This window comes from Coleofasciculus sp. G3-WIS-01 (assembly GCF_040223135.1).
GTDB lineage: Bacteria > Cyanobacteriota > Cyanobacteriia > Cyanobacteriales > Coleofasciculaceae > Coleofasciculus.
The window spans coordinates 1-57671 of the sequence record NZ_JAVJZI010000124.1; the positions used below are offsets into that span (position 1 = coordinate 1).

At 45.1% G+C, this 57671-nt stretch carries 50 protein-coding genes and 5 pseudogenes (1 of these 55 running past the window's edge); 34 read left to right on the forward strand and 21 right to left on the reverse strand.

Going from position 1 to position 57671, the window contains the following annotated elements:
• Window positions 1-273 (forward strand): annotated as a pseudogene (locus RIM23_RS12270) (hypothetical protein); the annotation flags it as partial.
• Between the two features lie 158 nt (window positions 274-431).
• Here RIM23_RS12270 and RIM23_RS12275 read toward each other — a convergent pair.
• Window positions 432-614 carry a hypothetical protein gene (locus RIM23_RS12275; RefSeq protein WP_446367438.1) on the reverse strand — a complete coding sequence of 61 codons (183 nt, stop codon included), beginning with the start codon at window positions 612-614 and terminating at the stop codon, window positions 432-434.
• A 402-nt stretch (window positions 615-1016) separates the two neighbouring features.
• A complete protein-coding gene (locus RIM23_RS12280) occupies window positions 1017-1814 on the reverse strand; it encodes a pantothenate kinase (protein ID WP_446367440.1) in 798 nt (265 codons plus the stop codon).
• 358 nt (window positions 1815-2172) lie between these two features.
• Between RIM23_RS12280 and glgX the strand changes: the two genes are divergently transcribed.
• A complete protein-coding gene (glgX, locus tag RIM23_RS12285; RefSeq protein ID WP_446367442.1) occupies window positions 2173-4296 on the forward strand; it encodes a glycogen debranching protein GlgX in 2124 nt (707 codons plus the stop codon).
• A 70-nt stretch (window positions 4297-4366) separates the two neighbouring features.
• On the opposite strand, the gene RIM23_RS12290 is transcribed toward glgX, so the two are convergent.
• The 4 genes and pseudogenes from RIM23_RS12290 to RIM23_RS12305 form a co-directional block, all read right to left on the reverse strand.
• A complete protein-coding gene (locus tag RIM23_RS12290; RefSeq protein ID WP_446367444.1) occupies window positions 4367-4852 on the reverse strand; it encodes a sterol desaturase family protein in 486 nt (161 codons plus the stop codon).
• Window positions 4853-4991: 139 nt separating this feature from the next.
• Window positions 4992-5333, reverse strand: coding sequence for a hypothetical protein (locus tag RIM23_RS12295; RefSeq protein ID WP_446367446.1), 342 nt, complete (start codon window positions 5331-5333; stop codon window positions 4992-4994).
• Between the two features lie 64 nt (window positions 5334-5397).
• Window positions 5398-6619, reverse strand: a pseudogene (locus RIM23_RS12300) (RNA-guided endonuclease InsQ/TnpB family protein).
• Window positions 6606-7189: pseudogene (locus RIM23_RS12305) on the reverse strand (IS607 family transposase). The pseudogenes RIM23_RS12300 and RIM23_RS12305 overlap by 14 nt, the downstream one beginning before the upstream one ends.
• A 501-nt stretch (window positions 7190-7690) precedes the next feature.
• On the opposite strand from RIM23_RS12305, the gene RIM23_RS12310 reads away from it, so the two are divergent.
• From RIM23_RS12310 to RIM23_RS12325, 4 genes are all read left to right on the forward strand, one after another.
• Window positions 7691-9370: an alpha-glucosidase family protein gene (locus RIM23_RS12310; RefSeq protein ID WP_446367448.1), complete on the forward strand. Its 1680-nt coding sequence runs from the start codon at window positions 7691-7693 to the stop codon at window positions 9368-9370.
• Window positions 9371-9372: 2 nt separating this feature from the next.
• Entirely contained in the window at window positions 9373-9576 is a 204-nt protein-coding gene (locus tag RIM23_RS12315; protein ID WP_446367450.1) for an alpha-amylase family glycosyl hydrolase, read from the forward strand.
• 26 nt (window positions 9577-9602) lie between these two features.
• Window positions 9603-11321, forward strand: a complete 1719-nt coding sequence (locus RIM23_RS12320) for an alpha-glucosidase family protein (protein ID WP_446367452.1) — start codon at window positions 9603-9605, stop codon at window positions 11319-11321.
• A 219-nt stretch (window positions 11322-11540) separates the two neighbouring features.
• The gene (locus RIM23_RS12325) at window positions 11541-12722 is read left to right on the forward strand and encodes an aldo/keto reductase (protein ID WP_446367539.1); all 1182 of its coding nucleotides are present in this window, start codon (window positions 11541-11543) and stop codon (window positions 12720-12722) included.
• Window positions 12723-12959: 237 nt separating this feature from the next.
• On the opposite strand, the pseudogene RIM23_RS12330 reads toward RIM23_RS12325, so the two are convergent.
• Window positions 12960-13046 (reverse strand): annotated as a pseudogene (locus tag RIM23_RS12330) (transposase); the annotation flags it as partial.
• Between the two features lie 105 nt (window positions 13047-13151).
• Here RIM23_RS12330 and RIM23_RS12335 point away from each other — a divergent pair.
• Window positions 13152-14492 (forward strand): RNA-guided endonuclease InsQ/TnpB family protein, encoded by a 1341-nt coding sequence (locus RIM23_RS12335; RefSeq protein WP_446367453.1) that lies wholly within the window; start codon window positions 13152-13154, stop codon window positions 14490-14492.
• A gap of 222 nt (window positions 14493-14714) precedes the next feature.
• Window positions 14715-15521 carry an EAL domain-containing protein gene (locus tag RIM23_RS12340; protein ID WP_446367455.1) on the forward strand — a complete coding sequence of 269 codons (807 nt, stop codon included), beginning with the start codon at window positions 14715-14717 and terminating at the stop codon, window positions 15519-15521.
• A 24-nt stretch (window positions 15522-15545) separates the two neighbouring features.
• Here RIM23_RS12340 and RIM23_RS12345 read toward each other — a convergent pair whose 3' ends face one another.
• From RIM23_RS12345 to RIM23_RS12360, 4 genes are all read right to left on the reverse strand, one after another.
• Entirely contained in the window at window positions 15546-17831 is a 2286-nt protein-coding gene (locus tag RIM23_RS12345; RefSeq protein ID WP_446367457.1) for a CHASE2 domain-containing protein, read from the reverse strand.
• A gap of 76 nt (window positions 17832-17907) precedes the next feature.
• Window positions 17908-19245, reverse strand: a complete 1338-nt coding sequence (locus RIM23_RS12350) for an RNA-guided endonuclease InsQ/TnpB family protein (protein WP_446367459.1) — start codon at window positions 19243-19245, stop codon at window positions 17908-17910.
• A gap of 145 nt (window positions 19246-19390) precedes the next feature.
• The gene (locus RIM23_RS12355) at window positions 19391-20263 is read right to left on the reverse strand and encodes a DUF928 domain-containing protein (RefSeq protein WP_446367461.1); all 873 of its coding nucleotides are present in this window, start codon (window positions 20261-20263) and stop codon (window positions 19391-19393) included.
• 87 nt (window positions 20264-20350) lie between these two features.
• On the reverse strand, window positions 20351-21511 hold the full coding sequence (locus RIM23_RS12360) for an RRXRR domain-containing protein (RefSeq protein ID WP_446367463.1): 1161 nt from the start codon (window positions 21509-21511) through the stop codon (window positions 20351-20353).
• A 337-nt stretch (window positions 21512-21848) separates the two neighbouring features.
• Between RIM23_RS12360 and RIM23_RS12365 the strand changes: the two genes are divergently transcribed.
• Window positions 21849-23597 (forward strand): NAD+ synthase, encoded by a 1749-nt coding sequence (locus RIM23_RS12365; protein ID WP_446367465.1) that lies wholly within the window; start codon window positions 21849-21851, stop codon window positions 23595-23597.
• 141 nt (window positions 23598-23738) lie between these two features.
• Window positions 23739-25601, forward strand: a complete 1863-nt coding sequence (locus RIM23_RS12370) for a response regulator (protein ID WP_446367467.1) — start codon at window positions 23739-23741, stop codon at window positions 25599-25601.
• Here the strand turns inward: RIM23_RS12370 and RIM23_RS12375 are convergent.
• Window positions 25598-26332 (reverse strand): WecB/TagA/CpsF family glycosyltransferase, encoded by a 735-nt coding sequence (locus tag RIM23_RS12375; protein WP_446367469.1) that lies wholly within the window; start codon window positions 26330-26332, stop codon window positions 25598-25600. The two genes, RIM23_RS12370 and RIM23_RS12375, sit on opposite strands and share 4 nt — an antisense overlap.
• A gap of 454 nt (window positions 26333-26786) precedes the next feature.
• Here RIM23_RS12375 and RIM23_RS12380 point away from each other — a divergent pair, with 454 nt between their 5' ends.
• The 6 genes from RIM23_RS12380 to cmoB all read left to right on the forward strand — a co-directional run bounded on the left by RIM23_RS12380 (window position 26787) and on the right by cmoB (window position 33056).
• Window positions 26787-28034: a U32 family peptidase gene (locus tag RIM23_RS12380; protein ID WP_446367471.1), complete on the forward strand. Its 1248-nt coding sequence runs from the start codon at window positions 26787-26789 to the stop codon at window positions 28032-28034.
• 52 nt (window positions 28035-28086) lie between these two features.
• Entirely contained in the window at window positions 28087-29295 is a 1209-nt protein-coding gene (locus RIM23_RS12385; RefSeq protein ID WP_446367473.1) for a U32 family peptidase, read from the forward strand.
• A gap of 117 nt (window positions 29296-29412) precedes the next feature.
• Entirely contained in the window at window positions 29413-30123 is a 711-nt protein-coding gene (locus RIM23_RS12390) for a tRNA1(Val) (adenine(37)-N6)-methyltransferase (protein WP_446367541.1), read from the forward strand.
• Window positions 30124-30400: 277 nt separating this feature from the next.
• Entirely contained in the window at window positions 30401-30691 is a 291-nt protein-coding gene (locus RIM23_RS12395; RefSeq protein WP_446367475.1) for a hypothetical protein, read from the forward strand.
• Window positions 30692-31216: 525 nt separating this feature from the next.
• Window positions 31217-31990, forward strand: coding sequence for a carboxy-S-adenosyl-L-methionine synthase CmoA (cmoA, locus tag RIM23_RS12400; RefSeq protein ID WP_446367476.1), 774 nt, complete (start codon window positions 31217-31219; stop codon window positions 31988-31990).
• Window positions 31991-32072: 82 nt separating this feature from the next.
• Window positions 32073-33056 (forward strand): tRNA 5-methoxyuridine(34)/uridine 5-oxyacetic acid(34) synthase CmoB, encoded by a 984-nt coding sequence (cmoB, locus tag RIM23_RS12405; protein WP_446367478.1) that lies wholly within the window; start codon window positions 32073-32075, stop codon window positions 33054-33056.
• 467 nt (window positions 33057-33523) lie between these two features.
• Here the strand turns inward: cmoB and RIM23_RS12410 are convergent, their stop codons facing one another.
• The 3 genes from RIM23_RS12410 to glnA all read right to left on the reverse strand — a co-directional run bounded on the left by RIM23_RS12410 (window position 33524) and on the right by glnA (window position 36902).
• Entirely contained in the window at window positions 33524-34027 is a 504-nt protein-coding gene (locus RIM23_RS12410) for a YbjN domain-containing protein (RefSeq protein ID WP_446367480.1), read from the reverse strand.
• A gap of 217 nt (window positions 34028-34244) precedes the next feature.
• Window positions 34245-35318, reverse strand: a complete 1074-nt coding sequence (locus tag RIM23_RS12415; protein WP_446367482.1) for a class I SAM-dependent methyltransferase — start codon at window positions 35316-35318, stop codon at window positions 34245-34247.
• Window positions 35319-35480: 162 nt separating this feature from the next.
• The gene (gene glnA, locus RIM23_RS12420) at window positions 35481-36902 is read right to left on the reverse strand and encodes a type I glutamate--ammonia ligase (RefSeq protein ID WP_446367484.1); all 1422 of its coding nucleotides are present in this window, start codon (window positions 36900-36902) and stop codon (window positions 35481-35483) included.
• A gap of 765 nt (window positions 36903-37667) precedes the next feature.
• Here glnA and apcB point away from each other — a divergent pair.
• Window positions 37668-38177, forward strand: coding sequence for an allophycocyanin subunit beta (gene apcB / locus RIM23_RS12425; RefSeq protein ID WP_446367486.1), 510 nt, complete (start codon window positions 37668-37670; stop codon window positions 38175-38177).
• Between the two features lie 156 nt (window positions 38178-38333).
• On the opposite strand, the gene RIM23_RS12430 is transcribed toward apcB, so the two are convergent.
• Window positions 38334-38666: an EamA family transporter gene (locus RIM23_RS12430; protein WP_446338867.1), complete on the reverse strand. Its 333-nt coding sequence runs from the start codon at window positions 38664-38666 to the stop codon at window positions 38334-38336.
• Between the two features lie 189 nt (window positions 38667-38855).
• A complete protein-coding gene (locus RIM23_RS12435) occupies window positions 38856-39248 on the reverse strand; it encodes a J domain-containing protein (RefSeq protein ID WP_446367488.1) in 393 nt (130 codons plus the stop codon).
• Between the two features lie 435 nt (window positions 39249-39683).
• On the opposite strand from RIM23_RS12435, the gene RIM23_RS12440 reads away from it, so the two are divergent.
• The 3 genes from RIM23_RS12440 to RIM23_RS12450 all read left to right on the forward strand — a co-directional run bounded on the left by RIM23_RS12440 (window position 39684) and on the right by RIM23_RS12450 (window position 42501).
• Window positions 39684-40850, forward strand: coding sequence for a pyridoxal phosphate-dependent aminotransferase (locus tag RIM23_RS12440; protein WP_446367490.1), 1167 nt, complete (start codon window positions 39684-39686; stop codon window positions 40848-40850).
• A 217-nt stretch (window positions 40851-41067) separates the two neighbouring features.
• Complete coding sequence (locus tag RIM23_RS12445; RefSeq protein ID WP_446367492.1) at window positions 41068-41556, forward strand: universal stress protein; 489 nt, start codon at window positions 41068-41070, stop codon at window positions 41554-41556.
• Between the two features lie 288 nt (window positions 41557-41844).
• On the forward strand, window positions 41845-42501 hold the full coding sequence (locus tag RIM23_RS12450; RefSeq protein ID WP_446367494.1) for an adenylate/guanylate cyclase domain-containing protein: 657 nt from the start codon (window positions 41845-41847) through the stop codon (window positions 42499-42501).
• A gap of 32 nt (window positions 42502-42533) precedes the next feature.
• Here RIM23_RS12450 and RIM23_RS12455 read toward each other — a convergent pair whose 3' ends face one another.
• Window positions 42534-42950: a Fur family transcriptional regulator gene (locus RIM23_RS12455; protein WP_446367543.1), complete on the reverse strand. Its 417-nt coding sequence runs from the start codon at window positions 42948-42950 to the stop codon at window positions 42534-42536.
• Between the two features lie 191 nt (window positions 42951-43141).
• On the opposite strand from RIM23_RS12455, the gene RIM23_RS12460 reads away from it, so the two are divergent.
• Entirely contained in the window at window positions 43142-43714 is a 573-nt protein-coding gene (locus RIM23_RS12460) for a redoxin family protein (RefSeq protein WP_446367496.1), read from the forward strand.
• 97 nt (window positions 43715-43811) lie between these two features.
• On the opposite strand, the gene RIM23_RS12465 is transcribed toward RIM23_RS12460, so the two are convergent.
• Window positions 43812-44228: a hypothetical protein gene (locus tag RIM23_RS12465; protein ID WP_446360186.1), complete on the reverse strand. Its 417-nt coding sequence runs from the start codon at window positions 44226-44228 to the stop codon at window positions 43812-43814.
• A 208-nt stretch (window positions 44229-44436) separates the two neighbouring features.
• Here RIM23_RS12465 and RIM23_RS12470 point away from each other — a divergent pair, with 208 nt between their 5' ends.
• The 10 genes from RIM23_RS12470 (at window position 44437) to RIM23_RS12515 (ending at window position 51838) form a co-directional block, all read left to right on the forward strand.
• Window positions 44437-45285: an alpha/beta fold hydrolase gene (locus RIM23_RS12470; protein WP_446367498.1), complete on the forward strand. Its 849-nt coding sequence runs from the start codon at window positions 44437-44439 to the stop codon at window positions 45283-45285.
• 461 nt (window positions 45286-45746) lie between these two features.
• Window positions 45747-46391 carry a hypothetical protein gene (locus RIM23_RS12475; protein ID WP_446367500.1) on the forward strand — a complete coding sequence of 215 codons (645 nt, stop codon included), beginning with the start codon at window positions 45747-45749 and terminating at the stop codon, window positions 46389-46391.
• 5 nt (window positions 46392-46396) lie between these two features.
• Entirely contained in the window at window positions 46397-47059 is a 663-nt protein-coding gene (locus RIM23_RS12480) for a type IV pilin-like G/H family protein (RefSeq protein WP_446367502.1), read from the forward strand.
• Window positions 47060-47579: 520 nt separating this feature from the next.
• Window positions 47580-47804, forward strand: a complete 225-nt coding sequence (locus RIM23_RS12485) for a hypothetical protein (RefSeq protein ID WP_446367504.1) — start codon at window positions 47580-47582, stop codon at window positions 47802-47804.
• Window positions 47805-48152: 348 nt separating this feature from the next.
• The gene (locus RIM23_RS12490) at window positions 48153-48302 is read left to right on the forward strand and encodes a hypothetical protein (RefSeq protein ID WP_446367506.1); all 150 of its coding nucleotides are present in this window, start codon (window positions 48153-48155) and stop codon (window positions 48300-48302) included.
• 11 nt (window positions 48303-48313) lie between these two features.
• Window positions 48314-48457, forward strand: a complete 144-nt coding sequence (locus RIM23_RS12495) for a hypothetical protein (protein WP_446367508.1) — start codon at window positions 48314-48316, stop codon at window positions 48455-48457.
• Window positions 48458-48518: 61 nt separating this feature from the next.
• Complete coding sequence (locus RIM23_RS12500) at window positions 48519-48962, forward strand: type IV pilin-like G/H family protein (RefSeq protein WP_446367509.1); 444 nt, start codon at window positions 48519-48521, stop codon at window positions 48960-48962.
• A gap of 176 nt (window positions 48963-49138) precedes the next feature.
• Window positions 49139-49639, forward strand: a complete 501-nt coding sequence (locus tag RIM23_RS12505; protein WP_446367511.1) for a type IV pilin-like G/H family protein — start codon at window positions 49139-49141, stop codon at window positions 49637-49639.
• 126 nt (window positions 49640-49765) lie between these two features.
• Complete coding sequence (locus RIM23_RS12510; RefSeq protein WP_446367513.1) at window positions 49766-50266, forward strand: hypothetical protein; 501 nt, start codon at window positions 49766-49768, stop codon at window positions 50264-50266.
• 72 nt (window positions 50267-50338) lie between these two features.
• The gene (locus tag RIM23_RS12515; RefSeq protein ID WP_446367514.1) at window positions 50339-51838 is read left to right on the forward strand and encodes a glycosyl hydrolase family 57; all 1500 of its coding nucleotides are present in this window, start codon (window positions 50339-50341) and stop codon (window positions 51836-51838) included.
• A 219-nt stretch (window positions 51839-52057) separates the two neighbouring features.
• Here RIM23_RS12515 and msrP read toward each other — a convergent pair whose 3' ends face one another.
• Entirely contained in the window at window positions 52058-53041 is a 984-nt protein-coding gene (gene msrP, locus RIM23_RS12520) for a protein-methionine-sulfoxide reductase catalytic subunit MsrP (protein WP_446367516.1), read from the reverse strand.
• 214 nt (window positions 53042-53255) lie between these two features.
• A complete protein-coding gene (locus RIM23_RS12525; RefSeq protein ID WP_446367517.1) occupies window positions 53256-54383 on the reverse strand; it encodes an SdrD B-like domain-containing protein in 1128 nt (375 codons plus the stop codon).
• Window positions 54384-55071: 688 nt separating this feature from the next.
• Here RIM23_RS12525 and RIM23_RS12530 point away from each other — a divergent pair.
• From RIM23_RS12530 to RIM23_RS12540, 3 genes and pseudogenes are all read left to right on the forward strand, one after another.
• The gene (locus RIM23_RS12530; protein WP_446367518.1) at window positions 55072-56829 is read left to right on the forward strand and encodes a peroxidase family protein; all 1758 of its coding nucleotides are present in this window, start codon (window positions 55072-55074) and stop codon (window positions 56827-56829) included.
• Window positions 56830-56936: 107 nt separating this feature from the next.
• Window positions 56937-57329 carry a hypothetical protein gene (locus RIM23_RS12535; protein ID WP_446367520.1) on the forward strand — a complete coding sequence of 131 codons (393 nt, stop codon included), beginning with the start codon at window positions 56937-56939 and terminating at the stop codon, window positions 57327-57329.
• Window positions 57299-57671, forward strand: a pseudogene (locus RIM23_RS12540) (SDR family NAD(P)-dependent oxidoreductase) (its annotated part continues 89 nt past the right edge of the window); the annotation flags it as partial. The gene RIM23_RS12535 and the pseudogene RIM23_RS12540, both read left to right, overlap by 31 nt.

The following is a 57671-nucleotide window of genomic DNA, read 5'->3' on the forward strand; positions in this document are numbered from 1 at the left end:
ATGTATGGACTATCATCTGATGTGGCAGCTGCCCTAGCAATTGCCAGAAGAGGAATGAATTTAAGTGAGAGATTGCCGCGCTCTGTGTCCGCCTATCTCGGAGTGAATCCGAGAAAGCACGTATGGAGCGCTCTATATCAATTTAATAGTTTTATTGGTCGATGCCCTGTAGTCAATCGTAGACACGATTACTACAATGTCTCTAACTGGGAGCCGTTGGTTAAGGCTGATATCGAGCAACAACGCCGGGTATCAGCCAAGCGCAAGCGTTAACGGTCATCGACCAAAAGTTACACCGTGGACTTATACCAAGGCAGAATTACTTATGGGTAGGTTTGTCTAGGTTTTTAGAAGCGGTAAAATGATCAAGTTACTCCTCTATTCCTCAAAGGCTTGCCCATTCATCTAATGCGATCGCGATGGGTGAATGCTCAACTCCAGAATGTATCATCTGATTCCGGCTCTTGGTCAGCAGAAGCCGTGTGATTTTGCACCTCGGTGTCTTGGTCATCGACTGAACTCTTTTGTAATTGACGACATCTAGACAGGAGTTCTGCCAGATTTTCTTCCATATCTTTGAGGTCAAATAGCTGGATTGGGTTGGAAAAGGACATTTAGTTATTCTCTGAATGGTTTACTTTTACCTAGTTATAGTATTCCAAATACAAACCTGAATTCCGTGTATTACTTATAATTTTTTGATGAAGTTGTTGCTAAAAAATGGTAAAGATAATACTCTTCTGATAAAAATTAATCAATAAGTTTTTCACCTGAAAATATGTCAAGGAAAATTAAAGAATAAGTCGTAATTACACTGGGGGCAAGGGCGGGTCGATCTCATCCATTTTTTGCCAGAGAACGAATTAATCTCGCTTTTTTGTTAGCTATTAAACATATATAAAATAGTTTTTTTGTGGATGCAATATTCTCAAGTTGCGCTCTTATACCCACCTCAATGCTTCTTAGTATTAATTTTCCCAAAAATTATATATTTGTGGCTATACATATTGCCTCGTTTAGTCTGCCTTTGAAGCAACAACTTTAATTCCCCAAAAAATTAAGTGATAATCGGCAAAAACATGAGTGGCAATTTGAGGATGCTGAATCTGTAAATAGTTTAGCAATAAGTCAGAGTCTCCGCCAGTTAAGGCAATCGGGCTGTTAGGGAATCGATGCAACCAGTCGGCAATAAACTCTCGAATTCCTGCTAGTAGAGTATAAATAACGCCACTTTCAATAGCAGCAGAGGTGTCCACTGCCCAACGGTTGGGTAATTGGCGCTTAGGTGAGATAGAAGGTAAAGCGGCTGTTTTGTGGGCTAATGATTCTAGTTGTAATTTGAGTCCTGGTAAAATAGCACCACCCACGAGATGGCGATGATCATCGACACCCGTAAAGGTTAGTGCTGTCCCCGCATCAATCACCAGCACCGGATAATCATAGGTTTCCCCCGCCCCTAACACAGCGAGGGCGCGATCAATGCCCAAGGTGGGATAGACGCCTAAAAGCGGTACATCCTCTAGAGTAATGACGTGGGCAGCAGGATAGGTTTGCCACAATGGGGTTTGCTCAGGAATGACTGAAGCGATATAAAGGGGTAGGTATTGATTGGAGGAATACCAGGAAACGAAGGGTTCACCGAAAACGGTGGTAGGTAGAAGACCAGATGTCCAGTGTTGGATGAGCCATTCCACCTCTGCTGCAGGAAAATGCTGGGTATGCCAAGCATCTTGGAGAGTATCTCCCGCAAACCAAGCCCAGTGCAGCCGAGAGTTACCAATCATCAATGCGACATAATGGTCTTGGACATTCATGTTCGGTTAAAATTACTTAAACGTTGGAGATTGGAGATGGGATAGGTTAAATGTATACCATTGGGTGCAATAAAAATTTCAAAATTACCGCTTACCAATTCTGTTGGATGTTTGACTTATCCCAGTTCACTTCTAAAAACAGTAGTTGACCCTGCCAATCCCCCAAACCATTGATTTGCTGATCTACCTATTACCAATCAAGGGCATTCATTGCTGGGGGGAGGGAATAATCTGCTTTCATTGTTGGTTAATCCTGATCAGGTGCAAATGCGATAAGTAATTAGATCCATCTTACGGCTTAGGAGAAAGGTTGCCTTGAGCTTGAGTATTTTATATTGATGGATAAGGAGGTTCATGTATGTACGTACCCGTTTGGCCCGGTAAAAGTTACCCTTTAGGAGCAACCTGGGATGGCAAAGGCACAAACTTTGCTTTGTTCAGTGAGAACGCAGAGGCGGTCGAGCTTTGTTTATTTGATGATGAGAATCAGGAGACACGCTTGGAGTTGACGGAAGTCAGCAACTTCGTCTGGCATGGTTATTTACCGGGGATTGGTCCGGGACAACGGTACGGTTTCCGAGTCCATGGTCCCTATGCACCGGAGGAGGGTCATCGTTTCAATCCGAATAAACTGCTAATTGACCCTTATGCTAAGGCATTGGATGGCGAGATTGGCTATGGTGAGGAAATCTTTGGCTATCCGTGGGATGATCCAGAGAAAGACTTGGCATTGTCTGAAATTGATGATTCTCACCTCATTCCCAAAGCCGTCGTTGTTGATGAGTCTTTTGACTGGGAAGATGACGAATTCCTGCAACGACAGGCTCACGAAACGATTATTTACGAAACCCACGTTAGGGGCTTCACTCAGCTACACCCAGACATCCCTGAACCCTTACGCGGCACCTATGCGGGACTGGCGCATCCTGCCGCGATCGCGTATCTTCAGACTTTGGGGATTACGGCGGTGGAATTGCTCCCCGTACATCACTTCTTGTCCCAACCGGGACATTTAGTGGATAAAGGGTTAAAGAATTACTGGGGTTACGATTCGATTGCCTATATGGCGCCCCATGCCAACTACAGTGCCAGTGGGACTCAAGGGCAACAGGTGAGTGAGTTTAAGGAAATGGTCAAGGCGCTGCATAAAGCGGGCATTGAGGTGATTCTGGATGTCGTTTACAATCATACCGGCGAAGGAAATCATCTCGGTCCTACCCTTTCACTGCGCGGAATTGACAATGTAGCCTACTACCGCCTCATGGAAGATGACCTCCGCTATTACATGGATTTTACCGGGTGTGGTAATTCCCTGAACGTGCGTCATCCCCAAGTCCTGAAGCTAATTATGGATAGCCTGCGGTATTGGGTGCTAGAGATGCATGTGGATGGTTTTCGCTTTGACTTAGCCTCGGCATTAGCACGAGAACTCTATGAGGTGGATAGTCTGGCGGCATTCTTTGATATTATTCACCAAGACCCCGTCCTCTCAAATGTGAAGCTGATTGCTGAACCTTGGGATGTGGGCATGGGAGGCTATCAAGTGGGTAAATTTCCCCTGCTGTGGTCAGAGTGGAATGGGCAATATAGAGATACCGTGCGAGACTTTTGGCGAGGTGAAGATAGCAGTTTAGCTGAATTTGCCTATCGCTTCACCGGCAGTTCTGACTTGTATGAGTCCAACGGACGCCGACCTAGTGCTAGCATTAACTTCATTACCGCCCATGATGGATTTACCCTGAATGACCTCGTAAGCTACAACGAAAAGCATAACGACGCCAATGGGGAAGAAAACCGGGATGGGGAAAGCCATAACCGTTCCTGGAATTGTGGGGCGGAAGGAGAAACTGATGATCCAGAGATTCTGCAGTTGAGGAATAAACAGCGGCGCAACTTTCTGGTAACGCTGATGCTATCCCAAGGCGTTCCCATGCTCTTAGGCGGCGATGAAATTGGGCGAACCCAAGACGGGAATAATAATGCATACTGTCAGGATAGTGAAATCTCCTGGTTTGATTGGGATTTACCGGAGGGAAATGCCTCACTTCTCAACTTTACCCGTCAACTGATTTACTTCCGCCGCCAGCATCCGATTTTCCGGCGACGCAAGTGGTTCCTCGGTCGCGCTATCTACGGTTCTAGCGTTAAGGATATTGCTTGGTTCAACCCCGATGGCGGCGATATGACAGAGGATCAATGGCTGGCAGGATATACCAAAGCGATCGGTATTTTCTTAAACGGTGAAGAAATTGCCGCGCGGGGGGATGAGGGAGAACGAGTCATGGATGATAGTTTCTTCCTCTGCTTCAATGCTCACTATGAGATGATTGAATTTACGCTCCCCCCAGGATTGCAAGACCGGGAATGGCTGGTTGTGATTGACACCGATAAGCCTCGCTTTATCGAGGAGGAGATCAGCTATACCGAGGATAAGCCGATCTCTGTCACCGCGCGATCGGTGATGGTGTTGCGACGACGATAAGGTTAGCTGTAGAGACGTAGCCTGCTACGTCTCTATAATTATGCTCCCCCATCTTCCTCATCTCCCCCATCTACCACCATCGCAATTGTAAATACCCGCGTTCGGGTTGCTTCAATTCCTCATCGGTTAGCCATTCTACAGGCTTATACGTCCCGAAAACCCGATCCCACCAATCTACAGCTAAACCAAAATTGTGATGCCACATTTGATATTTGTGGTGGACATAGTGAACAGGCATTTTCATCCAGAAGCACCGTCTTGGATTGTCGTGCTGTAGCTGATGGGCATAGGCAGAAAAGGCAGCATAAAAAAGTCCACCCAGGAACCAACCGAGTCCAACTTGCCAAGAATAGAAGAATAGGAGACACATGACAATAAAGCTACCCCGCACATAATCCCGGAACTCCCACAGCACCCCCTGTCCTTCATTGCGGCGGTGATGATCACGATGACGTTCACCAATGCGGGCATTAGCGTGCATCAAGCGATGCATCCAGTATTCCACGAAAGAAGCGAGGACAAATGCCAGAACAAAACAGATGATTGGGCTAATCAACTCTTTTCCCTCACACGTTCGACTAACTAATTGAGCGACAATTTGCTTCTCAGTATATTATCGGGGAATTTTTATCTCCCGGCTGCCTAAGAAGGGCGGGGTCAGTGCCAAAAGGTTATTGGTAAAACCCACCCCTACCCTAGGGAAGATTGCGTGGTGGAACCGTTCGCCCTTCATAAAATCGTCGTTCCAACCTACCCAATCCAAACCAGCCGATGCCAGCAATTAACGCAACCCCACTGGAGAAAATGGCTGAGATGGTTGCCGTTTTGTCAAAAAACAGCGCCAGTAACGGGATAATCGCCCAAGCAATTGCCCCCACGACAGCAACACCACGACGAATCTGCCGAATTTTAGCTAAGGCGGTGCTGCAACTTTTACACTTTATCGTATGGGAGTGATAGCGATCCAGTAGCGTCTCCTGTGATAATCGCGGAGGTAAGGGTTGGTCAGGGAATGAATCTGCATTATATTGATTCACCCACGATCTAAATCCTTAAGGTAATGAACGGGATAGTTCCTAATTTCACGGAAAAATACGGAAATTAGTTTGTAAGAGTAATCTTAACTGGGTGAACTACTACACCCTCTATCCCATTGCAGAAAGCATCTGGGACTACGCAAGCGGATAATGTTGTAACTTCCATTTGTGTCGGCGTTAAACTTAACGCCGTTTTTTGATTTGTACAACCCGCGCTTAAGGCGACGACCGCTAAACTTTGCGGTTTTGGCTTCTGCTGTTCCGTAAACAGGAAGAGGATCTCCGTCTAAGAAACTGGCAAGCGAAGTGTAGGATTCTTCGGTGATGACAACCTTAATGCCAACCAACTGAGCCTTGTAAGTCAACATCTCAATGAATCTAGAATGAGGAACGCTGGTGAAGTTTTGATTATTGGCTTTACCAATATTGAGTTCCTGCTTCCAGTTCTCATTTTTTCCGATTACAAGAGTTGAGATATTCTTCTCAACTAATCGATTAATAATGAAACGGCTGGACTTATGGAGATAGTCATCTATCTTGAATCCTCGCTTAGTTGACAAGCGCTGAATCCTGTTAGATGTTTTCCTGTTTCCCTTGAGACGAGACTGAAGCTCAGCTTTCTTTTTGTTATAGAAATTATTAACTGCTTTAACGGGTCTGCCATTAATCAGGAAAGGTTTAAAGCCTTTTTGATTGGAAGTTACAGCCGCTAAGTTGTTAAGACCAATATCTACACCTGCTACGGCTTCACCGTCTACCAGTTGTTCAACGGATTGTTCATAAATTATCTCAACCACGTAGTAGTTAAGACGGGGAATAATTCTCACCTCATTGATATTTTGCTGATTACAAGAAATCATCAGGTCTGTTCCCGATGGTTTCACCCATCCCTTCTTCAGCTCTTTGGAGCTAATAGCCTGGATGGTGTAAACCAAGAGATTGCGCCCCTTCTCCTTGTCTTTATATTTAGGGAGTCTAGGCTTTCCCAGGAACTTGGAAGGGTTTTTCTTGTAAGCTTTATCCGCCTCTTTCCACGCTTTCCAATTTCTATCTAAACAACGAAGAACTTGCTGAGAGACTTTGCGGGGCAATTCGCAATACGATTCTTCTGCTTGCATCCGAGACGCCATTTCGTTGTAAGAGAGAACTTGATTGGTTTCAAAGAAGTGTTGACGAATTTCGTAATTAGCTCGGTTGTAGAGATTTTTAGACTTAAATGCCAAGCTATCAATCTCTTTCCATTCCCGGCAACATTTCCGAATTACATGCTTCTCAACAAGTCTCATTGTCTCCATTTGACTGAAGCTCACTAATGAGTTTTGACCTCTTGCGCTTTGCTCTTCTCATCCCATACAGCCTTGCACAAAATGATGTAATGACACTCGCTCTCATCTGTTATCAAGTCTTCTTTGTCGTCAGGAACACCATTAACGATTTCGAGTCTTCTGTCTGTTTCTGATAGAAGAATTTCGATATATTTAGCACCGAATCTAGTTAAGCGATCTTTGTGTTCTACCACTAAGACGCTGAAACTCCTGTCCAAAAAGAGTTGATTCAGTTTCTTGCGATTGTCATTCAGTCCACTCCCTACTTCTTTCACAACCTTGTTGACGGCATAGCCTGTCTTCTGCTGCGTACTGAGACAGTCTTTCGGCAAGCCTATCTAAGTTGCTTTTATTTTCTGAGCTGGAGACTCTGGCATAAATGCAAGCAACGATAGATGCAAAAAATGCGTCGGTTTCAATCAGTATAGTTCCTGTTGGAAGCTGGCGACCTTTAATGATGCCTTTCTTCCACCAGCTCCACGCCGTCCTATAACTGACGCCTTGAGCTTTTGCGTAATCTGATAATTTCATGGGGTAACCTTATCGACCTATGTGTAGATTACCGCATATTGCCGCTATTTTCCGTATTCTTAATGAATGTAAACAATACCAGGCTTCTGTGCGATCGAAGGAATGGGTCATGGTTTAGGCAACAGGGCATTCTCATAAGGCTCCTATCCAAGTTTATACAGAAAAGGCGGCTGGAAACCCACGACATCAAAGCGTGAGATGAGCTGAATCTGGGAAAAACGTTCATCATTGATTCCTACCTTAGAAGGATGAATCATCAGCTTACCCCCTGTCAGGATATTCCTGTAGACATGGTGGCTACCAGTTAACGAGACAATCCTGATACTATCGCCGCAGGAATGGCACAAGGCTGCTGCTGAAATGTTAGCTGTGTAGATTCAAGAGGCAATCGCCTAGAGAGGCTAAGCGAGAACAACGCCATACCCTTTGGCATTCCACCTGAAATCGGGTTAATTCAACCTGAGATTTATTGTGCTGTTTCTGTGAAAAAAAGGAGGTTTCATGCAAGGCAAGCAATGGTGGAAAAACGCTGTCATTTATCAGATTTCGCCGTGGAGTTTTAAAGACACCATAGAAAATGGCAAAGGAGACTTAGAAGGGATTATTGAGAAACTCGATTATATAGCTGCCCTTGGCGTTGATGCCATTTGGTTAACGCCCATCTTTCAATCCCCGATGAACGATCTAGCCTATGATATTACCGACATGCGTAAGGTTGATCCAATGTTTGGGACGCGGGAAGACTTTGAGCGATTACTGAACCTATCCCATATCCTGGGTCTGAAAGTGATGATTGATCAGGTTTGGAATCACACGTCAGATCAGCATCATTGGTTCCAGGAAAGTAAAAAAAGTCGGGATAATCCCAAAGCCGATTGGTATGTTTGGGCAGACGCCAAAGAAGATGGTTCACCTCCTAATAATTGGCTATCAGCCTTTATGGGTGAAAGTGCTTGGCAATGGTCAGGTGAACGTCAACAATTTTACTTCTATAATTTCCTCCCCAGTCAACCGGATTTGAATTGGCATAATCCGGACGTGGTTGATTCCTTGATGAAACGGGCAAAATTTTGGCTGGATTTAGGTGTGGATGGTTTTCGCATCGATGCGCCTAACTTTTTCTTGCATGATGCCAAATTGCGAGATAATCCGCCTCGCCCCGATGATGCACCCTTACCCGATGGCGTTGCTCCCGATAATCCCATTGTTCGGCAGTTATTTAAATATAATTTCTGCCGTGAAGAAACCTTAGAAGCGCTCAAACCGATTCGGGAACTGGTGGAGCAGTATCCGGGAGTAATTACCTTAGCTGAAGTCACGTTCTGTGAAGATTCAATTGTTCTATCAAGTCAGCATGTGGGACGCGATAAATTACATATGGCGTATAACAGTGCACTGCTAGTTGATGAACCGATTAGCGCTAAATTAATGCGCGATACCCTGAACAAAGTGCAACATTATTTCAGCGAAGGGGGTAATTGCTGGATTGTCGGGAATCATGATTATGGTCGTCTCAAATCCTGTTGGACAGGAAAAGATGCTGAAGGGAATCCCTATCCAGAGGAATTTTATCATGCGATCGCGGCAATGTTACTCTCCCTACCCGGAGCCTTTTGTCTCTATCAAGGAGACGAGTTAGGCTTACCCGAAGCCCGAATTCCAGAGGATATTCCCCCCGAAGAAATTAAAGATCCCTTTGGTAAAGCCCTGTATCCAGAAGTTCCTGGGCGCGATGGTTCCCGCACACCGATGCCTTGGAAATCTTATGCCGCCAATGCCGGATTTACTGTCGCCCAACGCGCCTGGTTACCTGTTTCCGAGTCTCATTTGGGTCTAGCCGTAAATGTCCAAGAACCTGATCCCAACTCCCTATTAAATACCTGGCGGCGTCTGACGCATTGGCGTCAAGATCAACCCGCTTTAATCCAGGGAATGACTAATGCTAAAGTACTGGATACAGACGAACCTCTATTTGCCTTTATTCGGGAATCAGAGGAACAGCGTTTACTATGTATTTTCAATCTCGGTGATACACCAGAACAGTATGATTTGTCAGCTTATCCAGATTGCCAGGAAGTCAAGGGTTCTGGGTTTACCACAGACCGATCCGGCGATCAGCTAAAAATCCCCGCTTATGGCGTCTTTTTTGGGGAATTAAATTTATCTGAAGCTAACGAGTAAACATGAATGCTATCTGGTTCTGCCCGTTATTTGAATCGCCAATGGATGATTTTGGCTATGACGTGACGGATATGTACACCATTGATCCAGATTTGGGAACATTGGAGGATTTTGATCAGCTTTTGGCAGATGCCCATAATTCAGGCTTTACGGCTGATAGGCAGGGCGATACAATAAGTCCGGAAGAACCAGTAAAGCCACAATAGGTAACAACAAATAAATTTAATCGCGTATGATTGAACAATCTACCCTCAATCCTAAATCTACCACCTTAGACAAGGTTAAAAAACCCAACTCAAATCAAAAATCCAATGAGTGGTGGCGTAGTGCTGTTATTTATCAGGTGTATCCCCGCAGCTTTATGGATAGTAATGGGGATGGTATCGGTGATCTGAAGGGGATCATGGAAAAACTGGACTATATCGCCTCCCTGGGCGTTGATGCGGTTTGGGTTTCACCATTTTTCAAGTCCCCGATGAAGGACTTTGGTTATGATATTTCTGACTATTGTGCGATAGAACCCATTTTTGGCACAATGGAAGACTTCAAGTGTCTCCTGAAGAAGGCAGATGAATTGGGCTTAAAGGTACTCATTGATCAGGTATGGAACCACACATCAAACGAACATCCCTGGTTTATCGAGAGTCGCAGTAGTCATGATAATCCCAAAGCTGACTGGTATATTTGGGCGGATGCAAAGCCAGATGGAACCCCGCCAAACAACTGGCTTTCAACCTTTGGTGGGAGTGCTTGGACATGGGACTCTCAACGGGAACAGTATTACCTGCACAATTTCCTAGCCGAACAGCCCGATTTAAACTGGTATAACCCAGAGGTTAGACAAGCCATTCTGGATGTGGCAAAGTTTTGGCTAGATTTGGGTGTCGATGGTTTCCGCCTAGATGTGGTGAATTTCTTTACCCATGATCGCCAACTACGGGATAATCCACCCCGACCCAAAAATATGAAGCGACCGGCTGGAGCAGATCCCTACGATCCATTTTTCTCTCAATTGAATAAATATAACTTTTGCCAACCGGAAACCTTGGAATTTCTTAAACCAATTCGGGAATTGATGGATCAATATCCCGGAACAATGACGTTAGCTGAAATTAGTTCGGCTGAAGATGCGATTGTCACCTCCAGTGAATATGTTAAAGGCGAGAAACGCTTACATACAGCCTATAACTCAGTCTTGATGCATGATGAACCCTTGAGTTATGAGCGAGTGCGCGACATGATCGAGCAGGTAGAAGCTCATTTTCAAGAGGGGGTGATCTGCTGGACAGGGGGTACCCATGATTTTCCCCGACTCAAAAGCCGCTGGCTGAAGTTTCTCATTGATGATAAATTCACTCATGCCATCTTTGACCATCTGTTTATCGCGCTACAGCTTTCGCTACGGGGAAGTTGCTGTATTTATCAAGGGGATGAACTAGGTTTAACCCAAGCCACGATTCCCTTTGAAAAAATGCAAGATCCCTTTGGACTAGCCGGGTATCCATCCATTGTAGGTCGAGATGGCTCACGCACCCCCCTACCCTGGCTCAAAGATGCGCCTAATGCTGGCTTTACCGCAGCAGCAGAACCCTGGCTACCCATTGCAGAGGAACATCGCGATCAGGCGATTGACCAGCAGGATCATGAAGCCATGTCTCTTTTGAATAAATATCGCCGTTTGATTCATTGGCGCAAGCAACAACCGGCTTTACTTAAAGGGGATTTAACGCTGCTGGATACAGATGAACCGCTAGTGGGATTTACCCGCCAATGTGAGGAACAAAACCTCCTTTGTCTGTTTAATTTGAGTCCACTACCTGTTCATTTTGATTTATCGCCCTACCCCAATTGTTTGAGAGCCGATGAGTCTGATTTTACTAACCGACGGTATGATGGCGTTGTAGAAGTTCCCGGTTATGGCGTTTATTTTGGAAATTATTCAACTGAATAACGTTTAATTTTCAAAGCCTAGAGGTTTGGGTATCATTGATTAACAAAGGGGGGATTTGGTAGGATTCTCCCTTTGTCCTAAGCCCCCCTTGAGATCGGGCGATTTTAATCGCGGTTACACAAACCAAGTCCGCCTGCGCGGACTGGATGATAAAGGGGTTAGTCAACCCGGATTTAGTTCACAGACTCTGGACTTCAGCGACTTCTAATCATACTTATGATGCAGTACAGACGATTTGGGCGTACCGAACTACAAATGCCAGTACTCTCCTGCGGCGGAATGCGGTATCAATTTAAATGGAAAGATATGCCCGCCTGGTTAATTCCTCAAGATAATCAACACAACTTAGACACAACAATTCGTCGAGGGATTGAAGTCGGCATTAATCATATTGAGACGGCGCGGGGTTACGGCACGTCAGAAATGCAGTTAGGCAAGATTTTGCCCACATTTGTGCGTGACCAATTAATTGTCCAGACAAAAGTTAGTCCTAAATCAGACCCCAAAGAATTTCGGCGTCAGTTTGAACAATCATTGAAATTCCTGAAACTGGATTATGTTGATTTACTCGGACTTCATGGAATAAACACGCCTCAATTACTCCATGATAGCATTCGTCCTGGGGGCTGTCTGGATGTGGCGCGTCAGTTGCAAGCTCAAGGAAAAGTGCGGTTTATTGGCTTTTCTACCCACGGCGCTACTGATTTAATTATCAAAACTATTGAAACGGATCAATTTGATTATGTAAATCTGCACTGGTACTACATTAATCAGTTTAATTGGTCGGCGATTGAAGCCGCCACCCGTCACGATATGGGCGTTTTTATTATTAGTCCGTCGGATAAAGGAGGAATGCTGTATAAACCGCCGCAACGGTTAGTTGAACTCTGTCAACCGTTGAGTCCAATGGTATTTAATGACTTATTTTGCCTTTCCCATCCCCAGGTACATACCTTAAGTTTAGGTGCATCCCGCCCCAGTGATTTTGATGAACACTTGAAAGCGGTTGAATTATTGGATCAGGTTGATGAAGTATTACCCCCCATTGTCGCACGATTAGAAGAAGCCGCGATCGCACGACTCGGTGAAGACTGGTTCAAAACCTGGCACATCGGTTTACCCAGCCACGAGGACACCCCTGGTGGAGTGAATATCCCGGTAATTTTGTGGCTGAGAAATTTAGCGATCGCCTATGATATGGTTGAATACGCTAAAATGCGTTACAACCTCTTAACCAATGCGGGACACTGGTTTCCGGGTGCTAAAGCCGATAAAATCGCAAAATTCAATCTTCAGGCATGTTTACACCGGAGTCCCCATGCTGATACAATTCCTACTTTACTCGAGGATGCTGATCAGCGCTTAGGAGGTGCAACGGTTAAACGCTTATCCCAACAATAACCTATAGAGATTCGACTTGAGTCGGAAGCATTTCGGTGAGTCAAAGGAACTCTTAACTGGCAACAGAAGATTTCCTAACTCATTTAGGATTGCGACATCAGTTTGTTTCTCCCCTCATTCACGCTTAATTGTTATCCCTATCACAGAGAAAAAGCGGGAGGACGGAAGCCCCGTATTTTTAAATCGGGGATGAAGTCCGACACGGCGAATTCATTCGCCGTCATTTCCTCTGGTTTTCAATATAGCGTCGAACCGTTTCCTTATGTCTCCTACCAGGACTTTTTTCCGTCGTTTGGGCGTCCAGACTAAATGGTAATTTACCATTTAAACCGAGTGATTGCTCTTTCTATATTGTTGCATTGAAGGTTGGTTTTTGTGCTATACTTGTTTTGTTGATGACATAGCATTAACGACAACATCCAGTCAGTCATGATTTTAAGCTACGTCTACAAAATACGTCCATCTGGCAGTCAGTCTGTCAAGATGGAGTCGTGGCTTAATATGCTCAGAAGCCATTACAACTGGTGTCTGGCTGACCGAATTGAAACTTATCGACAGCAGTTCATCCAAGGCGCGTACTGTAACCTAAGAACCCAAGCAGAAGCCTATCCACTGACCTGCTGTATCGTCAAAAATGGAGCAACAGGAAACCCTTGGCAAAATAGCGGCAAAAAACGCAATTCTGGCACAATTCAAGACGCTGGATTGGTAGACCTAAAAGCTGCCCGCCCTTGGTACAAATCAATTGACTCGGACGTATTGCAACGTAACATTGCTCGGTTGAATACTGCCTATAAAAACTTCTTTGATGGACGGGGTTTTCCGGCATTTAAAAACCGCAGTAATTTCCGGTCGTTTGAATACAAACCTGGTCGGGTTAAGTTTAAAGGAAACAAGGTCTATCTGCCTAAAATTGGCTGGATGCGCTTTTTCAATTCCCGTCCTATACCCGATGGATTTGCCATCAGGAGTGTGACAATCCGCCGCCGAACCGATGGATGGTTCATGAGTGTGCGACTAGAGGACAAATCAGTCCCAATGGCTGCACCTCTACCAACATCCGAAGTAAAAACGGCGGTTGGGCTGGACATGGGTTTAACCAAGTTGGTGCATTGTTCTGATGGGAGTGATATTCCCAATCCAAGGTTTGCCACTAACCAGAAGACTAAGCGAATTCTTCGGATTCGTCAGCGCCGCGTCAGCCGGACTAAAAAAGCCTCGGTGAACCGAAAGAAACGGGTCGCTTCAGTTACCAAGCTGCACAGCCAAATAGCTAACCGCAGAAATGCTTACCAATGGCAGGTCGCCAATAAACTGGTCAAAAAAGCCGACGCGATTGTCGTAGAAGATCTCAACATTCAAGGAATGGTGAGGCGGTGCAAACCCAAGCCAGATGAAGGAACTGGACGTTTCCTACCCAATGGTCAATCAGCCAAGCGGGGTTTAAATCGTTCTATTTTGGATGCTTCGTGGGGAGAGCTAATCTCCAAGATTCAGTACGTGGCTGAGAAGTCAGGAAAGGTCTTGCTCAAGGTGAACCCGCGAGATACATCCAGAGAGTGCAGCGTTTGTGGTCATATCGATAAAGCCAACCGGGACAGAGAACGGTTTATTTGTAACAGGTGTGGTCATTTTGACCATGCTGATCAACAAGCTGCACGAAACATCAAGCGTAAAGCCGTTATTGAGTATGGCTTGAAGTTAATTAAGGTACCCACGGACTGTGGGAAACCCAAGCAGCTAACCCTGTTTGAAACGCTAGAGCCATGAATTAACAGTTGCTTTAAGGAGAAAACACGACACCCTTCAGGGTAAACGTCGTGTGCCTGGGAACTTGGGAAGACAATTAGGACTGTTTTCTCAGGATATGTGGAATGTGAGTTCCGCTCCAATCCCCCTTTTTCTAAAAGGGGGAGTGTCAACTGTTCTATAACCACCTTTCTGGTAGCATTGGGGTAAACAGAAGCAGGTGACAAATTGGAGGTGAAAAATGTGCGAGAAAATCTCTGTCAAGAATCAACCAGTAGTCAAGCATTACGAACTGCCCTTATAGAAGATCGTTTTTGCTTATACTTTCAACCGATTTTCCCTCTCCGTCAGGGTGAAAAAGAGGGTCATGTTCACAAGGAAATTTTAATCCGAATGGTGGGACAAGATGGCAGGATCATCCTACCCAACTATTTTCTTCCCTGTGCCGAAAAATCAGGATTAATGCCATCTATTGATCGTTGGGTTCTGGAATCATTTTTCAATGGTATTTACCACCCTAGCAAATGTATGGGCTGTTGGGCAAGGGATTATTATTGTGGGTGTATTATTGCATTTAACCTTTCCGGTTCCAGTGTTAACGATGACAGCTTTCTAAACTTTCTCGAAAATGCCGTCAGCAACCATCCTGTTCCGCCCAGCAGTTTAGTCTTTGAGATTACCGAAACGGTAGCATTAACCAGCTTGGACAAAACTCGGAAATTTATCCAGCGCTTGCAAAACCTAGGTTGTCAGTTTGCCTTGGATGATTTTGGTACAGGTATGTCGAGTTTAGCCTATCTCAAGGAATTACCGTTAGATTTTGTCAAAATCGACGGTATGTTTGTGCGGGATGTAGTGTACAATCCCATCTCTGAAGCCATTGTCTGTGCTATTGTACAAATGGCTAAGGCGAAGCAAATTAAGACCATTGCCGAATACGTCGAAAATGTAGCGATTCTGGAACGATTGCAGGCGTTAGGTGTAGATTATGCCCAAGGGTTTTACTTAGGTAAACCTACCCCTATTCTCAAGAGAACGCCTATTTTTTAGGTAAATCATAAAATAGAGGAACTTCTATTTTATGTTCCCTGTTCCCTGTTCCTGACTTTCGCCCTGAAGTTGACGAAGTAACTTATAATGATTGGATAGCATCGTTTCTACATTCGGCGGTAAAAACGTAAAGTGAATATAAAACGAATTATCATCACTGGGTTTATCTAACACTTTGGCATAGATATCCTCATTCACCGAAATTAACCGATCATCAACAAGTAAATTAATCTTGATATTTGTCAAAGGAGCCATGACTTGTTCTGAGCGAATCTCGCCACCTTTGGCAGAAATTTTTACTAAAGTTCCCCGAAAAAATAGATCACTGACATGCTTGCCATCCAAAAAAGTGTAGTGTAAAGGAATCGGCTCGACCAACGGCATAAATTGTTCTTCAGGTTTAGTTAAAAACAAGGAGTAAGGTTTACCGATTCCCCCCACTTCATAAATCGGAATGGGCTTGGGCAATCCCTTAGGTTGAACCCGCATCTTTCCATCAATTCTTACCCCAAATCCAGCCGCATTTAGAGTAGACTGAGAAATCAGAATTTGACTGTCTGTTGTATAGGATTCGATGCGATAGGCTAAATTAACCTGAGAGCCCACCACTCCATATTTCGTCCGTTTCGATGACCCAATATTGCCAACGATAACCTCCCCCGTATTAATACCAATGCCCATAGTCAACGGCGGTAAACCCAGAAGCTTCATTCGTTCATTGACAGATGTCATTGCCAACTGCATCGCCACTGCACAAGCAATGGCGCGGCGGGCGTCATCTTCACGAAGCGTCGGCGCACCAAAAAGAACTAAAATTCCATCCCCAAGAAACTCATCAATTGTGCCTTGGTATTGAGTAATAACATCCGTCATCGTGCCAAAGTAAAAGTTGAGAATGTTCACCACCTCTTCTGGCGTTAAACGTTCAGTCAGGGCAGTAAACCCCCTTAAATCCGACGTTAAAATAGTAACCGTGCGCCGTTCACCACCGAGTTTAGCCCCCGAAGGGTTTTCTAAGACATTCGCAACAACTTCAGTGGTGAGATAGCGTCCAAAGGTTTCGCGGATTTTACCCACTTGATGGGCAAGGTAACTGGTGATAGCCATCACTGAACCCGATAAAGCCAGCAGAGGCGGAACCACGGGAATCCACCATCCGATCAAAAACGCTCCATAACCACTACCCGCCACGATACCCCCTGCCAGGATCAGTCCCGAAAAGCGTTGTACAGATGCCCGTCGCAGGTTCACCTGATACCGTCCCTGCCAGGTTAAAATAGCGCCTACAGTAGACCAGAAAAAAATCCACAGGTTTTCTTTGAGTTGAGACCATGTTTGAATTAGAGGACGCCCTTGTAGCGCGGCACTCAGGATTTGACTGGTAAGATTGGCATGCAACTCTACTCCAGACATACGTTCGGGCAAAGCGAACCAACTGCTACTGTAGGGTGTAAAAATCCAGTCTTGGAAACTCTCACCCACAAAGCCGATCAGAATAATGCGATCGCGTCCCCAATCTGGAGGGATACGATCCTCAAGCAGATCATGCAATGAGATAGTCTCAAAGTGTTCCTTGCTACCTCGATAATTCAATAAGATTTGGTAGCCACCGTCATCCGTGCGGACATAACCCCCATCATTTTTTTTGAAGCGAGAAAACGTGCTTTTTCCTAACTGCCAGGTATTGGGTTCGCCTGGTATTGGTTGGGGGCTAATTCCTTGAGCATCAAGATAGAGAAGTGCTAGATAAAATCCAAAACTGGGAATCACATTTCCATTGGCATTTTCAACTTGTAAGAGTGCGCGTCGAACTTTAGTATCGGCATCAAAGATGACATCATTAGCGCCCACTTGCCCTTTCGCTTTCAACACTGGGGGGGCGGCGACAGCATCCTGACGCTTATCCCCAACCACTTTCTCAATCCCCACCAGATTAGGGGTTGTTTCAAAGATGCGAACTAATTCCTGATGACCCGGTTGTACGGGTAAATCTCGATAAACATCCAGACCAATAGCTTTAGGGTTATGGGTTTTGAGTTTAGCAATAGCTTGGGCATAAATCTGATCCGGAAGAATCGATCGAGAAAGTTGCCCAATTTTTTTCACATCCGCCTCATCAATCCCCACAATCGCAATTCGTTGATCCAAGGGTTCGGAAGGACGCCAACGCATATATTGGTCATAGGCTGCCCATTCCCAATTTTGCAGCATCCCAATCCACCGCAGGAGAATGATCAAACCTGTAACCGTTGGGCTAACTATCCAAACGCCACGCCATTGCCAAAGCCACCGCTTACAGGATTTATACATCTGAGTTTTGACCCTTCACTGCGAGAGTTTACTCTTTTAACTCTCTCATCGCCTCAGCATCTTCAACTACCCCAACTTACTCCGTTCCGCCTTGAGGCGTCACTTCGTTGAAGTTAGGGATTGTATCTTGGCTCCACCTCAGCCCTGAATACCTCAAGCGGTAATCAGTTTTGGTTTCATCACCAGACACATCAGGGACGGCTGAAATACGCCCCGTACTCTCCCACTCTTGGCGAGAGAGTAACACTCTAAGTGCAACATTCCTGGCACCCACTAGATCGGCATGGAGCCTGTATCCGCATTGCTGACACACAAAAGTTAGACCCTTGTTGGGTCTATTTTCTTTAGATGTGTGACCGCAGCACGGACAAGCCTGAGAAGTGTAATGAGCATCAACTTTAACTGCAATACTACCTTTAAGAACAGCCTTGTAGTCGATGAAGCCGTGCAATTCGGCAAAAGACCATCTAGCCTTATTACTGTTAGCTCTGCGTTGTTTCTTGGATGCTTTTGAAGCTTTTCTTCTCTGTCTTGTCCGCTCTCGGATATGGGTTAAATTCTCTAATCCGATTAAGGTTCCAGGTGTTACAACTTGGTTGGCAATACGGTGATTTGTGTCAGCGATAAACCGTCTCTCCCGTCCAGATAGTGCAACTAGTCTACGAGTTGCACTACGGGTGCCTTTACGCTGCAAAGACTTTCTCGCTTTTGCATAACGAGAAGCCTTATGCCTCACATAAGAGCCACTGAAAAACTGAGTCTTGTTTCGGGTATCTGCGGCAACGGCAATATAGCGCTGTCCTACGTCTACTCCAACAACTCTATTGATGTCGTTTGGGGTCAGGTCTAGTACTTCTAATTCCAAGCTCACTAGCAAGTAGTAAGTCTTGGTGGGCTTCGAGTACCAAATTTTCCCAGCTCCAATCTTTACTACTCCAGACTGAATCATTTCCATATGTTTGGAGTAGCCTTTGTAATTCACCTTGATGCGACCTGTAGTCGTGGTAATACCAACCTGACCGTCTTTGGTGAATGAATAATCTCTTTGGTAGTTTAAAGTGCAGGTTCTAGAAACAAATTTAGGCGGTACATCCAACCCCTTATACCGCTTCTTTGTCCGACCTGTTCTAATTGCCTCCTCGTTTTGCTTAAGTTTTGTTCGCAATGCCTTGTAAGTCGCCCCAACTTGCCGAGGAACGTTACAAGCCATTTGAGACGGAAGGTTAAACCTTTCGCGGAGCCTGTAGTAGACTTGTTTCTGAATCTTCGTTCCGTTATATATTTTGCCCATTTCAAAGGCAACAGCAGACGTGTAATTCAGAGCGTCCCTATATGCCAAAGAAGTCACTCGGAGCCGTTCTTTTTGCTCCTGAGTGACTTCTAGCTTTAATTTGGCGGTTAGGACTTGCTGCATAACATTTTCACGAACTTGCTATATATTAGCCTTCTCGTGAATTGGTATCAAGTGGTCGCTGAGCCTGCCGAAGCGTGGTTCGGATGCCGGAGGAACGGAGGCATCCCGCTATCCCTCCCCACCCTAAGCATCGTTCGCTATACGCTCACTCGCTTCGAGGATGGGGAATCCCGCGATTCTGTTGAGTTTCAACCGCACAGGAGTGAACCAAACACTCAATGGGAATATTGTCCAACTCCACCGATGTTAACAATTCTTGCATCTCATCTGCGATCGCGGAGTCATGGGGAAATTGTTGATAGAGTCGAGCTAAAATCATCAGCGTTTCTGCCCAAATCATTTCTTTGGCATAGTTAGAGGCTTCGTCTTGAAGACGTTGTTTGATCTGTTCGGGTTGATTTACGAGTGCATCAAGAAGGGTTTGCAGTTCTGCGGGTGGGGTGGTTCCGTTCTGAATCGGTTGACGCTGGATTAAACCTCGAACAAAATGATCCTTACTGCGATCATCAGGGTTACACACTAATGCCAATGTCCAACTATACCTTGTGTCAGTTGCCAGAGAGATGTGATCAGGAAGCTTGAATTCTAAAATACCGGGTATTTGGGTTAGGGGTATTTGTGTATAGTAGTAAGTTTCCTGGTTTTCCTCGTCCACAAGCAGAAAATCGGCTGACTGCGCTTGTGTTGGGGGAATATACCAAAACAAGCTGGGGTTGGAAGATATGGTAGTCGTTAGATTATTCATTGGCGTTAGCGCCGTTAATCGTGTCTTTCCGGTAACACAAGCTATACCCCTTTGTCCGCCCCCGCCGGTTCTCTGGGGTGCGCCAATATTTTCTCCTGGAGGAAACTTTAAACTAATATCGAATGACTGGGCTTTGATTCGAGGTGCAGCGAAAGCCAACGCCAACCCGAAGATTAGCGTAACCGTACCGAGATAGGTAAAATGCTTAAGACCACCCATGGTATAACCTTCTTCTAATCTAGTCTTGAGATCTATTGCCACAGTCGCTTTCAACGTATTCGCGGGAGTCCTCACCCTCAACTCTCGTAGGGTGAGGAGGGATAGCGGGATGCCGGAAGAATGGAGGCATCCAATTCTTGCCTAAGCTACACATAAGCCATTATTTCTCCTGATTAACTCAACTTTACTAGGGGCAAATTGACCAATACGTTTCCATGTGTAGTCGCAAACGGAAATATTTTTAGTCTTTTGAGTGTCGGTGAACCCACCAACATAGCCAATGTAGACTTTTCCGGATTTCTCTGCTCTTACCAAATCACCAATCCTTAGACCAAATGGTGTAATCGTTCCACCCTTACGCTTCCTTACCCCCGACTTATCCGGTACTTCAAAGTGTAATTGACGACGGAAGAACCCATACTCTTTCCCCCGCTTCACCGCACCAGGACGGGTGATGGTTTTAAATGGGGAAGGGGTCACGTTAACGCTACCCTTGTGGGTGTAACCGTATGAGTTAGAACCAGCGAACGGGACATACTTGAGAAAGTACCCGCAAGCCAGTGTCACCCCATCAACCGCGTGAGTCTCCGGTTTAGCTATGGACTTGTTAGCCTGATCCTTCTCTAACCCCAGTTGGGTTCGGAGTTGAGACGTGCCGTTCCCATCCTTTTGCCAACCATGCCGGACATAGACAGGGGCGATTTTTTCCATCTGGGATATCGCCCAATTCTGACCCGTCATCACCGGAGAGAAGCCCTTACCCGATTTAGCACGTTTGCGTTGGGAAAGGTCTATGTCGGCTCTGACCCGCTCATAACCAATCGCTGTCACCGGGAAGATAGCCGCCAATTCCATAACTGTCCGTAACTCCAACTGCCGGGAGGCTTTAATGGATGGGGGTATTTTGTGACCTTTGCGATTATCAAACCTGCATTGCCGATGGTTACGTTGCCTGAATGGGTCATCTCGGTTAATCCGCCGTCCCCGTCGCCCCCGTCGCAGCATGGCGCGGGTTTCCATCCGTTTCTTGACCCGCCCAAAAGGGAGGATCAGGTGTAGTTGTAGCAGGGTACATTTAGCGGACTGGACACCGACACCGGAGTAGGACTTACAAGGGAGCACTCCAACAGCAATTGGTTGCACCTCCTCAGCCGATGGTGATGTGGTGAGCTGGAAATAATAGACGCCCAGGTCTGACCATTTCCCCACTGCCTTACCTTCTTTGACCCACCGTCTAGCCCTGGAGGGTTTGGTAGGCATCAGTGGTTTTCCTTCTTTGCTAACTACTGGAACACGATTCATAGAGATAATCCATTCGTGTAAATGTTTACGTCTCTTAAGGCATTGATAGGGGTGTGTCCTGGACTTAGAGGGTGCCTAGAGATTCCTAGACCTACATTTAAGCCAAGCTAGAGAAATGCTTGGAAGTGGTTATCCCCTACCAACTTATGCCCTATTCATGACTTCCTGGCAGGTTCCCTCTGCCAATCCGCGTCTTCACGAAGTAAGGCGCGGTTCATGAATCTAAGCCATGACGGTTGTCTTCACCGCTAGTTCCTGTCATCAGTTACGGCAAGACTAATGACTAACGACTAATGACATGTTAGTTTGAACCTAGCCAGCCTATTGAGTGTCTCTGATGAAACTTGCGATCGCACAACTCAATCCCACGATTGGCGACTTAACCAGCAATGCCCAAAAAATCCTTGATGCGGCGAATCAGGCGGCGCGTCAGGGTGTCCGCCTCTTATTGACCCCTGAACTATCCCTGTGTGGATATCCGCCGCGAGACTTGCTATTAAATCCCAGTTTTATGGAGTCCATGACAGAATGTCTGGACAACTTAGCCCAACAGTTACCCTCAACCCTAGCAGTTTTGGTGGGAACAGTAACAGCGAATCCCAAAGCTGAGAGTTCGGGAGGTAAACCTTTATTCAATAGTATTGCCCTGTTAGAGGGCGGTAAGGTACAGCAGGTGTTTCATAAGCGCCTGTTGCCAACCTATGATGTCTTTGATGAGAACCGCTATTTTGAAGCCGGAGTCCAGAGTAATTCATTTACCTTAGAGGCACACTCAGCTACCCCAATTAAAATTGGCGTGACGATTTGCGAGGATCTGTGGAACGATGAGGAGTTTTGGGGGAAGCGTACCTATCAGTTCAATCCCATTACCGACTTAGTCCAGCAAAAGGTTGATTTGATTGTCAATCTCTCCGCCTCGCCCTATAGTGTGGGCAAGCAGCAACTGCGGGAAGCTATGTTGCAGCATAGCGCTAGGCGTTATCAGCAACCGATTCTCTACGCTAATCAGGTGGGGGGAAATGACGACTTAATCTTTGATGGGAGTAGTGTGGGATTTAACCGCGCCGGGGAAATGGTTTGTCGCGCCCCTGCCTTTGAAACCGATGTTTTGCTGGTAGACTTTGATCCTCTCCAACGGGATTTACGCCAGAGTGCGATCGCACCCGCCCCAGAGAGTATAAATGCTCAAATATGGTCGGCTTTAGTTCTAGGGGTGCGAGACTATGCCCGCAAATGTGGCTTTAAACGGGTGGTGATTGGTTTGAGTGGGGGAATTGATTCATCCCTAGTTGCTGCCCTTGCTACAGAAGCCTTGGGACCAGAAAATGTACTTGGTGTTCTCATGCCATCCCCCCATTCCTCTAAACACTCCATCGATGATGCTCTAGCTTTAGCCAAGAATTTAGGGATTAAAACTCATACATTGCCCATTGGCGACTTGATGCAGGGGTATGACCAAAGTTTAGAACCCCTATTTGCCGGCACCGAATTTGGCACAGCCGAGGAGAATATTCAAGCCCGGATTCGGGGAAACTTGTTAATGGCGATCGCGAATAAGTTTGACTATCTGCTCATCTCGACGGGGAATAAATCAGAGATGGCGGTGGGGTACTGTACTCTCTATGGGGATATGAACGGTGGATTAGCCGCGATCGCGGATGTTCCCAAAACCCGCGTTTATTCCCTCTGTGAGTGGCTTAATTCTACCCAAGCTAAGGCATGGGAAAGCCAAGCTACCCCAAAGCCATTATCGGATACCCAACTAGAAATTATTCCCGCCAATGTCTTAGCCAAACCTCCAAGTGCTGAACTCAAACCGGATCAAACTGACCAAGACTCCTTACCGTCTTATGACATCTTGGATGATATCTTACAACGCCTGATTCATGACCATCAATCTGCCCACCAAATCATCGACGCCGGACATGATCCAGAGATTGTCCATAAAGTGATGCAAATGGTAGCACGGGCAGAATTTAAGCGCCGCCAAGCACCACCAGGATTAAAGATTACCGATCGGGCATTTGGTACCGGTTGGCGGATGCCTATAGCTAGTCGTTGGGTCGCGGTTAAGGAATCTATCTAACGATAGATCTAAAACTTTATTATCTTGAATAAATCTTAATTTTTATTGAGGATTGTGTACTTTTCACTCAAGAATCCCTCAGAAAAAGGTGAAGATCAAAGGGAATACAGAGCAACCCCATTCCCAATTCTCCCCTTTCCCATGAAGATTCTGATAGTCGATGATGATCCAGCGACAGCTTCACCCCTGATTGAAGCACTCACAGCCCATCAATACACCATTGAAGCAGCAACGAATGCTGATTATGGACTGGAACTGGCTCAAACCTCTCACTATGACTTAGCCGTCTTAGACGTCACGCCTCAAAAGCTAGATGGGATTCATCTATGCCAAAAACTGCGCCATCAGGGTTCTCAAATGCCGATTCTCCTCGTCAGCCCTAAGGGGAGTAGCGCTGATCGCATTCGCGGATTAGAGGCGGGTGCTGATGACTATGTAATTAAACCCTATGATCTGTGCGAATTGATAGCGCGAATTCGGGCATTATTGCGGCGGCGTCACTCCACAATATCAAAGGTGTTGACCTGGGAGAAGCTGCGGCTAGAACCGGATACGGGTGAAGTGATGTATAAAGGAAAATTATTACACTTAACACCCAAAGAATACGGATTGTTAGAACTATTCCTGCGTCATCCTCGACGTATTTTTAGCCGCAGTGCTATCCTCAATCACATTTGGTCGAGTGATGAATTTCCCGGTGAGGAAGCCGTAACCACCCAAATTAAAGGGTTGCGGCAAAAGCTTAAAGCCGCCGGGATAAAAATTAATTTAATTGAAACAGTATACGGCGTAGGGTATCGCCTCAAAGATGCACCCACTCAGGAACAAGAAAACAAAAAAATCCGGGAAAATGTAGAAATCTCTCATGACACGTCTGAAGCTAAAGTCATGGCGGCGGTTGCCAAAATCTGGCAAAAGTTTAAAGAAAGCCTCCCGGAAAAGCTAGACGTATTTAGGCAAGTGAGTTTAACCCTGGCGACAGGAACCCTGAATCAGCAACTCTATGAACATGCCAAAATGGAAGCACACCGATTAGTTGGCTCATTAGGATCGTTTGGTTGTGCAGAGGGTTCTCAAATCGCACGAGAAATCGAACAGCTTTTGCAGACTCAGACAAAAGCAACGCCGCCAGACGCCCAAAAGCTAAAACATTTAATAGACTCACTCCAACAGGCGATCGCAACCAAACCCGCCCTTGTTCAGGTGGCGCCCCCTGTCTGTGATCCGCCAACCTCTTCCACTTCCCCAGCCCAATTATTAGTCATTGACGATGATCAGATCCTCACTCAACATATAGAAATCGAAGCAAAAGCCTGGGGATTGCAGGTGAATAGCGCCCCTCACCCTCAAGCCGCCAAACGAGCGATCGCGCTACATCCTCCTGATGTAATTTTGCTGGATCTCACCTTTGCTGACACCCAAGAAAACGGCTTTGAACTCCTAGCAGAACTCGCTAACCAACACTCAGAAATTCCCGTTTTCATCTTTTCCAGTCAAAATCACCTCAGCAGTCGCGTAAAAGCCGCCCGTCTAGGTGCTGCTACCTTTTTACAGAAACCCATGACTCCCCCAGAAATTTTGCACGCGGTGACTCAAGCGATTAATCAGCAGAAATTGGGGGAAGCTAAAGTCTTAGTCGTGGATGATGACGAGCAAATCCTCGCCCTGCTGCGCCACTTGCTGCAACCCTGGGGACTAAAGGTGACTACGTTGGCACATCCCCAACGCTTCTGGGATGTTCTAGAAGCCGTATCCCCTGACTTACTAATTTTAGACGTAGAAATGCCGGAATATAGTGGCATAGAGTTATGTCAAGTGGTTCGTCATGACTTACGCTGGAGTAACTTACCCGTGCTATTTCTCTCCGCCCATACAGAAGTGCAAACGGTGCAGCAAGTTTTTACAGTCGGTGCTGATGATTACGTGAAAAAACCGATAGTAGAGCCTGAACTCATTACCCGTGTGTTAAATCGGCTAGAACGTCGATCCAGTAGTAGCAGTTAGGCAAAACGTTGTCCGATCGCTTTGAGCGCAAACTGCGGTAAAGCCATCATCCGCCGCCAGCGCCAAGGTTCTTGATAGAGTCGATAGAGCCATTCCAAATGATGATTCCGCAACCAGACAGGCGCACGGGATTTAACCCCAGCCCAAATATCAAAGCTACCGCCAACGCCAATCCAAAGGGAGCGAGGGCACAAATGTCGGTTTTGAGCAATCCACAACTCCTGACGGGGAACCCCTAAACCGACAAAAATTAATGGCGGTTGTTCTTTTGCTAATCTAACTTTGAGTTGATCTTCAGCTTCTGGGGAAAGATAGCCATCTTCAATTCCTGCGATCGCGAGTTTCGGGTATTGTTCTTGCCATATCTTAGCCGCCGCTTGAGCAATACCCGGTTGACCCCCATAGAAAAAAACCGGATAAGACTTACCCCATTCTCCCGCCTGTTGCAGTAACGATTCTGCCAATTCAATTCCTGGACAACGCTGCTGTCGGATACCGTGGAGGAGTAAGTAAAGGATAACACCTGAACCATCAGGGACAACTAATTCCGCTTGTCGGATTGAACTTGCCAAAGCTGGATTACACTCCGCCTGCATTACCATTTCTGCGTTCAATGTCACCACATGACACCCCAGGTTTTGCCCAAGGCGATTACCCAACCAGCGATCGTACTCTTGGAGTAGGTGAACAGGTAGTCCCATAACAGGGAACGGCTTCGGGATCTCACACATAATCAGGTTGTTGCTTATTCTCCCATCAAATTAACACTTAGCAGACTATCTGATCCGGACGGTGAACGCTAGCCTTTGGTTAAGATTGATCAAGCTGCTGCAAAAAATGAGAAGAGACGCGATACTTCGCGCCTCTGAAATCTATCTCTACTGGAATTTGCTCACTAGATGGCTCTTTTTACCAAGCGATCTGGGTACAAGCCAAGCGGTGTGAAGGGGCATTCCCACTACCCTTGAACCCACTTGTCTGTTACTTCTGTTATAGGAGAAAATCTGTAAAGATAGGAACAATTTGGGCTAATCCATTTTAAAGATTGCAACAAGATAGTCTTATGTCTTATGTCCTTTGTCCTTTCTCCCCGATATGTCTGCCTCGTATCCCATCCTTTTTCTGGATGCGATCGCACCGCGAATGTTAAATTAGGGCTGTTCCCGCTTATCCTTCAACCCAGACATGCTTAAACCTGAACTCCTCGCCCCAGCGAAGAATCTGGAACGCTTAAAAGTCGCCATTGCTTATGGTGCAGATGCGGTGTATCTAGGGGGACAAAACTATGGATTGCGGGCGCGTGCAGATAATTTTACTGACTCTGAGTTAGCTCAAGGTGTGGCATTTTCCCATCAACATGATGCCAAAATTTACGTCACACTGAACGCTTTTCTCCACGATGCAGACTTTGAGGGACTCCCCGACTATTGTCAGTTTCTGGAATCTATTGGGGTTGATGGGGTGATTGTCTCAGATTTAGGCGTTATCCGAGTGGTGCAAAGGAATTCAAATCTACCTATTCACCTCTCCACTCAAGCATCTTGTCTCAATTCCTACAGCGCCCTTTTCTGGAAAAAAATGGGAGTCAAGCGCTTAATTGTCGGTCGAGAACTCAGTATTGCTGAAGCGGGTTTAATTGGAGAACAATCTGGTATTGACGTGGAGATGTTTACCCACGGTGCAATGTGTATGGCATATTCTGGTCATTGCACAATTTCTAATTTTACCGCAGGTCGCGATTCTAACCGGGGCGGATGTATCCAATCCTGTCGATTACCCTATCACTTACAAAGTCATGACGATAAAGCCGATAATTTGGTCAGCTTCATGTCTTCTAGAGATTTGTGGGGAATTTATCAGATTGGTGAATTTTTTAACCATAATATTTGCTCCTTAAAAATAGAAGGACGGATGAAATCCTCCTTCTATGTCGCCCTCACCTGTAAAGTTTATCGTCAATTAATTGATGCTTATGCAGTCGGCACATTAGATGAACAGCGCCTCAGCCAAGCCGCAGCAGAACTGCAATCGATTCCTAACCGAGACTATTTTTCAGGTTCCTTAGAAACACCAGCCGATAAGGATTCAGTCTTTGGACAGTTATCGGGAATTAATACAGGAACTCACTCCTATTTAGGCATGGTTATGGATACAACCTCCCAAGAGATTATTTTACGACTCGTTGAACCCTTGGTAGTCGGTGATGAAATTGAAATTATCCCTTTTCATGGAGAACCGATAGGGTGGCAAGTTAATCAGATTTTTTCTATGACAGGTGAACGGTTAGAATCGATGCGAAAGGACAGTATTGTTCGCTTACCCAAGCCGGATGACTCCGTGCGATCGCATAATATCACCAAATTAAATGTCGTTCGATTCACCCGTTCCCCAGGGCGAAGCATTCTTGGCAAAAACTTAGTCCGAAGAGTATAAAGTTTATCCAAGAATGCTTCGCCCATTCCTCCAAATTTAACGACAAATTACAATGCAATTTAATACATTTGTTTCATCAATTCAGGATTTAGGGTATTGTGTCAAAGCCCCCAATTTACAAGAAGTATTATTAGAACCAATACTATTAGCGCGACAGGGACAATTATCAAAAGCGAAGGTACATGATTTAGCCAAACAAGCTTGGCAAAACGAACTGCGCCCGGTACTCGTCTGGGATCTGTTAATGCCAGAACGGGTAATGAGAATTATTTGTAATCATTTAAAGGATTGGCAACTCAGTCACTTTAGTGCAATTCGTGTCTGCGATCCTGGCGCGGCTTATTGGCTTAAAACTCATTTTCCTGAGATTCCCATCCAGTTAATTGTTGAGACAGGGAATCACAATCTGGAGGCGTTGCAGGGATGGTGCGAGATTCTTTCGGAGTCGTTGGAACGGTTAGTGTTATCGATTGAACTACCGGAAGAAAAGCTAATTGAATATTGCCAAACTTTACCCGTTACCTGTGAAGTGCTGGGTGTCGGATCTATTCTTCTATTTTACTCGCCGCGATCGCTCTTAGTAAACCCGTTGCTGGAAAGCCAGCATACAGAAGGAACAGAGGAAATCGATTCTCTATACCGATTTAACCCAGACTCCCCTCTTTATCTAGAAGCGACGGCGGCTTTTGCTGATAACCCTAATCGCTATTTTCCTACCTTAGAAACTGCCCATGGCACATTTATGTTCTTAGACAAAGATCAGTTTATTCTCGATCGTTTAGATGGGTTGCGTGAGGCGGGTTTACATACAGTGCGATTGGACTTACGACATCTGAGTCAGGAGGATAATGTCGCCGTTGATATTGATAAAATTTGTCGCCAAATCTTAGAAGATCCGGCAAAATTACGGGAAAACTGGTTCCGAGAAACACGCGCTCCTTTTTTCAAAGCGAATCGCACCACCGCATTGTTCCCCCGGATGAAATCAAAACTATCTGAATACCGAAATGACACCTGTTTAGCGGAAGTTATGGCTGGCGAAAGTGGTAAATATGTCGTTTTTTATACCTGGCGTTCCTTCGAGATTTCACAGATTCAAAGTATGGTTTTGCCAACGGGTGAAGCGATTGTTCCCCAAGATGTTATTTTTCGCAACATAAACGGCGAACCTCTTGACAGCTTTGAACCCGAACAACTTTTAGTTACCGACTGGATTAAAAAAGCCGTACCAGGTTCTCTTTTGTTGGGAAAAAATTCTTGATAATTCAGACATGTAGGGGCGGGTTTGACAGATAACAGTTTGCCACCAACTGATAACGTGACTAAACCCGCCCTTCTAGAGTGCGATACCTTGATAAGGGCGCAAGCCTTGCTGAGAATGTCTAATCCATACTTTCGCTTCAAACAATTCACCGTCTTTCACGATCGCTGTGCGATGAAGGTCGGCACGGATGGTACACTGTTAGGGGCATGGACGGATATCACAGGGGTGCAAAGCATTCTGGATATTGGCACAGGAACGGGTTTAGTGGCGCTGATGTTGGCACAGCGATCGCAGGCGCACATCGACGCCGTGGAAATTGACGCAGAGGCTTGCATTCAGGCGCAGGAGAATGTGGCGCGATCGCCGTGGCGCGATCGCATTCAGGTGTATCAGGGTTCTGTGCAAGATTATGCCACGACTTGCTCGAAGCGGTACGATCTGATTGTGTCTAATCCCCCTTTTTTTGACAATGCCAGTAAAGCGTCACAAAAGGCGAGAACCGTAGCACGACATAGTGATTCTTTGAAGCAATTGGATCTATTACAAGTGACAGAAAAGCTGTTGGGTGAGAACGGTAGGCTTGCTGTAATTTACCCCACTGAAGCAGCCCAAATTTTCCAAGAAAAAGCAGAACAATTCGCTTTTTTTTGCCGCCGCAAACTCTCTGTTAAACCGACCTTAGCCAGTCAAACTAAACGAATTATACTGGAACTGGGAAAACATCAGTTATCCTCTCAGGAAAACGTTCTCGCGATAGAAGCCACCAGACGGGTTTATACCCCTGAATTTATCAGCTTGATTAAAGACTTTTACCTTAAGTATTAATTGGAATATTATATAGATTAAAAATGATAAGACAAGACGCGCCATGGCGCGTCTACAACTCCGGCAGAACGTCTCCACCAAATGATGTGTCCTAACCGCTATGGCGGTTGCTATATAACCATAGCCATAAGCCGGATGCCTGTTAACTTCGTAGGTTGGGTTGAGGAACGAAACCCAACTAGAACATAGGAGCTGAAACTATAGTGAAACTCGTTACCAAGATTGAGTCTAACTTTAGGCTGATGAGAATCCTGCAAATAATAACCAAACTAGAAATATGTGGAATAATCAAAATCCCCCAGAATTCGAGCATGACGGTTTTCCCCATCCCCAACAAGATGGGGCAGATAACACATCTCCAGACACTGAACAGGAAAGCCTTGACCCTAATCTATCGCCAGAGCATATAAAATCGACCAAAAAATCTTTGAAGCGCATCTATATCACTCTCCTAATTATTGGTTTACTTTTAGGAGGAGTGGTATCTGTAGGAGTTGTTATCGCCCTTGATCGCATGGGATTGACAGACGCTCCAGCAGATGTGGAAGAGACTGAAATGCCCTATTAAGCCGAATAGTGCTGAAAAGCGTGCATTTTTGGGTCGCCGAAACCCTTGATATACCGTAGGGTGGGCATTGCCCACCAGCTTGATATACCGTAGTGGACTGACACAGCTAAAATTGTGGAATAGATTTGACGGTGAAATTGGGCGCACACCGTGCGCCCCTACAATACTAATCCACCATTTTAGGTGTGCCACGCTAGGAGGGTGGGCATTGCCCACCAGCCAAAATTTCAGTACTATTCCTCTTAAGTCAGTGTCATTCCTATTAAGCCTGTCGCGCCTCAAATTAGATAGTTGTGCGCTCAGTACGTTATACGCCAAATGAGGTAGTATAGGATAATCTCACCGAAAAAAACTAAACCTGCCTCTACATGAATAAGGGCGGGTTTTGTTGTTCCTTTATCGGTGGGCAAGGGCGGGTTTTGTTGTTCCTTTATTCCAGCAGTAGCGGGTTTTAGTCCCTAAACCCGCCCCGACAATTCCTAAACCCGCCTCGACAATTCCTAAACCCGCCTCGACAATTGGCTGATGAATTACGACAAACTCGATCCAGAACTCTATCCCACAAAACTTTATCTGAGTCCGGAAAAAGATGAACTCTTTGAAAAAGGAGTGTGGCCCAAGCCGTTTGTCTTTAACCAGGATGTGGTCAATGTTTTCGATAATATGATATCCCGTTCAGTGCCTCTGTATCAAGAGGTGCTAACCTGTGCCGCTCATTGGGCTAGGGAGTATTATCAACCGGGAACGCGGATTATAGATGTTGGCTGTTCTACGGGAACATTTCTGGAACTACTGGGGCGTTTCTTGAAGCAAAACGCTACGCTGGTTGGGATTGATAATTCTCAACCCATGATAGAGAAAGCGGAGCAGAAGTTGGTTCAGATTAAACAGATACATCAGATTCAATTCATCTGTGATCAGGCAGAAAACTGTTCCTTTGAGAATAGTAGCGTTGTTGTTATCAACTACACCCTACAATTTTTGCCGCTACAGGTGCGTCAACTCTTGCTCCGAACTATCTACGAAGGATTGGTTCCAGGTGGCTTACTCTTCGTAAGTGAAAAGGTAAAGTCACCCTATCCCCAATTTCAAGAGACAATCACCCGACACTACGAAGCCTTTAAAGCTCATAATGGTTATGCCCGTACTGAAATTGAACGCAAAAAGGAGGCGCTAGAGAATGTGTTAGTGCCTTTAACCGAAGCCCAGCAGGTGCAAATGTTGTATGATAGTGGCTTTAATAGCGTTGATTCACTGATAAAATTACATAACTTTATTTCCTGGGTGGCTCTCAAGTAAGGGGAATTTAGAGGAGGAACCACAGCAACCCAAAAATCCTCTGTGTTCTCCGTGCCTCTGTAGTGCTTTATCTCAATAAACAATGACAAATTCTGATATTGGTTATATACCCCCTGATTACCTAGACTGCTACCCCGAAACGTTAGCACGAGAGGAAATTTTCTCAGTACGCAAAGAGCGACAATCTAAATTATTTGCCCCTCAAGTGAGTCAATATCGGGAAGCGGTGCAGGCGGTTCAGGACATCCACAGTGATTGGTATGACTTCTCTGATGCTGTGGTCAAAGTCGGTCGTGCTGAGGAACTCACCGCCGCACAACAGCAGCGATTTTATCACTCGTTGCAAACCTTTTGCCCTTGGAAAAAGGGACCATTTGAACTGTTTGGTATTACCATTGATGCTGAGTGGCGTTCTGACTGGAAATGGGCGCGAATTTTGCCCCATATCCATTCCCTGAAAAATCGTCGGGTGGCGGATATTGGCTGTCACAATGGCTATTTTATGTTTCGCATGGCTGATCAGGAGCCGGAGTGTGTGATTGGGTTTGAGCCAGTTCCTAAGCACTTTTGGAACTTTCAGATTATCCAAAATATTGTTCAGCAATCAATGCTGACGTTTGAGTTATTGGGGGTTGAGCATATTGATTTTTATCCTGATTTCTTTGATACGATTTTTTGTCTAGGGATTCTTTACCATCATCGAGATCCGATTAATTTATTGAGTAAACTGCGACAAGCCCTAGCACCTAAGGGAGAAATTGTGATTGATTGTCAGGGAATTCCCGGGGAACTTCCTGTTGCGTTGACTCCTCGCAAGCGCTATGCTCAAGCACGCGGAATTTGGTTTTTGCCAACTCAATCTTGTTTGGAGAATTGGCTAGTACGGGCTGGCTTTAGTCACATTCACTGTTTTTTTGCTCAACCCTTGTCTGTGGAGGAACAGCGCCGCACGCCTTGGGCAAATATCGATAGTTTACGAGAGTTTCTGAATCCTAATGACTTATCTGTAACGATAGAAGGCTATCCCGCACCATGGCGCTATTATGTAATTGCTCGTAAAGATTAAACGTGATTTTGCTTGTTTTTATGAGTGCAGAAAACATAAATCATAAAATGGAGTATTTAGTAGCGAATGTTACTTTTTTGGGGAAATACCAGTAGATGATTTGATGGCTGAATCAGTGGTCTAGGGATTCTGTTGAATATACTATAAACCTCGTGCGATCGCGTGTAATATCGCTCGCTCAGAATAACCAATCCGTTTAACCGAGGCGACAATCGTCTCTATCCCTTGCACCACAAACATTACAGCCGATAACGCTAGACGGTGCGATCGCGGTTTTGAACTCCTATACCTGAGATTAATGACAAGGGAAAGAACTAAGCTTCAACAGCCTTGATTTAAGATACTACAAAAACGCTACAGGTCTCTCAGGTTTTGCACCCGACTCAGTAGAATAGAAACCGTTAAGATTACCATCTCAGCCATAGATGAGAGGAGGTTGCGATCGCGAAGTCTGTTTGTAGTACAACTCAAGACGCGCCAAACTCTTCCTGTAATGCTTCATCATTATCATCCGCGATCGTGGCAACGATAGTAATCGCCCGAGAAATTTCTCCTGGCGATAATTCAGCCACCGTGCGCGACGATAACACCACCACTTGATCATCCACAATGCCAAAACGGGCTTCAAAGGTATCTGACCAGTTCATCTCCAGAAGTCTACGCATCAATTCGGCTTCTTTTTCAGCCGGGAGATTCAGCACCGAAGACCAAACGGTAAACGTATCCTCATCTGTAGAACCTGTCAATTGGACAAAGACTTCAACGCTACCATACTTAAACTTCCAGAGATAGCCTTCATCGTTATGGCTTACCATCGCACTGTCATCTTGCTCCAGGCTGGAGATGACTGTTTCGATAGTTTCTACATAGTTGACGGTAACCTGATCTTGGATAAACTCAGTGGAGATGATCTCTTCCGTTGACAAGCTTTCTGTAGACACCGTTTCTGGATTCGATTTTTTAGTGGTCATAGACGTTTCTCTATAGCAGTTGACAATTGTATATAACACAAGGCGTGGTATTTACCTAATCTGGCAATTCATCTCACGCCATAATCTTGATTTGGCGTCTTGATACGTGGGAGTAGCCCCAAGCTTATTTTATCGGTTAATCCCGATGACTTACCTCCAAAGACCCAGATCCCCGACGTCTTGAAGAAGTCGGGGATCTTAATTGCCGAGAACGATTCTACACCGTAGCGTCTTCAGGCTTATAAGCAATCCAGTACTTGCTCATAAAGTGGTTTTGAGTTGTAATTGCCTCAAAACCCGCCTGAGTCAGGCGTTCGACTAAATCATCGGTAATGTAGTGTCTGTAGTAGGGTTCGTGGAACATAGCAGGGAAGTTTTCCATCATTGGCATGAATTGGGGAAAATCAATCGCCTGAATAGAGTCACAGATAACAAACACTCCTCCCGGTTGAATGACGCGGAAGCATTGCTCAATGATGCGCTGACGTATAGAAGGTGGTAGTTCGTGGAAGAGAAACACGCAAGTGATACCGTGGAAATAATTATCCCGATACGGCAACTCCTCCGCCTTAGCCTGCATCAGTTGCGGTAATTCCCCCGGAATCTCCGATAAGAGTTGATTGGCTTTACGCAAATAAGCTGGGGATAAATCTGTGCCAAATAGAGACGCTTTTGGCAGCATTGCCCGAATCATCCTTAAAGTCCGACCCGTTCCACAGGCTACATCAAGAACCTTAATTTGTTGAGCAGGAACGGTATCAAACGCCTTGAGTCCTTCCTTTAACGGTGCAAGTACACGCCGCCGCATCGGATCAGCCCCACCATTAAACAGAAGTTCTACCTGCAAATCATACAGGTTGGCTGAGGTATCACTCAAGTAGCCATCGGTTTGGTAATGGAAGTTGCGCCGATAGTAGTTTGGATAATTTTCGATATCAATCTCTGGCGAGAACTCCTGATATTTATTCTGATTGACCCTCTCCCAGATGTTCAGTAAATCCAGGCACATCTCTGGATAGTAGCGCAAGAAGTCTTCCCAAGGGTTATCAAACAGCAGGCTTTTAGGATACACGCCCCGCTCCGCATCCTGCCAATCGGTTTCCAGAATCTGCTCGAACTTTTGCCAAAGTAGTTGCAGGATTTCTGGAGAGAGGGATTTGGCTCTAAGCTGATTGATTGGAGGATTAATCAGATTCCGTAGTTGTGATCCTGTGTTTTTGTGTGCGAGTGCAAACGCCGCTTTTCCTTGCTGGAATGTTTGATATGCCAGTTTTGTCAAAGTATCAGACATGAGTCGTGAAGCTTGTTGTTACCTGATTGTCATTTATTAAGTATTGTAACTAAAAAATTAGAAAACTTCACAGAGTCAATCCTAGAGTTGAGGGGAGATGTAGGCAAAAAAAAGCCACCCCTAGGGATGGCTTTTTTTCTCATTTTGTGCTATTTTCTGAGGCTAGACATCGTAGTAGAGGGAAAACTCATAGGGATGAGGACGCAACCGCATCGGGTTGATCTCATTGTCGAGTTTGTAAGCAATCCAGTTGTCGATAAAGTCTTCGGTGAATACACCTGTACTGGTCAAGAAGCTATGATCCTTCTCTAAATGCTCTAAAGCAGCTTCCAGAGAACCAGGAGTTGACGGGATTTTGCTCAATTCCTCTGGCGAGAGGTCATAAATATCCACATCTAAGGGTTCGCCTGGATCAATTTCGTTCTTAATCCCATCCAAGCCTGCACACAACATCGCCGCAAAGGCAATATAGGGATTACACGTCGCATCAGGACAACGGAATTCCATCCGCTTCGCCTTGGGATTGTCACCAGAGAGGGGAATCCGGATGGAAGCTGAACGGTTTCCTTGAGAGTAAGCTAAGTTCACAGGCGCTTCAAAGCCTGGCACCAAGCGCTTATAGGAGTTAGTCGTTGGGTTGGTTAAAGCTAGCAGCGCTGGCGCATGTCTGAGCAAACCGCCGATATAATGCAGCGCCATCTTGCTCATTTGAGCGTAGCCATCGCCGAAGAACAGGGGTTTCCCATCTTTCCAAATCGACTGGTGGGTGTGCATCCCAGAACCGTTGTCATTAAACAGGGGTTTGGGCATAAATGTGGCAGTTTTGCCATACTTCTTGGCAACATTTTTAACCACATATTTGTAAACCATCAAGAAGTCACCGGCTTCGACGATTGGTGCAAAACGGACACCGAGTTCGTTCTGTCCCCCTGTAGCAACTTCGTGGTGATGCTTTTCAATAGGCACACCACATTGAGCCATGGTTAGCAGCATTTCGGTACGCATGTCTTGCATCGTATCCGTAGGCGAAACGGGGAAATATCCTTCTTTGTAGCGAGGTTTATATCCCAAGTTCCCGCCGGCTTCTTCCCGTCCTGAATTCCAACGCCCTTCAACGCTGTCTACATAGTAGAACCCTTTGCTCTCCGTTTGATCAAAGCGAACATCGTCGAAGATAAAGAACTCGGCTTCTGGACCAAAGAAGGCAATGTCTCCAAGTCCTGTAGACTTCAAAAAGTCCAATGCTTTCTGGGCGATGGTACGGGGGTCACGGCTGTACCATTCACCAGTACGAGGCTCTTTAATCGAGCAAATCATGCTCAGGGTTTTTTCTTGCATGAATGGGTCAATCCAAGCCGTTTTCGGATCGGGAACCATTGACATGTCTGATTCGTTAATGGCTTTCCAACCGCGAATACTTGACCCGTCGAACGCTACCCCATCTTCAAAAGCACTTTCGTCAATTTGATCGTAGTAAAACGAGCAGTGCTGCCAGACCCCTGGCATGTCAATGAATTTGAGGTCAATAATTTGAATGTTTTCGTCTTGAATCATTTTCAAGACCTCTTGGGGCGTTTCTGGCATGAATGACTCCTTTTGTCAATTGGACTATTGTTTAGAAAAGTTCAAATAGTTGAACGATGGAGGAGGTCTTGTTCTGGTTCTCACCGACTTCGACAGACGGTTATGCCTGTTCTCAACCTGACGCTTAGGACTACGGGGGACATTAGGAATCAAGTGTCGCACAAACATACTAGACATCTGATTTCAGTGGCAGGAGCTGCAAACATGGGTAGACCCGTCAGCTTGTCCCCTGAGTGTGAGAAACGAGACAAGATACAGTTTGGTGCGAGCTTTCTCCCTAAGCCGGGGAGCCGTTGTCGTACCATCTCAGGTTTACCTCCACAACCTGATTGGGCTTGAAACCTGTCTCCTTTGTATCTGACTCATCCTAGGGAGAGGCAGAGGGAGCTTTTGTATCCAAAGTTACAGAATCTAGTTTCCTGATTCTGGGTATCCTCAGAAAACGATTAAATTGTCTCAAATATTACAAAATAATAAGGATTACCCATCTCCTATTTGTCAATCCGCTCAACCATGCCGTATTCTAGTGCAGATAAGCCAAGTTGCCTTGGGAGCAATACTTGGGTGAGTCCAGCTTATGTGATCAAAGAACACGGTTCAGCAGGCGGGTCGCATGTGGATGGGGATGGAACGTCAACGGTATAAACATACAAGGCTAGGTTTTGTTCCGTTATGTCCATTTTGTTTGTGGGAATTTTTTGTAGCCGTGCTGCAATAACTGGCAAGATAAATAGATAAAGATATACAGATTTGGAGAGCCGACTCATGCGGGATGCGATTACAAGCCTGATTAGAAATTACGACATCACTGGTCGTTACCTCGATCGCGATGCGATCGATTCACTCAAATCTTACTTTGACAGTGGTACAGCCCGAATCATGGCAGCCGCAGCGATTAATACTAATTCAGCCTCAATTGTCAAGCAGGCAGGATCGCAACTTTTTGAAGATGTTCCGGAACTGATTCGTCCGGGCGGCAATGCTTACACGACTCGTCGCTATGCCGCTTGTTTGCGGGATATGGACTATTATCTGCGCTATGCCAGTTATGCACTGGTTGCTGGGAGTATGGATGTGCTTGACGAACGAGTACTGCAAGGTTTACGGGAAACCTACAATTCATTGGGGGTTCCCATTGGTCCGACTGTTCGCGGTATCCAAATTATGAAAGATATCGTGAAAGAGCAAGTCGCTGCTGGGGGAGTTGCTAATACGGAATTTGTGGATCAGCCATTCGATTACATGACCCGTGAATTAAGCGAACGCAATATTTAACCTAACTCGCGGAATTCCCCACCCACCTGTACGGTGGGGAGCTATTCAACGTTCCTTCTGGATATTCGCAAGTCTAAAACTGATGCAAAAACTCTGAAAATACTTAATGGGACTCTCTTTGGGTGTGTATTCTAATCGTTGTCGCAGATAAAGGATTCACTTCTGGGATAATATGTATATTCCCAGACCAATTAGTCCCAAGGCGATAACCTGTCTGATGCCAAAAGGTTCTCCCCAAATTAAGTGAGCCAAAAAAGCGACCGCTACATAGCTAATCGAAACGCTGGGAAAAGCTACAGAAACAGGAATTTCCCTAAGGGCAAAGATGTAAAAAAGGGAAGCACAGAAATAAGACGACAATCCCACAATAATGTATGGTTCAAGAAAGAAAAGCTTATTGCCAATACCCTGAATAGCACCAGCTTTAAGGCTTAGCTGCCCACCGATACCGATCATAATCGAAATAACTAAAGCAAAGTAGGCATTCACAGGAAAATTCTCCGATCCAGTAAAACTATCTTAATCTGAATGTCACCGCAATAAGTGTTTATTGACCGTAAAGTGGGCAAATTGGAGGTTTGGCTGAGTAAAGAAACCCTAGAGTTTATCGGCTTTACTCACTGGAGGAATGAAACCTAGCCGAAAATTTTTCTGTTTCCTGTTCTCTATTCCGCGATTTTAATCTAACCAATCATCGATGGGATTGGTTTTAAAACAAATCGATGGTCTACTTGTATTAACAGTTCGCGGATCATTGTTTTGTGGCTTCCGTTGGGTTGGCGATTTGGATAAACCCGGAGATGGTGAACGACGAGGTGGCGGTGGTGATGCTGAGTATTTTGGCTTACGACCCATTTTTCTACCATTAGCCGCCGATTGAGAACGCAAGCATTCATGGGCTTCATTGAGTTCTTGCAACTTGTACTGGGCTTTCTGTTGTAGGCGGGGATGACCCACAAAGCGGTCAGGATGCCATACCCAAGTCATGTCGAGATACCCTTGGTGGACTTCCTCGGGTGAGGCATTGGGTTCTAAGTCCAGGGCTCTGTAGTATCGTTCTACGTCTAGCATATACACCATCCTCACGACTGACAGCACTATATTGATAAAAATAGTAATTCAAGTTCTCCAAGGTTGTGGCTGAAACCATGCAAAACAATACATCAGTTTAGGAAAGATATCGTTTGTAAGTTTTCGTTAATGTAAGTTTACAATTTTAAATCCTAGGGTTCACTCAATTGTTGAGAGTTGGAGCGTTTTTATAGCGATATATGTCATATTATATCAAGTTACCCGTTCTTAAGTTGAACGAACATCCCTAATCTAGAGAGGTTTGAAGTAGTATATTTCCAAGAGAGCGTGTTGAAAAAGGTGTCTGCACAGAGGAGGGGCAGGTTGAGACATCGCTATCATGCCTTGAACCTTTCGCCTAAAATCCAAACCTGCCCTTACCCTAGCTTCTCAGGTGCTTTTAAAACACCGTCTAGTTGTTTAAGTTGAGTAAAAATGCAGTTAGCAGCACGAGTTGGTCAAGTCTCTCCCTCTCTCACCCTCGCTATTTCCGCCAAAGCCAAAGCGATGAAAGTCGATGGCTTGGATGTGTGCAGTTTCAGCGCCGGGGAACCCGATTTTGATACCCCGGCTCATATTAAGGCGGCGGCGAAACAAGCTTTGGATGAGGGGAAAACCAAATATGGACCCGCCGCTGGGGAACCGAAGTTACGCCAAGCAATAGCGAATAAACTGCGCCAAGATAATGGGTTAGAGTACCAGCCGGACAATATCATTGTCACCAATGGCGGTAAACATTCCCTATTTGGTTTAATGCAAGCGCTGGTTGAACCTGGGGATGAAGTGATTATTCCCGCCCCCTATTGGCTTTCCTATCCGGAAATGGTCAAACTGGCGGGGGGTACGCCGATCATTGTGCAAACGGATGCGTCAAGGGGTTATAAAATCACCACAGAGCAACTCCAGGCGACGATTACCCCGCAAACCAAGCTGTTTGTGCTTAATTCTCCCTCTAACCCCACCGGGATGGTGTATACCCCAGAAGAACTCAAATCCCTCGCCCAAGTGATTGTAGAACGGGATATTTTAGTCGTCTCGGATGAAATTTATGAAAAGATTCTTTACGATGGCGCTCAACATTTGAGTATTGGTGCTATTGGATCAGATATCTTTGAGCGCACAATTACCAGTAATGGGTTTGCCAAAGCCTACTCGATGACAGGTTGGCGTGTGGGGTATTTAGCGGGTGCTGTGGATTTAATTAAGGCAGTTACCACGATTCAAAGCCACAGTACCTCTAATGTTTGTACCTTTTCCCAGTATGGCGCGATCGCAGCCCTGGAAAATTCCCAAGATTGTGTAGAACAAATGCGCCTTGCTTTTGCTAAACGCCGACAAGTCATTTACGAACGCCTCAATAGCATCCCAGGAATTAGTTGCCCTAAACCCAATGGGGCGTTCTATGTATTTGCCGATATCAGCAAAACTGGACTTAAATCCCTGGAGTTTTGTAACACCCTTTTAGAAGCTGAGAAAGTGGCGACAGTTCCTGGTATTGCCTTTGGTGTCGATAACTGTATCCGTCTGTCCTATGCTACTGATATGCCAACTATTGAAAAGGGTATGGAGCGATTGGAGAAATTTGTTCGCCGGTTGAATTAATCGTCGGGGAAGAGGGGGAGATGAGAGAGGTAGGGAAGATGAGGGAGATGGGGTGTTCCAGAGGTAACATGCTACGTCTAGAACACTCAGGGCGGGTTTAATATCATTAATGTGACAAAAAATGATAATAGTCAACCCGCCTCTACACCCCTTAAAACTCAAAACTCAAAACTCTTTCCCTGTTCCCTGTTCTATTAAAAATTAGGAAGTAAAACTGATGACCTATAAAAGAATATTAGCAGCGCTTGACCATTCCTCTCAAACGGAGGGTGTCTTTAGCCAAGCCTTAGATATAGCTAAACAAGACAATGCCGCGTTGATGCTCTTTCATTGCTTACCTATAGAAAACCAAGGCGTGGGTTTTTATGGAGATATGTTTGGCAGAGAATTGATTGACTTCTCACGTCGTATGCAAGACAAATTGAAAAAGGAAAGTGATGAAACTCAGAAATGGCTAGCTGACTATTGTAAAAAGGCAACAGACCAAGGAGTGGCAACAGAATGGACGTGCAAAATTGGAGATGCAGGGAGTGCGATTCGAGACCTTGTAAACAGTTGGGACGCTGACTTAGTTGTCATTGGTCGTCGAGGTCGTCGGGGTTTAACTGAGGTGCTTTTAGGCAGTGTCAGCAATCATGTTCTCCATCATGTTCCCTGCTCAGTTTTAGTAGTGCAAGGTGTGGCAACTGGAGCGTCAGAGAAATAGTTTATCATTGGTCATTGGTCATTTGTAAGAGCTTGAGGAATATTGACAATACCTAAAGTGGTTTATTGAATTACGTAGACCGATTACACCTCCTGATGATATTGTGATCTTGGCGGTCGATGATCAATCGTTGACCGCATCGCGATTACTCTAAATACTTTCTCGTACTTTACCACACTCTTTATTAGTGACCAAATTCAAAAACGCCGCTTCCGCAGTACATTAGAGCGTTATGTCGCCGCACCCGTTGTCCAGGAAATTCTCAAGCAGCACGATGATTATCAGGAATTGCTCAAAGGACGCAAATTAAAAGCCGCTATTTTATTCTCCGATATTCGCGGTTTTACCACCCTCTCCTCCCAAATCTCACCGGTACGATTAGTTCGACAACTTAATCGGTATCTCAATGACATGGTTGAGGTCATTTTAGATGCTGGGGGTACGGTGGATAAGTTTATTGGAGATGCGGTAATGGCAGAATTTGGTTGTCCGGTATCGGAGGGGGAAAAAACCGATGCGATGAATGCGATTCGTGCGGCATTAGGGATGCGAAAAGCCTTGCATCAGTTGCGTGAGGAATGGCGTCAGGAAGAACGAATCCCTTTATTTAATGGGATTGGGATTAATTATGGAGAATTGATTGCCGGGGATATTGGTTCTCAGCGTCGTCGAGAATATGCGGTGATTGGTGATGCGGTGAATGTGGCGAGTCGGGTGGAGGGTTTGACGAAAAAATTTGGCACAGATATTTTAATTACCGATTCTCTTTATCAGGTTGTTAAAGATGAGGTTGAGGTGATCCCAGTGGGGGAAGAAGAGGTGCGAGGGCGGTCGGGGACAGTGAAATTATATAGTTTAATTGGGTGGAAGGGAGAGTCGCCGCAATTGTATCAGCAGGTGCAGAGGGATTTACAGGAGTTTTTGCAGGAAAAAGAGAGTGAATGAAAGAAGAATCCCTCGTCTCTGGCGAGGGAGTGTCAATGACAGTGATCACAGACCCCATACACCGTCACCTCATAGCTTTCACCTTGCATACTAGAAGGTAGGCGGTTCAAGTCAAGGGGCTCAAATGTATCCCAAGGAATATCCTGAATCGTACCGCAACAGCGACAACGAAAATGATGGTGGCGAGCGACATTTGCATCGTAACGACAGATGCCCTCTTCTAATAAAACTTCCCGCACCAGTCCCACTTCCCGGAGTGCTTGTAGGGCACTATATACAGTGGCTTGAGAGGACGTAGGTCCATGGCGATTGAGATCACTGAGGATTTGATCTGCCGTCGGGTGATCATAACGAGTCAGCAGATTGGCATAGACAGAAAATCGCTGGGGGGTAACCCGCAACCCCTTAGATTTCAATAGTTTAACGACGTCTTCTGCTTGCTTCTGCATGGCATTAACCGTTTTCATAAGCAGTTCCTTAATTATAACACTCTTTTGTAGGAGTTATAGTTGTCTAGCATTTAAGCTAAAAAGTAAGTAATTATAACTATTGACGCATTCTTAAATAAGAATTATTCTGATTTGTAGTTAGATATAGCTAAAGCAAACAAAAATCTAGTCGTCTGTAAAACGAGGTAAATATGGGAGTTATCGAGCATGTACCCGACGTTGTTTTCAAGACTCGCGTGCGTGATGAGTCTGTAGGTGGTCCGAATCCCTATCGTTGGCAAGATCGGACAACCCAGGAAATCTTTGGTGGCAAAAAAGTTGTCGTGTTTTCGTTACCGGGTGCATTTACACCCACCTGTTCGTCCAACCACCTACCCCGCTATGAGGAACTCTATGACGAGTTCAAAGCACAGGGTATTGATGAAATCATTTGCCTGTCGGTGAATGATGCCTTTGTCATGTTCCAGTGGGGTAAACAGCAAGGCGCTAAGAATGTGTTATTGCTACCGGATGGCAATGGTGACTTTACCCGCAAGATGGGAATGCTAGTCGATAAGTCGAATCTCGGTTTCGGGATGCGTTCTTGGCGCTATTCGATGCTGGTGAACGACGGCAAGATTGAAAAATTCTTTGCAGAACCTGGTTACAGCGACAACTGCCCAGATGATCCCTTTGAAGTCTCCGATGCCGATACGATGCTCGCATACCTGAAGGGAAATGAATCCGCAGGTGTATCTGAGCCGCGTATGGCATTTGTTGGCTAATTTGAACCACCATGGGGGCACGAGATGTCGTGCCCCTAATGTTTGTGTCCGATGGTGTTGGGTTTCCCGCCGTTTTTCCACGCGACACCCGATTTCATTAGTTGAATAACTCAAAGACTTGTCGGCAGAAGAGTTTAAGCTTGTCATTCACCTCTGGCGCGGGCTGATAATTACCGACACATTGCCAATTCTCAACCGTCGAAAGTCGCCAAGCTTCTCCTTGATGATTAAATCCTGCGGCATCTAAACCGATCAATCGATGAGACTTGTCTAAGGGATCTTGATAAAACCGAATTTGTAGTAAAATACTGCGGCTTTGTAATTTTCTACTCCATCCAGGAAAGTGAAAACCGATATCTATTGAGTCGGGATCAACTAGATTGCGAGTATCTGGGTCATTTTGCCAAGGGTTCAAGTCCGCCTTGGCATCAGGGAACTGTGACTTAAATAAGTTGACAATCGCGGCAATTTTGGTCGTTACCTCTAAACCAGTGGCTTGTTCAGCGGCATTCATTACTAAACCTCCTAGGGTTAACGTTTATTTACCAGGTTGCTTAATTATTTATTACAATTAGCGACTCAAGTTGGCTATCTGTTTAGCAGACCGGGGATATGTTGTGATTCGTTGACAATTCCCGGAGATGGGAAATTAGGGGTAAAACTTGCTCAAAGGTCTACAGGGCGGTAAGCTCAAAGCACGGTCAAGGTGTAGGAAAAAAAGCGTGTCCATTCAGGAAAATTCAATTCAGGTCGGGTCGCTACAGTGGTTTTATCGGGAAGCAACCCCGGTTAATCCCAGTACAAAACCCCCTCTACTGCTGCTTCATGGTTTGCCATCCCAGAGTTACTCATGGTCAGCGCTGATGCCCGATTTAGCCGAAAAAGGATTCCGTGCGATCGCGCCAGACTGGATTGGTGCTGGTTTATCAGCTAAACCTGATCGTCGAGAGTTTGCCTATACGCCAGATGCTTTTATTAAAGCCCTAGCCGAATTTATCCAACATCTGCAAATCGAGCGATTTTACCTGGTTGTCCAAGGGTTTCTCGGTTCAGTGGGACTGCAATACGCCTTACGTTACCCCGATCAGGTTGAACGCTTAGCCATTCTCAACACCCCTGTCTCATCGGCGACTCAGTTACCTTGGAAGATCAAGCAATTGGGGTTACCCTTGATCGGTGATATGTTGACCCAAGACCCCTTGTTGGTCGATCGCACCTTAGAAGGGGGTAGCCGCTATCGAGTGTCAGATAAAGATTTAGATGTATATCGCCGTCCCTTTCTCACCAGTTCTGACGCAGGGCGTAGTCTGCTGATGACGGTTAAGAACCTGCAACTTAAACCGTCCATGGCAGAAATTGAAGCTGGGTTTCGCAACTGGAATCAACCCACCTTAATTTTATGGGGAATCAAAGATCCCTGGCTTCCCTTTGTCCAAGTCCAAGAATTTGCCAAAATGCTCAAGAATGTGGAACTGGTACAGCTAGAAGAAGCGGGACATTATCCCCAAGACCATTGGTCTGAGAAAATTAGTAACAACCTGCTGCTATTTCTGCGCCGCCAACCTGTTTGAATACCGACGGGTGTGACACAGCTAAAATGATGGAAGAGATTTTACCATTGAATTGGGCGCAAGACGAGCATTGGTGTCAAATTAAGCGCTAAAAGCAGGGGGAGCAGGGGAAGCAGGGGAAGCAGGGGAAGCAGGGGAAGCAGGGGAAGCAGGGGAAGTAAAATACTTTCGTTACCAAGTTCGATAAGGAAATACTTCGGTTGAGGCTATGCCTTCCTTGAATGGCTGTAAACCAGAATTGGTAAGGGTTATGGCTTAAGTTGACACGGGTGCAAGACGAGGCGCCCCTACAATTCTAATCCACCCAATTAGCTGTGCCACGCCACTATGCTTCCGGTGAAAAGCTAGATGAACACACGCACCCAACCAAATAGTTTATGTTTTGCGACGAGAGGATAATACGTTGATTGTAATGCCATGAATTAGTAATTCGTCATTTGTCCTTTATCAAAGGTGAGTTTATGCTGAACTATCACGCGATCGCGCTGGTTCGTAGTTGCGCTTTAGCGCCGATTCTATCCCTAGTTTTGTTCAGTTTAACTAGCTGCAACACCCAACAATCCCAACCCCCTAACCCAAAACTAATCGCCGTGATTGAAGTGATGCAGGAAATAGAGACTCAATCAAAAGCAGACGGAGGAATCAATATTAACAAATTGATTCCGTTAGTAGAACATGTTGATCGTTCTGTCAAACAGCTTCCCAATGATACGAATCCTAAAGTTATCAAACTTTTACAAGGTTCGGCTGAGGCTTACAACTTAGCTATTGATTACTGGCGTTGTGACCAAGAATCATCCTTAAGCACAGCAAACTATCAATGTAAAGATGCCGTACTTCAGGACATTACCACCCAGTTTCCCTTACTCAAGAAAAATCTCGATCACCAACTCGCCGAACAAAAAAATCCGCCGCCGCATATCAGTCTTCTATTTGAAAATAGTCAAATGTTCACATTACTGCTATTGCAGGCAGAAGTAAATCGCATTGATGCCCAAACCATTCTGGCACAAGCGACGACAAAGTCAGCCTTTATTCCTCATCGATCTCTGTTCCGTAACGTACCTAAAAATCTGGTTCTTTCCGACGTAATTGTTAAGGCATAATTCAAATGAACAATAATGGCAAATTTAAACTATTTAAATATTTGACCAACTTAGATAATGACAAAGGTGTGTATGAGCAAAACTCTTCTATTATATCACTGGCGATATTCATAATTTTGATTGTGGTTAGTTTAGCCGGATTAAAATTCACAAACTACCAAAATAGTATTAAAGAAGGTCGTGAATATGTCGGGAGCATGAATCGATTGCAGCAAGCCTATTATCTTGAGAATAGCAAATTTTCTGACAAACTTGATAATTTGGGGTTGAGAGGGTCAGCGGAAACAGAAAACTATCGCTATCACATTTTGTTTGGTCAACCAGAAAAACCGAGTCGTTACCGCTTTGTCGAACCTCATTCGATAAATGAAAGATGGGAAAATATATCGATTGTAATGAATCTAGGTTTACCTAAAAAACCTAACCTTAAAACCTATGTTGGCTTAGTATTTTTTCCAGAAATTGCCGACCTTGCTACAACTCAACCAAGGACTATTTTTGTCTGTGAAACTATGATGAATGCTTTGTTGTGGGAAAGCCAAGAACCTTCTACCGCTCCTCCACTAGTAGTTGTTATCCCTCCTGACTTAGAAATAGAGAAAATTTGTGGCAATATTGTATCTGGTTCATTTCCTCCTCCAGAAGGTTTCCAAGAATATCAGGAGTAATTATCAAGACTAGATAGGTAGTAGTTTGTACTGACTACAATTAAGAGTTAATTTCGGGGTGATGTGGCAGACATAATTGGCTGGATGAGACGGTAGGGGCGCACCGACGTGCGCCCGATTTCACGGTGAAATCTATGGAACAGTTCACATAATTTCCTAGGGGGCATTACCGAAGCGTGGCTATCCCGGATGCTTGGTGTAAATAGTAGCAAATTATACAAAATAAATGATAGAGAAAGGCTGAAAATCTTGATCTGGCTAGATTATAACCTTGGGTTATCACCACAAGTACGGAAGAACTACCCGGATAAAATCTGCTCAAATACTGGTGTAACTTATCTTTAGGCAATTGTTAAATTATGCTACAAATTTTTAATCCTGTGAGTATTCTAGAGGATGAGATTGAGATGAGTGCGATCGCACTTAGAGGTTTTCTGGCGAGGAGTTGATAAGCTAAAGCCCTGACTACGAACTACAAACGCGGCGCTAGAATGGGAATAGCTTCACCTCCGGAAAAACAATGGCTTTAGAACCGTGTAAGGTGTGTGGTTCCCTAACCAGCACCAATGATGAAATTTGCATGATTTGTGGGTATCCGGCGAAAGGACGTCCTAAGGCGATTTGGTTTAAGTGGATTGCGTTGATTCTGGCGCTGGCTATTGGTTTACCTTTGATTATCGCTACATTTCATAATATAGTCAGTTCACAGACGCCGATTCAATCTTTACCCTCTCAAAGTGAGTAGATACGCGCCACGAACCCAGAACCCCTATTTCTTGAAGAAGTTGGGGTTCTAAACATCTACTACTCCATGAGAAGCCGATGAGTTCTCAAAGTTTTCAGTCATAAACTCCGATAACCACCAGGTTGAATGAGGATGTTGAGTCAAATCCATCATCCTCATCCTAATGCACATTTGTGAATGTCTCTACACAAAACCACTACTGCCTATATCCTCCGATTACAACAAAAATATAGACAGGATGTATTAGGCTGTTGATTCCCCAGGGGTTGATACCCAGGATGTCAACCGATAAATGACATTATTCCTTGCTTACAAAGATGAACCAGACGGTAGTCTGGATGAAGGACAATGAACGAACCTCATTATTATATTGGTTTACTACTGATTTTGCTAGTATTTGGGTTTGAACTCTTGGTTCAGCCAACAGATATGAACACCGAACAACGAGTGCGATCGCGTTCGTCTCGTCAGGAAGATAGTTTGTTAGTTAGTCGTTGAGATGGAATGGGATGAATAAGCGTTACTACAGGAGTTTAGGGTTGAGTCTATTCCTCTTATGTGTTGCACTCCTGCTATGGACAAGTTTTAACCTCACTCTCGGTATTGAATCCCAATCCGTCGCCATTTTGATCAACACTCAACAGGATTTATAGTATGGAAAAAAATGATACATACACATCGATTGCCTGTGGATGCTTATGGATGTTGATCATCATGTCTAGCCTAATCTTCATTCTCCCATTGTTCAATCATTCTTGTAGCGATAAAGCTAGACAAGCAGAAGGAAGACAATATGTTGGCTCAATGAATCGTGCCCAGCAAGCTTACTATTTAGCTAAACAAAAATTTAGTAGCAATATTCCTGATCTAGGTTTGGGTATTCAGAGTGAAACGCTAAACTATCTCCTATCAACTCACAGCAGTGGAAATGCTGCATTTAACTATGGGATCTCTCGTCATGACAAAATTCCTAGTTATGTCGGTGCTGTTTTTGCTGTTCCAGCAACTGACGTTAATTCTGAGGCGGTATCAGATGAAATAACGACAGTTGCTATTCTGTGTGAAGCGGATACACCAGGTTCAATCAAACCTACCACACCTACCTATCAAAATGGTGAACTGTCTTGCGGTGAGGGGACAACAGATTTATTCAGATAGGAATAATACAGATAAGGCAGTTGACGCCTCCTGCCCAACAGAATATAGGGCTCGCATCCCTTACTACTAACTTCCCCAAATCAAGTCGAGGATAAGTCGATAAGTTCTCAAACTTGTCCGTCGATATCTCAAAGCGTTACCTGTTTCATCAAGATGTAGAGTTCAATACTAATCTCATGTACGGAACATCAGACTCAACTAACTTGAAAGCCTGTCTTGCATTTATGTGGCTTTTTGCTGGATTGATTTGCTTATCTATACCTTCATTTTTAAATCAAGCAAATTTTCCTGAAGAATCCGAAGGAAAACAATATATTGTCTCAATGAATCGCGCCCAGCAATATTACTATTTAGATGAACAAAAATTCAGTGGTAATATTCCTGATCTAGGTTTGGGTATTCAAACTGAAACGACAAACTATCTCTACTCAACCGAAACAACTGACAATACTGCATTTAACTATGGAATATCTCGTCATGACCAAGTTCCGAGTTATGTCGGTGCTGTTTTTGCTGTTCCCGCAACTGACGTTAATTCTGAGGCGGTATCAGATGAAATAACGACAGTTGCTATTCTGTGTGAAGCGGATACACCGGGTTCAATCAAACCTACCACACCTACCTATCAAAATGGTGAACTGGCTTGCGGTGAGGGGACAACCGATTTATCCAGATAGGAATAGATTTAACAATCCTCAAACTACTTAATTAATCTAGGGTTACTTACATCAAATAAGGTATTTAGGGAAGGGCGCAAGCCTTGCGCCCCTACAGTTTGATTATTAAATTAGGACTGATGAACTATGGTTATTTTAGAAAAAACATCAACTCAACTGAAACTCCGACACCGCCCCTATTTTATTTGGAAACTTTCCGGATGCTTAGTGTTCAGCGTTCCTTTGCTTATGGTTCTTGGTCGCTTCGTCTTCCCTTGGATTATTTATATGTTAGGCTTATATTTATTGTTCGCATTTAATATAATTTTGAGTCTGGTATTCCTCCTTTTTTTCGGCAGGGTTTTCACGTATCACTTTGATAAAGACACAAACAGTCTATTCATCAAACGGCGGGGATTATTTAAAACGCAAGTTACCTTGTATCCCCTTAGCGATATTTTCCAGATACAGGTAAAATCCACAAGCTGGAATCAGGATAAGATGGCGCACTATAAAATCGCGCTCATTTTGAAATCGGGTAAGCACTTGTCTATCCCATCGGGAGAAACATCACTACAGCAAAAGCTGGAGACAGTCAACCTCATTCGCCAATTCCTCGGTATACCACCGCAAAAATTAGCAGATTGATCTCTGTTGTGTTTCTGCCTTCTTAAAACCTTCGTGTATGCTAGCAATAGCACAATCATCGAGGAAAGGATCATGAGTGCAGTAACCTCAACCCCGAATCAACCCGCTTTAGCAGAATTACAATCAGGATTACCCACTATTTGTGGGTGGGAAGAAAACATTCGGGCAGTGGTGCAACAAGATGAACCTGTATTTTTACCCACAACCAATCTGCGCCTCGAGGATATCACTTCAGGATTCGCTTGCGCCTTACACATGCACCAACCCACGATTCCGGCGGGTGCGAATGGTGAATTGATTAGCAATCTTCAATACATGTTTGAACATCCCCAGGAAGGGGATAACCACAATGCCGAACCCTTCGCTGGGTGTTATCGTCGTATGGGTGATTTTATTCCCCAACTGGTTGCTGAGGGGTGCAATCCTCGGATTATGCTGGACTATTCGGGTAATTTGTTGTGGGGATTCCAGCAAATGGGGCGGGAGGATATCCTGAATAATCTTAAGCGGATTACCTGCGATCGCGCTTATCAGCCTTATGTGGAATGGCTGGGAACGATGTGGAGTCATGCGGTTGTTCCCTCTACCCCAATTCCAGATATTAAACTGCATATTCAGGCATGGCAACATTATTTTGCCGCTATTTTTGGCTACGATGCACTAAAGCGAGTCAAAGGCTTCTCTCCACCAGAGATGCATTTACCCAATCACCCCGATAGTTTGTATGAATACATCAAAGCCCTGAAAGACTGTGGCTATCGCTGGTTGATGGTGCAGGAACATTCTCTGGAAAATTTGGATGGTTCGGGATTGTCACAGGATCAGAAATATGTCCCCAATCGTTTAGTCGCTCGCAATTCTCAGGGAGAAACAATTTCTATCACAATTTTGGTTAAAACGCAAGGATCAGATACCAAATTAGTGGCACAAATGCAGCCCTATTTTGAGGCAAAGGGGCGGGGTAAGCAGTCAATTGGCAGTCATTCTATTCCCTCCTTAGTCACGCAAATTGCCGATGGGGAAAATGGGGGCGTGATGATGAACGAATATCCCCGTGATTTGTTTCGCATTTACCATGAAATCCGTGACCAAGGGGGCGGAAAAACAGGTGTCGTGCCGATGAATGGGACGGAGTATTTAGAGTTACTTGAAGCAGGGGGTGTTAATCCAGAGGACTATCCTCCTTGTCAAGCCGTTGGTCAGCACAAAATTTGGCAACGAGTCGATTTGGATAACATTACACCCGACGCGGTAGGAAATGCGATTGCAGAATTGACAGCCACGGATCATCAATTCCATGTCGATGGGGCATCATGGACAAATGATTTAAGTTGGGTTAAAGGCTATGAAAATGTATTAGAACCCATGAATAAACTTAGTGCGGCGTTTCATCTGAAATATGACCCCTTAGTGCAGCAAGATACCTCCGTGACTAAGCGGAGTGATTATCAGCAAGCGTTATTGTACACGTTGTTACTAGAAACCAGTTGTTTTCGCTATTGGGGACAAGGAACCTGGACAGATTATGCCCGTGAACTCTACCAACGTGGTGAAGCAATTATTCGGGATTAGTCATTTCCCTCGGCTCCCTCGTTCCCAGGCTCAGCCCTCGTTGCCCTCGTCAGCCCTCGTTCCCCTCGTTGCCCTCGTTCCCAGGCTCAGCCTGGGAATGCTCATCTTGAGGCTCTGCCTCCCTGCCTGGGAATGCTAATCTTGAGGCTCTGCCTCCCTGCCTGGGAATGCTCATCTTGAGGCTCAGCCTCCCTTTCTAAGCGCCAGGGACAGCTAAATTTAACCATACAACTGTGCCACATATTCCCCATACCCGTTATAGGGAAGAGTTTCCCGTCTTTCCCAGGAAAAATTAGGTCCTGCACCAACAAACTTTTCCGTCGCTTGGGACCAACGAGGGTGTGACACATCCGGCTCTACATTTGCCTCAAACTCGTACTCGTAGGGAATTAACGTATTCCAAAATGTCGCCGGTTGAGTCTCAACAAATTCAATCTTGACAATAGACTTAGCCCCCTTAAACCCATACTTCCACGGCACAACCTCTCGAATCGGTGCCCCATGCTGTTTCGGCAGAAAATGACCATAAATCCCCAGGGCAAAAAATGCCAAATCATTCGCCATTTCCTCTACCGTTAATCCTTCCGTGTAGGGCCAAGGTAGTTTACCACTAAATGACCACGCCGGACCGATTCTAATTTGAGGATTGTCGTAAGATGTAAATCGAACAAATTTCGCTTTAGACGTGGGTTCAACCTCTGCCATTAATAATCGCATCGGAAATCCCAGCCATGGCAATGCCATTGACCAAGCTTCGACACAACGGAAGCGATAGATGCGTTCTTCTAAGGGGAATTTTTTACGTAAATCGTCTAAATCGTAGGTGCGGGGGTTTTTCACCAATCCTGTAACTTCAACCGTCCACTCATCTGTGGGTAAAGCTTGCGCCGCTTGCCATATCGATTTGCCACTGCCAAATTCATAGAAGTTATTATATTGTCCCGCCAGTAACTCATTAGTGATGGGACGCTCAACCCTGGCAAATGCGGGATTGGTGTTAAGAGGTTTTACCGTCGGTTGATTTAGGGTAGCGGCTAGGGCTTGATTGGTTTCTGAATCGGCGGCGGATTGACATCCCAGGATGGGGAGAATACTCGCACCGACTAGGGTTTTGAGAAAGCGACGCCGATTGAAGTAAACGGCTTCGGGGGTGATTTGGTTTTCGGGAATTTCCCAGGATTGGGGAACGCGGATAAGGGTCATTGGGAAACAATGTTGACGGCGCGGCGGCGTGATTTAAATCACGCCTGTATGAAAATATTAACCTGTTTTAGCGTCTAACTGAAGGCTGGGTTTCCCAACTCAGCCTATTACACCCTACGTTATCGCCAAAATGACAACAATGTAATTATGCGAGCAGCACTAAAGTGCTAGAAGCGCTAAAGCGCTGACTACAAACTTAAGATGATTTGCTATTCTAAATGAAACTGAAGGCGTAACTGTTGGTTACTTCATCGGTGGTGATGTTTAATTCCGTGGGGAAATCATCTTTAATATTGTATCCGCCACTGCTATTACCAAAACCACTATTCGGGATAGCTGGATTGTACCGATTGCCCTGACTACTAACACCGATATAGTAAGTACCCGGATTAGATGCGGTAAAGTCGAGATAAGGATCTCCACTAAACTTTGTTTCTCCGGGTGCTAAATTATTGGTACTAGAAGCAACTTCCCTGCCCATGAAATCAAATAATCGCAATTCGGCGTCTAACTTGGAACCGACTGTCTGGGCATCAATATCAATCGTGATCCGTTCTCGGCGAGAGAGTTCCACCTTATAGAAGTCTACATCCGAACCGGGAATAAAATTAGGGGTGTAGGGATTCCCATTGTCACCAATTATCCCCGTATCAGTAAAAACACCCGGAGTTACGGAACTCAATCCAGTATCCCCCGATAATCCACCCTTTAAATAGACACCGGGATTAATCTGATCGATATCGAGAACATTAGTAACTTCCTCACGAATCGGATCAAATTCGATAATGTCACTCGCCCAAGAATCGAGCAGATAAACCTTACTTCCTAAGGTAGCTAAACCGCCAAAGCCACCGCCCCGGTTAACCCAGTAATCATCAATTACCGCCCCCGTATTTGGATCAAGTTCCCATAACTGATTAGACTCATTGGTTAAGAATAATCGTGTTCCATTAAACGCCAAGCCGTTAAATCTACCACCAATCCAAGTTGGTGCTGTAAATCGATAAATTTCTGTACCGGTTAAGGGATTTAACTCAACAATCTGATTGTATCCATCATCGGGAATCACAAACAGCCGTTCTTTATTGCTGTTCGGGTGAGGAGAAAGCTGTTGCCATCCGGGGAGTACGGTTTGGGCAACTGTATAGATGCCTGATTCTAAACCAAAGAAACTATATTCCCCATATTCATTGGTTAGAGTTGAGTATTCTCCAACATCAAGTTCACCATTTTGATTCTCGTCTAAGTAAACCGTCCAATCGGCGATTCCGGGTTCAAAACTATCCTGGAATCCATTACTATTCAGATCTTGCCAAACCTTGCCGTTAATCTCAGAGTTCATGAGTAGTAATACCTCCTTGACCGCTATTTTCTAGCTATTACTCATAAGTAAACAGTCTTCTTTATGCAAAAAATGAGTTTTTGTTGCAAACCTTTACAAATTGATGTGGGGGGTTCCCACTGCTGGCGTGTCCACAGGCGGTGACATCGTTAGATTGATGTATGAGGACATCCTATCCTCGTAATCGGAATCTGACGTTCACGGCAGTAGGGGCGGGTTTGACGACTATCCTTTCTTTGTTAACCCAGATGCGACTAAACCCGCCCCGACCAAATGCGATACCGTCTGTAACGATTACTGTTACAACTAAGACGTTTACACCTTGGGATCTGTGAATTTTTTGATAAATTTTGTAGCCACGGGACTATTATTAAGATTGCGTGAACTCACAACGGAGTTTTTTAAAGTTTTTGTAAAGTTTCCCGGAGTTCAACACCTCTTCACTTATAGATACCCCCTGAGTTATTGTGTAAAGAATTGCAACAAAATCCGATTGTTTGAATAAAAAGGACTGTCCATTTGAGAGTAATATGTAGAACGTTAGCGTTATGTTAGTTGCTACTGTCAGCCTGTCCATCGACAGTGACATCGTTACATTAATGTCTAATGGCTTCCTATCCTAGTAATAGGAATGGGTGGGAAAATAATTCATCAGTGCATTTATCACAATCAGAGGTGTAATTAAGCTATGATGACTGCTCACAAAATCCGTCAAACTCTTCTCACCCTAACCAGTTTTGCTAGCCTAGGATTTGCGGTATCCCTACCCGCCCAAGCCATAGAATTTCGCTCAATTGACGGGTCAAACAATAACCTGGATAATCCTACTTGGGGTCAAGCCGAAATTGAACTGATTCGACTCCTCGAACCCGATTACAGTGATGGAATTTCTGCGCCTGCGGGTGTGAATCGCCCCAACCCTCGCGCCATTAGTAAAGCGATCGCATCTCAACCCGGATCACTCCCCAATCCCTTCCACGCCAGCGATTGGCTATGGCAATGGGGACAATTCATCGATCATGATCTCGACTTGACAGATCCGCCTGAAGGTGCAGAACCGTTACCCATTATCGTTCCAGAGAATGATTTAACCTTTACCCCTGGATCAGAGATTCCCTTCCGCAGAAATGCCGCCGCACCAGGAACGGGTACAGATAGTAATAATCCCCGCCAACAAGTTAACGCGATTACAGCTTATATTGATGGGTCGAGTGTCTATGGATCAGACTTAGAACGGGCGCATTTTTTGCGAACTGGAGACGGCGGAAAACTCAAAACCAGTGCAGGTAATCTATTACCATTTAATACCGAAAATTTACCGAATGCCAATCCCTTTGGTGTCAGCCCTGACAATCTATTTATCGCTGGGGATGCGCGGGCAAATGAACAGATTGGCTTAACAGCAGTTCATACCCTGTTTGTGCGGGAACACAATCGGTTAGCCGAGGAGATTGTGGCTGATCCGACAACTCCCGAAAAAGCGGCTAACGCTGGACTTTCTGTAGACGATTATATCTATCAAACCGCCCGTAGGATTGTCAGTGCCCAAATTCAGGCAATTACCTACAATGAGTTTTTGCCTTTACTCTTGGGTGAGGGGGCGATCGATCCCTATAGTCGCTACGATGAAACCGTAAACCCCAGTATCAGCAACGAATTCTCTACCGCCGCCTACCGAGTCGGTCACACCATGCTATCCCCAGAATTGCAACGGATCAACAATGATGGCACATCGGCGGGTAGTATTTCCCTGAGAAATAGTTTCTTTAATCTCCAAGAAATTACCAATAACGGGATTGATTCGTTGCTGTTAGGATTAGCCTCTCAAAAATCGCAAACTATTGATGCATTCATCGTCGATGATGTCCGGAATTTCCTCTTCCCAGCCGGAAACGGTGGATTGGATTTACCCGCTGTGAATATCCAACGGGGACGAGATCATGGACTTCCCGGTTATAATGCAGCGCGTCGGGGGTTGGGTTTAGGCGGATACACGAGTTTTGATCAAATTACATCCAACGCCGAAATTGCCCAGCGCTTCCGAGATATTTACGGCACAACCGATGGTCAGGATAACATTGATTTAGTCGATTTGTGGATGGGTGGGATTGCCGAAGACGCATATAAAGGTGGGATGGTTGGCGAACTGTTCAATGTAATTATCTCAGATCAATTCCAGCGTTTACAGGATGGCGATCGCTTCTTTTATCTGGCGGATCAGGATCTCCTGAATTTAGTACCAGATATTGGCGATACGACGCTTTCGGATATTATTGTCCGCAATACGGATATTACGACAATTCAGGATAATGCGTTTATTATCGCCAAAGATGTGCCAGAACCTTCCGCACTATTCGGATTGTTTTTAGTCGGGGTTTTCGGCGGTAGTTTGGGGCAATTACGTCAGCGTCAATCCACCAACAAAGGAGATTCCCAATCAATCTAGCGATTCATCCTGTAGGGGCGCAAAGCTTGCGCCCTTATCCAGGTATCACATCAGACCAGAAAGTGCTATAAGTATCTAATGTAGGGGCAAATGCTATGTTTATTTTAATGAAAACAGTTTTAGCGAATTTACTGCTGATATTCTTGGTTGAATTATCCCTGAATGGTTACGGATTAAAAACATTGGCAGGTGAGCTTGATGCTAGTAAATACAATACGGCTCAACAACTGACTGAATACGATAACTATAATCCACAAGATTTAAAAGAAATTCAAGATCTTGTCAAAGAAAATGTAATAACTGGACAGCAGGAAAATATAGAAGAGTTGATGAATCAAATTCATCCAACTTCTCCCCAACGAGAATTCACTCGGGAATTAATGATTTTTTTATTTGATATTTACGATTTAAGATATGAAATTAATAGCTTTGATCTTATTGAAATTTCTGAGGATCAAGTGGGGTTTCTCCCCAAAGTCCAGGAGAACCCGGATTATTAGTCGCCATTTCTTCCCTCTGTGGTAATGGGGTTCCCACCCGCAGCGGTTATGTCGCCAGTAAACACGCGATGCAAGGCTTTTTTGATACCCTACGGATTGAGTTACGGGAGACGGGGGTAGATGTGTTGGTGGTTTCACCGGGATTCGTCGCCACAACGATTCGCGTTGGCGAAGCCTGTTCGTTCAGAACGTATCGCGTCTTAGGTGGAGACGGTACACCAATACAAGCCAGTTTACAAAATGAATCGCACCAAGCCATGTCTGTAGAAGAGTGCGTGAATCAGATTCTTCAGGCGATGGTACAGCGTCGGCGAGAATTAGTTATGACTCCCAAAGGGCGTT

What these genes read in the sequence shown, in the direction of transcription:
- RIM23_RS12275 (WP_446367438.1), bottom strand. Translation starts at nt 614, where the DNA reads ATGTCCTTTTCCAACCCAATCCAGCTATTTGACCTCAAAGATATGGAA.
- RIM23_RS12280 (WP_446367440.1), bottom strand. Translation starts at nt 1,814, where the DNA reads ATGAATGTCCAAGACCATTATGTCGCATTGATGATTGGTAACTCTCGG.
- glgX (WP_446367442.1), top strand. Translation starts at nt 2,173, where the DNA reads ATGTACGTACCCGTTTGGCCCGGTAAAAGTTACCCTTTAGGAGCAACC.
- RIM23_RS12310 (WP_446367448.1), top strand. Translation starts at nt 7,691, where the DNA reads ATGCAAGGCAAGCAATGGTGGAAAAACGCTGTCATTTATCAGATTTCG.
- RIM23_RS12315 (WP_446367450.1), top strand. Translation starts at nt 9,373, where the DNA reads ATGAATGCTATCTGGTTCTGCCCGTTATTTGAATCGCCAATGGATGAT.
- RIM23_RS12320 (WP_446367452.1), top strand. Translation starts at nt 9,603, where the DNA reads ATGATTGAACAATCTACCCTCAATCCTAAATCTACCACCTTAGACAAG.
- RIM23_RS12325 (WP_446367539.1), top strand. Translation starts at nt 11,541, where the DNA reads ATGCAGTACAGACGATTTGGGCGTACCGAACTACAAATGCCAGTACTC.
- RIM23_RS12335 (WP_446367453.1), top strand. Translation starts at nt 13,152, where the DNA reads ATGATTTTAAGCTACGTCTACAAAATACGTCCATCTGGCAGTCAGTCT.
- RIM23_RS12345 (WP_446367457.1), bottom strand. Translation starts at nt 17,831, where the DNA reads ATGTATAAATCCTGTAAGCGGTGGCTTTGGCAATGGCGTGGCGTTTGG.
- RIM23_RS12350 (WP_446367459.1), bottom strand. Translation starts at nt 19,245, where the DNA reads ATGCAGCAAGTCCTAACCGCCAAATTAAAGCTAGAAGTCACTCAGGAG.
- RIM23_RS12360 (WP_446367463.1), bottom strand. Translation starts at nt 21,511, where the DNA reads ATGAATCGTGTTCCAGTAGTTAGCAAAGAAGGAAAACCACTGATGCCT.
- RIM23_RS12365 (WP_446367465.1), top strand. Translation starts at nt 21,849, where the DNA reads ATGAAACTTGCGATCGCACAACTCAATCCCACGATTGGCGACTTAACC.
- RIM23_RS12370 (WP_446367467.1), top strand. Translation starts at nt 23,739, where the DNA reads ATGAAGATTCTGATAGTCGATGATGATCCAGCGACAGCTTCACCCCTG.
- RIM23_RS12375 (WP_446367469.1), bottom strand. Translation starts at nt 26,332, where the DNA reads ATGTGTGAGATCCCGAAGCCGTTCCCTGTTATGGGACTACCTGTTCAC.
- RIM23_RS12380 (WP_446367471.1), top strand. Translation starts at nt 26,787, where the DNA reads ATGCTTAAACCTGAACTCCTCGCCCCAGCGAAGAATCTGGAACGCTTA.
- RIM23_RS12385 (WP_446367473.1), top strand. Translation starts at nt 28,087, where the DNA reads ATGCAATTTAATACATTTGTTTCATCAATTCAGGATTTAGGGTATTGT.
- RIM23_RS12390 (WP_446367541.1), top strand. Translation starts at nt 29,413, where the DNA reads ATGTCTAATCCATACTTTCGCTTCAAACAATTCACCGTCTTTCACGAT.
- RIM23_RS12395 (WP_446367475.1), top strand. Translation starts at nt 30,401, where the DNA reads ATGTGGAATAATCAAAATCCCCCAGAATTCGAGCATGACGGTTTTCCC.
- cmoA (WP_446367476.1), top strand. Translation starts at nt 31,217, where the DNA reads ATGAATTACGACAAACTCGATCCAGAACTCTATCCCACAAAACTTTAT.
- cmoB (WP_446367478.1), top strand. Translation starts at nt 32,073, where the DNA reads ATGACAAATTCTGATATTGGTTATATACCCCCTGATTACCTAGACTGC.
- RIM23_RS12410 (WP_446367480.1), bottom strand. Translation starts at nt 34,027, where the DNA reads ATGACCACTAAAAAATCGAATCCAGAAACGGTGTCTACAGAAAGCTTG.
- RIM23_RS12415 (WP_446367482.1), bottom strand. Translation starts at nt 35,318, where the DNA reads ATGTCTGATACTTTGACAAAACTGGCATATCAAACATTCCAGCAAGGA.
- glnA (WP_446367484.1), bottom strand. Translation starts at nt 36,902, where the DNA reads ATGCCAGAAACGCCCCAAGAGGTCTTGAAAATGATTCAAGACGAAAAC.
- apcB (WP_446367486.1), top strand. Translation starts at nt 37,668, where the DNA reads ATGCGGGATGCGATTACAAGCCTGATTAGAAATTACGACATCACTGGT.
- RIM23_RS12435 (WP_446367488.1), bottom strand. Translation starts at nt 39,248, where the DNA reads ATGCTAGACGTAGAACGATACTACAGAGCCCTGGACTTAGAACCCAAT.
- RIM23_RS12440 (WP_446367490.1), top strand. Translation starts at nt 39,684, where the DNA reads ATGCAGTTAGCAGCACGAGTTGGTCAAGTCTCTCCCTCTCTCACCCTC.
- RIM23_RS12445 (WP_446367492.1), top strand. Translation starts at nt 41,068, where the DNA reads ATGACCTATAAAAGAATATTAGCAGCGCTTGACCATTCCTCTCAAACG.
- RIM23_RS12455 (WP_446367543.1), bottom strand. Translation starts at nt 42,950, where the DNA reads ATGCAGAAGCAAGCAGAAGACGTCGTTAAACTATTGAAATCTAAGGGG.
- RIM23_RS12460 (WP_446367496.1), top strand. Translation starts at nt 43,142, where the DNA reads ATGGGAGTTATCGAGCATGTACCCGACGTTGTTTTCAAGACTCGCGTG.
- RIM23_RS12465 (WP_446360186.1), bottom strand. Translation starts at nt 44,228, where the DNA reads ATGAATGCCGCTGAACAAGCCACTGGTTTAGAGGTAACGACCAAAATT.
- RIM23_RS12475 (WP_446367500.1), top strand. Translation starts at nt 45,747, where the DNA reads ATGCTGAACTATCACGCGATCGCGCTGGTTCGTAGTTGCGCTTTAGCG.
- RIM23_RS12480 (WP_446367502.1), top strand. Translation starts at nt 46,397, where the DNA reads ATGAACAATAATGGCAAATTTAAACTATTTAAATATTTGACCAACTTA.
- RIM23_RS12485 (WP_446367504.1), top strand. Translation starts at nt 47,580, where the DNA reads ATGGCTTTAGAACCGTGTAAGGTGTGTGGTTCCCTAACCAGCACCAAT.
- RIM23_RS12490 (WP_446367506.1), top strand. Translation starts at nt 48,153, where the DNA reads ATGAACGAACCTCATTATTATATTGGTTTACTACTGATTTTGCTAGTA.
- RIM23_RS12495 (WP_446367508.1), top strand. Translation starts at nt 48,314, where the DNA reads ATGAATAAGCGTTACTACAGGAGTTTAGGGTTGAGTCTATTCCTCTTA.
- RIM23_RS12500 (WP_446367509.1), top strand. Translation starts at nt 48,519, where the DNA reads ATGTCTAGCCTAATCTTCATTCTCCCATTGTTCAATCATTCTTGTAGC.
- RIM23_RS12505 (WP_446367511.1), top strand. Translation starts at nt 49,139, where the DNA reads ATGTACGGAACATCAGACTCAACTAACTTGAAAGCCTGTCTTGCATTT.
- RIM23_RS12510 (WP_446367513.1), top strand. Translation starts at nt 49,766, where the DNA reads ATGGTTATTTTAGAAAAAACATCAACTCAACTGAAACTCCGACACCGC.
- RIM23_RS12515 (WP_446367514.1), top strand. Translation starts at nt 50,339, where the DNA reads ATGAGTGCAGTAACCTCAACCCCGAATCAACCCGCTTTAGCAGAATTA.
- msrP (WP_446367516.1), bottom strand. Translation starts at nt 53,041, where the DNA reads ATGACCCTTATCCGCGTTCCCCAATCCTGGGAAATTCCCGAAAACCAA.
- RIM23_RS12525 (WP_446367517.1), bottom strand. Translation starts at nt 54,383, where the DNA reads ATGAACTCTGAGATTAACGGCAAGGTTTGGCAAGATCTGAATAGTAAT.
- RIM23_RS12530 (WP_446367518.1), top strand. Translation starts at nt 55,072, where the DNA reads ATGATGACTGCTCACAAAATCCGTCAAACTCTTCTCACCCTAACCAGT.
- RIM23_RS12535 (WP_446367520.1), top strand. Translation starts at nt 56,937, where the DNA reads ATGAAAACAGTTTTAGCGAATTTACTGCTGATATTCTTGGTTGAATTA.